This window comes from Pseudarthrobacter sp. ATCC 49987 (genome assembly GCF_009928425.1).
In the GTDB taxonomy this organism is placed as follows: Bacteria; Actinomycetota; Actinomycetes; order Actinomycetales; family Micrococcaceae; genus Arthrobacter.
Genome location: NZ_JAABNS010000001.1, coordinates 4,091,585 through 4,148,310 on the forward strand (window position 1 = coordinate 4,091,585; position 56,726 = coordinate 4,148,310).

The 56,726-nt window shown below is 66.6% G+C and carries 50 protein-coding genes (2 of these 50 running past the window's edge); 24 read left to right on the forward strand and 26 right to left on the reverse strand.

The features are described 5' to 3' along the window. Window positions 1-1,705, reverse strand: partial view of an aminodeoxychorismate synthase component I gene (pabB, locus tag GXK59_RS18945; RefSeq protein WP_160668879.1) — the 5' portion only. The gene continues 362 nt to the left of window position 1, outside the view; the window shows 1,705 of its 2,067 coding nt (coding positions 1-1,705); it begins with the start codon at window positions 1,703-1,705; its stop codon lies beyond the left edge, outside the window. Next, complete coding sequence (locus GXK59_RS18950; protein ID WP_160668880.1) at window positions 1,702-2,283, reverse strand: low molecular weight protein-tyrosine-phosphatase; 582 nt, start codon at window positions 2,281-2,283, stop codon at window positions 1,702-1,704. Before GXK59_RS18950 ends, pabB begins: the two co-directional genes overlap by 4 nt. 252 nt (window positions 2,284-2,535) lie before the next feature. Here GXK59_RS18950 and GXK59_RS18955 point away from each other — a divergent pair, with 252 nt between their 5' ends. Further along, window positions 2,536-3,369 (forward strand): S1C family serine protease, encoded by an 834-nt coding sequence (locus GXK59_RS18955; RefSeq protein WP_160668881.1) that lies wholly within the window; start codon window positions 2,536-2,538, stop codon window positions 3,367-3,369. Window positions 3,370-3,385: 16 nt separating this feature from the next. On the opposite strand, the gene GXK59_RS18960 is transcribed toward GXK59_RS18955, so the two are convergent. The 4 genes from GXK59_RS18960 to GXK59_RS18975 are packed head-to-tail and all read right to left on the reverse strand — an operon-like array spanning window position 3,386 to window position 7,559. After that, window positions 3,386-3,880, reverse strand: a complete 495-nt coding sequence (locus tag GXK59_RS18960; RefSeq protein WP_160668882.1) for a MarR family winged helix-turn-helix transcriptional regulator — start codon at window positions 3,878-3,880, stop codon at window positions 3,386-3,388. Between the two features lie 37 nt (window positions 3,881-3,917). Beyond that, a complete protein-coding gene (locus GXK59_RS18965) occupies window positions 3,918-5,942 on the reverse strand; it encodes an acetoacetate--CoA ligase (RefSeq protein ID WP_160668883.1) in 2,025 nt (674 codons plus the stop codon). Between the two features lie 43 nt (window positions 5,943-5,985). Continuing rightward, window positions 5,986-6,831, reverse strand: coding sequence for a fumarylacetoacetate hydrolase family protein (locus GXK59_RS18970; RefSeq protein WP_160668884.1), 846 nt, complete (start codon window positions 6,829-6,831; stop codon window positions 5,986-5,988). Between the two features lie 14 nt (window positions 6,832-6,845). Then, entirely contained in the window at window positions 6,846-7,559 is a 714-nt protein-coding gene (locus GXK59_RS18975; RefSeq protein WP_160668885.1) for a VOC family protein, read from the reverse strand. A 183-nt stretch (window positions 7,560-7,742) separates the two neighbouring features. On the opposite strand from GXK59_RS18975, the gene GXK59_RS18980 reads away from it, so the two are divergent. Next, window positions 7,743-9,512 (forward strand): FAD-dependent monooxygenase, encoded by a 1,770-nt coding sequence (locus GXK59_RS18980; protein ID WP_160668886.1) that lies wholly within the window; start codon window positions 7,743-7,745, stop codon window positions 9,510-9,512. Window positions 9,513-9,644: 132 nt separating this feature from the next. Here GXK59_RS18980 and GXK59_RS18985 read toward each other — a convergent pair whose 3' ends face one another. After that, on the reverse strand, window positions 9,645-10,862 hold the full coding sequence (locus GXK59_RS18985) for an acetyl-CoA C-acetyltransferase (RefSeq protein WP_160668887.1): 1,218 nt from the start codon (window positions 10,860-10,862) through the stop codon (window positions 9,645-9,647). After that, a complete protein-coding gene (mhpA, locus tag GXK59_RS18990) occupies window positions 10,859-12,562 on the reverse strand; it encodes a bifunctional 3-(3-hydroxy-phenyl)propionate/3-hydroxycinnamic acid hydroxylase MhpA (RefSeq protein ID WP_160668888.1) in 1,704 nt (567 codons plus the stop codon). Before mhpA ends, GXK59_RS18985 begins: the two co-directional genes overlap by 4 nt. Before the next feature lie 135 nt (window positions 12,563-12,697). On the opposite strand from mhpA, the gene GXK59_RS18995 reads away from it, so the two are divergent. From GXK59_RS18995 to GXK59_RS19035, 9 genes are all read left to right on the forward strand, one after another. Continuing rightward, a complete protein-coding gene (locus GXK59_RS18995) occupies window positions 12,698-13,393 on the forward strand; it encodes a GntR family transcriptional regulator (protein ID WP_160668889.1) in 696 nt (231 codons plus the stop codon). Window positions 13,394-13,514: 121 nt separating this feature from the next. Further along, the gene (locus tag GXK59_RS19000; RefSeq protein ID WP_160668890.1) at window positions 13,515-14,756 is read left to right on the forward strand and encodes an MFS transporter; all 1,242 of its coding nucleotides are present in this window, start codon (window positions 13,515-13,517) and stop codon (window positions 14,754-14,756) included. Continuing rightward, the gene (locus GXK59_RS19005) at window positions 14,756-15,178 is read left to right on the forward strand and encodes a nuclear transport factor 2 family protein (RefSeq protein WP_160668891.1); all 423 of its coding nucleotides are present in this window, start codon (window positions 14,756-14,758) and stop codon (window positions 15,176-15,178) included. Before GXK59_RS19000 ends, GXK59_RS19005 begins: the two co-directional genes overlap by 1 nt. A gap of 221 nt (window positions 15,179-15,399) precedes the next feature. Then, window positions 15,400-16,335, forward strand: coding sequence for an SDR family NAD(P)-dependent oxidoreductase (locus tag GXK59_RS19010; RefSeq protein WP_160668892.1), 936 nt, complete (start codon window positions 15,400-15,402; stop codon window positions 16,333-16,335). Between the two features lies 1 nt (window position 16,336). After that, window positions 16,337-17,230: an amidohydrolase family protein gene (locus GXK59_RS19015; RefSeq protein WP_160668893.1), complete on the forward strand. Its 894-nt coding sequence runs from the start codon at window positions 16,337-16,339 to the stop codon at window positions 17,228-17,230. A 1-nt stretch (window position 17,231) separates the two neighbouring features. Then, the gene (locus GXK59_RS19020) at window positions 17,232-18,446 is read left to right on the forward strand and encodes an acyl-CoA dehydrogenase family protein (RefSeq protein WP_160668894.1); all 1,215 of its coding nucleotides are present in this window, start codon (window positions 17,232-17,234) and stop codon (window positions 18,444-18,446) included. 88 nt (window positions 18,447-18,534) lie between these two features. After that, entirely contained in the window at window positions 18,535-18,990 is a 456-nt protein-coding gene (locus tag GXK59_RS19025; protein WP_160663309.1) for a MaoC family dehydratase, read from the forward strand. Window positions 18,991-19,031: 41 nt separating this feature from the next. Further along, entirely contained in the window at window positions 19,032-20,399 is a 1,368-nt protein-coding gene (locus GXK59_RS19030) for an MFS transporter (RefSeq protein WP_160663311.1), read from the forward strand. Between the two features lie 53 nt (window positions 20,400-20,452). After that, on the forward strand, window positions 20,453-22,039 hold the full coding sequence (locus tag GXK59_RS19035) for an acyl-CoA synthetase (protein ID WP_160663313.1): 1,587 nt from the start codon (window positions 20,453-20,455) through the stop codon (window positions 22,037-22,039). A gap of 20 nt (window positions 22,040-22,059) precedes the next feature. On the opposite strand, the gene GXK59_RS19040 is transcribed toward GXK59_RS19035, so the two are convergent. Then, entirely contained in the window at window positions 22,060-22,683 is a 624-nt protein-coding gene (locus tag GXK59_RS19040) for a LysE family transporter (RefSeq protein ID WP_160663315.1), read from the reverse strand. A gap of 246 nt (window positions 22,684-22,929) precedes the next feature. On the opposite strand from GXK59_RS19040, the gene GXK59_RS19045 reads away from it, so the two are divergent. Beyond that, complete coding sequence (locus GXK59_RS19045) at window positions 22,930-23,682, forward strand: PKD domain-containing protein (RefSeq protein WP_160663317.1); 753 nt, start codon at window positions 22,930-22,932, stop codon at window positions 23,680-23,682. Between the two features lie 21 nt (window positions 23,683-23,703). On the opposite strand, the gene GXK59_RS19050 is transcribed toward GXK59_RS19045, so the two are convergent. Next, a complete protein-coding gene (locus GXK59_RS19050) occupies window positions 23,704-24,519 on the reverse strand; it encodes a methyltransferase domain-containing protein (protein WP_160663319.1) in 816 nt (271 codons plus the stop codon). A 132-nt stretch (window positions 24,520-24,651) separates the two neighbouring features. Here GXK59_RS19050 and GXK59_RS19055 point away from each other — a divergent pair, with 132 nt between their 5' ends. Further along, the gene (locus GXK59_RS19055; protein WP_237393707.1) at window positions 24,652-25,989 is read left to right on the forward strand and encodes an APC family permease; all 1,338 of its coding nucleotides are present in this window, start codon (window positions 24,652-24,654) and stop codon (window positions 25,987-25,989) included. Here GXK59_RS19055 and GXK59_RS19060 read toward each other — a convergent pair. Beyond that, the gene (locus GXK59_RS19060) at window positions 25,931-26,458 is read right to left on the reverse strand and encodes a MarR family winged helix-turn-helix transcriptional regulator (RefSeq protein WP_160663323.1); all 528 of its coding nucleotides are present in this window, start codon (window positions 26,456-26,458) and stop codon (window positions 25,931-25,933) included. The two genes, GXK59_RS19055 and GXK59_RS19060, sit on opposite strands and share 59 nt — an antisense overlap. Window positions 26,459-26,660: 202 nt before the next feature. Here GXK59_RS19060 and GXK59_RS19065 point away from each other — a divergent pair, with 202 nt between their 5' ends. Further along, on the forward strand, window positions 26,661-28,886 hold the full coding sequence (locus GXK59_RS19065; protein ID WP_237393708.1) for an MMPL family transporter: 2,226 nt from the start codon (window positions 26,661-26,663) through the stop codon (window positions 28,884-28,886). 49 nt (window positions 28,887-28,935) lie between these two features. Here the strand turns inward: GXK59_RS19065 and GXK59_RS19070 are convergent, their stop codons facing one another. Next, window positions 28,936-29,859 carry an NAD-dependent epimerase/dehydratase family protein gene (locus GXK59_RS19070; protein WP_160668895.1) on the reverse strand — a complete coding sequence of 308 codons (924 nt, stop codon included), beginning with the start codon at window positions 29,857-29,859 and terminating at the stop codon, window positions 28,936-28,938. 223 nt (window positions 29,860-30,082) lie between these two features. Here GXK59_RS19070 and GXK59_RS19075 point away from each other — a divergent pair, with 223 nt between their 5' ends. The 6 genes from GXK59_RS19075 (at window position 30,083) to GXK59_RS19100 (ending at window position 35,706) form a co-directional block, all read left to right on the forward strand. Beyond that, the gene (locus GXK59_RS19075) at window positions 30,083-30,853 is read left to right on the forward strand and encodes a TetR/AcrR family transcriptional regulator (RefSeq protein WP_160663325.1); all 771 of its coding nucleotides are present in this window, start codon (window positions 30,083-30,085) and stop codon (window positions 30,851-30,853) included. Window positions 30,854-30,959: 106 nt separating this feature from the next. Beyond that, entirely contained in the window at window positions 30,960-31,250 is a 291-nt protein-coding gene (locus GXK59_RS19080) for a hypothetical protein (RefSeq protein WP_160663327.1), read from the forward strand. 385 nt (window positions 31,251-31,635) lie between these two features. Then, window positions 31,636-33,498 (forward strand): molecular chaperone DnaK, encoded by a 1,863-nt coding sequence (gene dnaK, locus GXK59_RS19085; RefSeq protein ID WP_160663329.1) that lies wholly within the window; start codon window positions 31,636-31,638, stop codon window positions 33,496-33,498. Window positions 33,499-33,500: 2 nt separating this feature from the next. Beyond that, on the forward strand, window positions 33,501-34,181 hold the full coding sequence (locus GXK59_RS19090; RefSeq protein ID WP_202129031.1) for a nucleotide exchange factor GrpE: 681 nt from the start codon (window positions 33,501-33,503) through the stop codon (window positions 34,179-34,181). Between the two features lie 94 nt (window positions 34,182-34,275). Next, on the forward strand, window positions 34,276-35,265 hold the full coding sequence (locus tag GXK59_RS19095; RefSeq protein WP_202129032.1) for a DnaJ C-terminal domain-containing protein: 990 nt from the start codon (window positions 34,276-34,278) through the stop codon (window positions 35,263-35,265). A gap of 15 nt (window positions 35,266-35,280) precedes the next feature. Further along, a complete protein-coding gene (locus tag GXK59_RS19100; protein WP_160663331.1) occupies window positions 35,281-35,706 on the forward strand; it encodes a heat shock protein transcriptional repressor HspR in 426 nt (141 codons plus the stop codon). 58 nt (window positions 35,707-35,764) lie between these two features. On the opposite strand, the gene GXK59_RS19105 is transcribed toward GXK59_RS19100, so the two are convergent. From GXK59_RS19105 to GXK59_RS19120, 4 genes are all read right to left on the reverse strand, one after another. After that, window positions 35,765-37,045, reverse strand: a complete 1,281-nt coding sequence (locus tag GXK59_RS19105; RefSeq protein WP_160663333.1) for a hypothetical protein — start codon at window positions 37,043-37,045, stop codon at window positions 35,765-35,767. After that, window positions 37,042-37,548, reverse strand: coding sequence for a hypothetical protein (locus tag GXK59_RS19110; protein ID WP_160663335.1), 507 nt, complete (start codon window positions 37,546-37,548; stop codon window positions 37,042-37,044). The genes GXK59_RS19105 and GXK59_RS19110 overlap by 4 nt, the downstream gene beginning before the upstream one ends. A 1-nt stretch (window position 37,549) precedes the next feature. Beyond that, on the reverse strand, window positions 37,550-38,383 hold the full coding sequence (locus tag GXK59_RS19115) for a COG1470 family protein (RefSeq protein ID WP_160663337.1): 834 nt from the start codon (window positions 38,381-38,383) through the stop codon (window positions 37,550-37,552). A gap of 125 nt (window positions 38,384-38,508) precedes the next feature. Then, window positions 38,509-38,961: a hypothetical protein gene (locus tag GXK59_RS19120; protein WP_160663339.1), complete on the reverse strand. Its 453-nt coding sequence runs from the start codon at window positions 38,959-38,961 to the stop codon at window positions 38,509-38,511. 496 nt (window positions 38,962-39,457) lie between these two features. Between GXK59_RS19120 and GXK59_RS19125 the strand changes: the two genes are divergently transcribed. Then, window positions 39,458-39,904, forward strand: a complete 447-nt coding sequence (locus GXK59_RS19125; RefSeq protein ID WP_337248049.1) for a hypothetical protein — start codon at window positions 39,458-39,460, stop codon at window positions 39,902-39,904. Between the two features lie 44 nt (window positions 39,905-39,948). On the opposite strand, the gene GXK59_RS19130 is transcribed toward GXK59_RS19125, so the two are convergent. From GXK59_RS19130 to GXK59_RS19155, 6 genes are read right to left on the reverse strand one after another with little or no spacing between them, the layout of a single operon-like run. Next, entirely contained in the window at window positions 39,949-40,782 is an 834-nt protein-coding gene (locus GXK59_RS19130) for an HpcH/HpaI aldolase family protein (protein WP_202129033.1), read from the reverse strand. Beyond that, complete coding sequence (hpaH, locus tag GXK59_RS19135; protein ID WP_160663341.1) at window positions 40,767-41,552, reverse strand: 2-oxo-hept-4-ene-1,7-dioate hydratase; 786 nt, start codon at window positions 41,550-41,552, stop codon at window positions 40,767-40,769. The genes GXK59_RS19130 and hpaH overlap by 16 nt, the downstream gene beginning before the upstream one ends. A gap of 2 nt (window positions 41,553-41,554) precedes the next feature. Next, on the reverse strand, window positions 41,555-42,643 hold the full coding sequence (gene hpaD, locus GXK59_RS19140; protein ID WP_160668900.1) for a 3,4-dihydroxyphenylacetate 2,3-dioxygenase: 1,089 nt from the start codon (window positions 42,641-42,643) through the stop codon (window positions 41,555-41,557). 39 nt (window positions 42,644-42,682) lie between these two features. Beyond that, window positions 42,683-44,197: a 5-carboxymethyl-2-hydroxymuconate semialdehyde dehydrogenase gene (gene hpaE / locus GXK59_RS19145; RefSeq protein ID WP_160663343.1), complete on the reverse strand. Its 1,515-nt coding sequence runs from the start codon at window positions 44,195-44,197 to the stop codon at window positions 42,683-42,685. Window positions 44,198-44,206: 9 nt separating this feature from the next. Further along, window positions 44,207-44,929, reverse strand: coding sequence for a GntR family transcriptional regulator (locus tag GXK59_RS19150; RefSeq protein ID WP_160663345.1), 723 nt, complete (start codon window positions 44,927-44,929; stop codon window positions 44,207-44,209). Continuing rightward, the gene (locus GXK59_RS19155) at window positions 44,922-46,409 is read right to left on the reverse strand and encodes a fumarylacetoacetate hydrolase family protein (RefSeq protein ID WP_160663347.1); all 1,488 of its coding nucleotides are present in this window, start codon (window positions 46,407-46,409) and stop codon (window positions 44,922-44,924) included. Before GXK59_RS19155 ends, GXK59_RS19150 begins: the two co-directional genes overlap by 8 nt. Window positions 46,410-46,646: 237 nt before the next feature. Between GXK59_RS19155 and GXK59_RS19160 the strand changes: the two genes are divergently transcribed. After that, window positions 46,647-48,566 carry an FAD-binding monooxygenase gene (locus GXK59_RS19160; RefSeq protein ID WP_160663349.1) on the forward strand — a complete coding sequence of 640 codons (1,920 nt, stop codon included), beginning with the start codon at window positions 46,647-46,649 and terminating at the stop codon, window positions 48,564-48,566. Between the two features lie 157 nt (window positions 48,567-48,723). On the opposite strand, the gene GXK59_RS19165 is transcribed toward GXK59_RS19160, so the two are convergent. Together GXK59_RS19165 and GXK59_RS19170 are read right to left on the reverse strand one after the other, a co-directional pair. Continuing rightward, the gene (locus GXK59_RS19165; protein ID WP_160663351.1) at window positions 48,724-49,581 is read right to left on the reverse strand and encodes a prephenate dehydratase; all 858 of its coding nucleotides are present in this window, start codon (window positions 49,579-49,581) and stop codon (window positions 48,724-48,726) included. 159 nt (window positions 49,582-49,740) lie between these two features. Continuing rightward, window positions 49,741-51,150, reverse strand: coding sequence for an aldehyde dehydrogenase family protein (locus GXK59_RS19170; RefSeq protein ID WP_160663353.1), 1,410 nt, complete (start codon window positions 51,148-51,150; stop codon window positions 49,741-49,743). Between the two features lie 273 nt (window positions 51,151-51,423). On the opposite strand from GXK59_RS19170, the gene GXK59_RS19175 reads away from it, so the two are divergent. After that, window positions 51,424-52,893, forward strand: coding sequence for an APC family permease (locus GXK59_RS19175; protein WP_160663355.1), 1,470 nt, complete (start codon window positions 51,424-51,426; stop codon window positions 52,891-52,893). 126 nt (window positions 52,894-53,019) lie between these two features. Here GXK59_RS19175 and GXK59_RS19180 read toward each other — a convergent pair whose 3' ends face one another. Continuing rightward, window positions 53,020-53,991 (reverse strand): helix-turn-helix domain-containing protein, encoded by a 972-nt coding sequence (locus tag GXK59_RS19180; RefSeq protein ID WP_160663357.1) that lies wholly within the window; start codon window positions 53,989-53,991, stop codon window positions 53,020-53,022. A gap of 124 nt (window positions 53,992-54,115) precedes the next feature. Continuing rightward, the gene (locus tag GXK59_RS19185) at window positions 54,116-54,706 is read right to left on the reverse strand and encodes a TetR/AcrR family transcriptional regulator (RefSeq protein WP_160663359.1); all 591 of its coding nucleotides are present in this window, start codon (window positions 54,704-54,706) and stop codon (window positions 54,116-54,118) included. A gap of 120 nt (window positions 54,707-54,826) precedes the next feature. Here GXK59_RS19185 and GXK59_RS19190 point away from each other — a divergent pair, with 120 nt between their 5' ends. Beyond that, window positions 54,827-56,726, forward strand: the 5' portion of a protein-coding gene (locus GXK59_RS19190; protein ID WP_443094251.1) for a primary-amine oxidase. 26 nt of this gene lie beyond the right edge of the window; the window shows 1,900 of its 1,926 coding nt (coding positions 1-1,900); its start codon is at window positions 54,827-54,829; its stop codon lies beyond the right edge, outside the window.

Below are 56,726 nucleotides of genomic sequence, written 5' to 3' on the forward strand. Positions count from 1 at the left end.
TGGTGCTCACCATCTGGTGGACCGTGGCATAGCTTTCGATCGCGCAGAGCCGGCTGACCGACACCGAGCCCGGCACGGCGAAATGGCTCAGATCGTTGCGCAACAGGTCCACGATCATGATGTTTTCGGCGCGGTCCTTCGGTGAGGACGCCAGCTCGTGCCGCAACTCCGCGTCCCTGGCGGGATCCGCATCCCGGTGCCGGGTGCCCTTGATGGGCTCGGCGCGCATCCCGCCGTCGGCCGTAATCTTGAGGAAGCGTTCCGGCGAGGTGCTTGCCACGGTAAGGTCCCCGAACCGCAGGTAGCTGGCGAACGGTGCGGGATTTCTCCGGCGCAGCGCCAGATAGGCCTGCCGCGGGTCCAGGGCGGCGGCGGGAAGTGCAGCCGTCAACGCCGTGGTCAGGCAGACCTCGTAGGTGTTGCCCTCGGCGATCTCGTGCTGGGCCCGGGTGATTTTGGCTTTGTAGGAGACTTCCGAGTCCCGTGCGGCGAAGTCCAGGGCGTGGCCAGGGGTATAAGGTCCGACGGCGCCGCTGGCTCTGTCCTCCCTCCCGGATGCCGCCGCCTGCCCTACGGCCGCCCCGGTCGCGGCGGCGCGGGCCGTCTCCAGCCAGTCACCGGCATCCGTGGTGTCCAGGACCAGGAGCCAGACAGTGCGCTCCACATGGTCCAGGACCACCGCGCGCCCGGCGAACAGCAGGCAGGCGTCGGGGGTTTCGGCGGTGACGTCGCTGCCCCCGGTCTCACGTTTGAGTTCGTAGCCGAGGTAGCCAAGCCAGCCCAGGGTGAACTCGCACGGGTAGGCCTCCGGGCCGCGGAGGGTGCGGTGACCCCAGACTCCATCAAGCCAGCGGAAGAACGGCCCCTCGGTGGTGACGCTGGCGTTGCCAACGCTCACCCGGGTTGTCCCTGAACTGTGCCGGACCGACTGGCCGTGCGCGCCGCCGTCGTCCGCCAGGATGCTGAAGCGGCTGCGTTCCGCCGCCGCGCTGCCGTCGGGCGCCAGGGAGGAATCGAGCCAGACGGCATTGGCCGAGCGGCCGAACAGGGACTCGAACAGCAGGGCCGGGTCCGGGTCGGCGTCGATCCGTTCGGCGCGGAGCTGAAGGCCGCGGCGGGCGCCAAGTTCGGGGAGCAGCACCGGGGCCAGCGCTGGCAGGTATTGGAGGGCCTGCAGCACTTCCGCCGGGGCGGCGCCGTCGGCAAGGTTGAGCACCCGGATATCGGCGCGGGCCGGAACGTCGTCCCCGGCCAGCCATGCCTCCTCCTGGGCGGCCCACTCATCCCAGTAGGGTTCGTAGCTTGCGCCATCGCGGGCCAGGGCCCTGCTGCGCCGGTCCTGCTCGGGCGAATCCGTCCAGATCGCCGCGGCCAGGAAGGGGAGGGCGGCCTCCGCTGCAGCACCCACCCCTTCCACCAGGACGATTTCGGCGGGCTGGGTGGTGCGGGTGTCGCCGTCGTAATGCGCGGCCCAGTCCCAGCTGACCCATTCGGCGGGATCGCCGCGGTGCAGCGGGGCCAGCACGGCGGAGACGTAGCGCTCAATGCCGGGCGTGAGCCCGTTCCAGCCGGGGTAGATGTCTTCAAGATGGAAGAGGGAGACCTTGTGGTGTTCGCGGAGCCGTGCCGCCAGTTCGATCGCCAGGGTGGTCTTGCCGGCGCCGGATCGTCCGTCGATGGCGATGATGACGGGTGCGGGACTCATGAAATAGAGCGTACCCGCTGCTGTGCATTGGGTTGATCGCTGCCCGGCTGCTGCCCGCCCGGCCCTTGACGCCGGGCGAGCTCCGCCCGGATATGCGCCACGATACCGGGGAGCGCGGCGTTGATCAGGTTCCAGGTGAGGTCGAAGTCCGCGTGGCCGCCGTACCAGGGGTCTTCGATGCCCTGGTCGAGGGGGTCCCTGCCCGCGACGGCCGGATCAAAGCTGCGCAGCATCCGGATCTTGGACAGGGACTCGCGGTCCGGCGCCGCCTGCTGCAGCCAGCCGAAATGGTCGACGTCCAGGGCGAGGATGAGGTCGCGGGTTGCGAACCACTGTGCCCGCCATTCGCGTGCCACGTGACGCTCCGAGGTGATGCTGTGGGCGGTGAGCTTGCGGGCGGCCCGCGGGTCAATCGGACGGCCGACCTCGTAGGCCGTGGTTCCGGCGGAATCCACCACCGCGCCGGTCAGCCCGTCCGCGGCGATGGCCTCCGCCAGCATCAATTCGGCCATCGGCGACCGGCAGATGTTCCCGGTGCAGACCGCGATGATCCGGTACTGGCTCGACGTTGAGGTCATAGTGCAAGCATGGATCATGCGGGTCCGCTTGGCTAGTTTCCGGGCAGCGGATGTTACAGGGCTTGTCATGCTTGTATCAATTGCTGTCATGACGGCCGGCCGGGGCCTTTGCCCCTAACCGGGGGCCAGCGAAGGCAGAAATATGTCCCCATGGCGCTGGAAAGGAACGTACCGCCTCCGGTCCCGGCGGCCAGCACGGCGGCGCAGTCGTCGGATGGGGCCCCGAACGCTCCGAAGCGGAACCGCCGATACGTGTTCAGATTGTTCCCGCTGGCGGCCATGGGCGCGGTCGCTGCGCTCGTCGGTGCCGGCGCCGCGCTGCTTGTGGCGCGTGCTTCGGGCTGGGGCACCGAAACCGTGGTCAAGCAGTATTTGACCGCCGGCGGAGCGGTTTCGGACCACCCCCTGGATATCAAGGCCCTGCGGGCCGCGGCACTCCCCGCCGTGGTCTCCGTGCAATCCACAACCGCCCAGTCGAACGCCTTCCTGGACCCCGCCGGCGGCACCCGGGTGACGGCCCAAGGTACGGGCATAGTGATTGGCAGCACGGGTGAGATCATTACCAACGCACATCTGGTCAGGGGAGTGGTCAGCGGAGGGTCGACCGTAACCGTGACGTTCCAGGACAGTAGCCAGCATTCCGCCCGGATCGTCGGCTCGGACTGTGACCACGATCTGGCCCTGTTGCAGGTCGACGGCGTGAAGAACCTGCCCGTGCTGGAGCTGGGGGACTCGGGGTCCGCGGCGCCCGGTGATGGTGTCATCGCAATCGGATACGCCTTGGACCTGGACGGCGGTCCGAGCGTCACCACCGGAATCATCTCGGCCACCGGACGGACTTCCATTGCGGATACGGGTTTCGGCACCAGTTGCAGGCTGGCCGAGATGCTCCAGACCGATGCTCCCACCAGCTCGGGCGACTCCGGTGGCCCTTTGCTCGATACGGGCGGCCACGTGATCGGCATCAACACCATGGTTGCCGCGTCCACCTCACAAACCTCGGTGAACGGGATCAGTTTTGCCATTGGGGCCGACACCGTCAAATCCCTGCTCCCCAGCCTTCGCGCCGGCGGCGCAGGCGGCTGAAACCGCAATATTTGAACTAGCGTTCCACGGGATTCCCGGACCAGACGGCCTTGCGGAGAATGGACCGCAGGGACGCCACCTCCTCGCCGGTAAGCATGACCAGCTGTCGCGACTCGGCGGCCTGAGTTGCCTTCTGGGCGGCAGTATGGAGGGTGCGGCCGGCCTTTGTGGCGGACACCAGTTTCTGCCGCCGGTCAGAGGGCCCCGGCTTTCTTTCCACCAGGCCGCGCTGTTCCAGCTCATCAATGAGGGCCACGATCTGGCTGGGATCCAGGCTGAGGAACTCGGCCAGTTCGCGTTGGGTTGGTCCCAGATTGCCGCAGGCCAGCGCAAGCACGGAGTAGGACCGCTCCTTCAGCCCGAACTCTGCAAGGGCGGCGTTGTTCAGCACGCTGCCGGCGGCGTGCAGCTTGGCCAGCAGGAAGCCGATGTCAGTGCTGATGCTTGATTCCGCCAGCCGGGTGGAAACCTCGCCGGAGCTTTCGGCGGCGTCGTGTACCTGTTGTGTCATGGTGCCTTTCGGGCGGGTAGCCGGCCGGGTCGTTGAATTATTCAATGATCCCACGTGCACCGCGTTCCCGGTAGCTCTGTGCCTGGACGATGAACCATTCCATCGCCTCCGGGTTGGCAAGGGCCCGCACGCTGACCGCATCCCGGGGCGCCAGCCCGGTGAAGAGCTTCTTGATGGGCACCTCAACCCGCTTCATGGAGTGGGTGACGGGAATTGCCGGTGCCTGGATGATTTCGTCCGGAACATGGCGTGCCGAGGAACGCGCGCGGATCGCCGACCGGATGCGGTCCCGCAGGGGGTCGTCCAGGGCTGCGCCCGGGGCGAGCACCACGAACAGCGGCATGTAGTAGCCACCGTCCGGTTGCTCGGCGCCGACGACAAGGGAATCTGTAATTTCCGGAATGCCGGCAAGGGCTGCGTAAATGTCCGAGGTGCCCAGCCGCACACCGCCACGGTTTAGGGTGGCGTCGGACCGGCCATGGACGACGAACGAGCCCCGCGGGGTTTCGGTGATCCAGTCACCGTGCGTCCACACTCCGGGAAACTTGGCGAAATAGGAGTCGAAGTAGCGTGATCCGTCCGGGTCGCCCCAGAAGTAGATCGGCATGGACGGCATTGGCCGTGTGATGACCATTTCGCCGATGCCGCCGATCACCCCTTGCCCGGTGTCGGCCCAGGACTCGACGGAGACCCCCAGCAGAGGGCCCTGGAGTTCTCCCAGGCGGACTGGTTCCAGGGGATTTGAGCCGATGAAGCCGGAACAGATATCAGTGCCGCCGGAGTCGGAGCCGAGGTGCACATCGGCCTTGACGTGTTCGTGGACCCACCGCCAGGTGGAGTCCGGCAGAGGTGAACCGGTGGACATGATGAAGCGGAGCTTCGCCAGGTTCCAGTCCAGCCCCGGCTCCAGCCCGGACTTTTCCACGAGGGAAAGATAGGCGGCACCCGTAGCAAACATCGTGGCACCGGTGTTTGCCAGGATCTGGAATTGTCGGTCCTTGCGGGCAAGGGTTGGCGAGCCGGAGTAGGTGACCACGGATGCGCCGGTGACGAGGTAGCTGACCAGGGTGTTCCACACCATCCACGAGGTGTTGGCCGCCACGTAGTACAGGTCCCCAGGTCCGGCATCCTGGTTCAGGCCGATGCCCTTCAGCGCCTCCAGAGTCATGCCGCCATGGGAGTGGACGATGCCCTTCGGCGCGCCCGTCGTGCCGGAGGAAAAAAGCACCCACAGCGGGTGGTTGAACGGAACCCGCTCGTAGGCGGGCTCGGCGTCCTCGCCCAGAAGCCCGTCGAAGGAGAGCCGGCCCGCTGCCGGCTCCTGGCCAGGGTGGAGGCAGCGGACCACGATGGTCTGGCGGAGACTGGGAAGCCCGGCCTCCACTTCGGCCAGTCGATCGAGCCTGGATATTTCCTTGCCGTTGAAACGGTAGCCGTCCACCCCGATCAGCACGGTCGGTTCGAGCTGACGCAAGCGGTCCAGGCTCGCCTCAGCCGAGAGGTCCGGGGAGTTGATGGACCAGAGTGCGCCGATGCTGGCAGCCGCGAGGAGTCCGATCAGGGCCTCGGGGATGTTGGGCAGCACGGCGCCGACGCGGTCCCCGGGCTTCACGCCCAGGCGCCTCAGTGCTGCGGCGAGGGACGCGACCTGGCGCTCGAATTCCTCCCAGCTGAGCGAGCGGGTGGAATCGTCCTCCTCAACAGTAAGCACCGCCGTCGTACTTCTCTGCTTGTCCCGGTTGCTACGACGGAAGACGTTCTCGGCAAGGTTGAGCCGGCCCTCCGGATACCAGCGGGCGCCGGGCATCCGCTCCTCAACCAGGGCCGGGCCGTCGAGTCCGTCGCCGATCACCTGGAAGTATTCGGTCACGGCGGCCCAGAAGTCACCCAGCTCGTCTACGGACCACTGCCAGGTCTCGCGGTAGTTGGATAGCCCGATTCCGCGACTCTCGGAGACGTGCTCCATGAAGTCCCAGAGCCGCGTGGCCTCGCGTTGTTGCGGTCTGGGAGACCACATCACCGGTGGGGCTCCGGCGGCTTCGGTCTGGACTTCTTGAGGCATCGTTGCCCTTCCTGGATAGTGCCGGGTATTGCGGGAGTCGCGGTTAGGCGAACTCGTTGCGGATGGTTCCAACACCCTCAATGGTGCTGGTGAGGACGTTTCCGGGCTTGAGGAAGATCCCGTGGGACATTCCCACACCCGCGGGCGTCCCGGTGAAAATAAGGTCCCCAGGCTGCAGGGTGACCACCTGGGAAAGGTCCGAGACGATCCTCGGAACTGAGAAGATCAGATCGCGGGTATTGCCGTCCTGGACCTGCCACTGGCCTTCGACGCCCGTGCCCTCCAGAACAGCCGAAATACGGAGCGAATTCTTGTCGTCGAGTTCGTTCGTGGTGACAACGGCAGGCCCGAAGGGTGCAAAGTTCGGGTACGACTTGCCGAGGCTGAACTGGGCGGCGGGACCGCGGCGCTGCACAACGCGCTCACTGTAGTCCTGGCCCAGGCTTAGACCGGCAACGTGGTCCCAAGCCTTCTCCTCAGAGACTTTGTAGCCTTCCTTTCCGATGACGACGACGAGTTCGGTTTCGTAGTCAACGCTGTCGGAGGGGAGATCGACGGTCACGTTGGGCCCGGCCAGCGAGGACTGGAATTTCGTGAAAACCATGAGGTGCTCCGGGTATGGAAGGCCGGCCTCGTCGGCGTGGTCCTTGTAGTTGAGGCCGATCGCGAAGATCTGCCGGGGGTTGGGAACGGGAGCCCCGAGGTCGTCCTCATGGAAAGGCTCGGCGCCGGAGTAGTCAGCACCGTCCGCCCAGCTCCGGAATGCGTCCCAGTCCTGGTAGACAGACAACGGATCTGAGGCGAAGGCGCCGTGACTGGCCCGCTCGATGTCGAGGGCTTTGCCCTCCTTGAGGAGGACGGATCGGCCGTTGAGGTTAGCGATACGCATGGTCGGCAGCCCTTCTAGTCGATTCCCAGCGCGACATCGGCGCCTGGAGGGAAGGGGACGCCGTCTGCGAGAGCGGGGTTCGCCGCAATCCGGGCCGGCCACGGGTCCGGGAACGACATGTCGGAGCTTTCATTGGCCGGCCGGTACTTTCCGGCATAGGCGTTCTTGTGGATCTGGTCGCCGTCGAGGCCGTCCTTGCGGGCCTGGACGAGTTGCTCCGGATCAAACTGCGGGCCCACCTGGTCTTCGGAGAACTCCTGCGCGGCCCACATCCATTCTTTGGACAGGCCCCAGTCACCGAAGTTGTCGACCTGGATTTCAATACCGTTGCCGTCGGGATCCACGTAGTACATGGACATGGTCATACCATGGTCCAGGCAGACGGCCGGCAGGATCCCCTGCTCGCGGAGGCGCTCGTAGTTATCCAGCCACTGGTCGAACGTGGCGTACTCGAATGCCGTATGGTGCAGGCCTGCGGTGTGAGGCTTATCCACCGGGGGCTTGGTGCCGGGCAGGCGCAGGAGCGCGATGCGGTGGTTCGCCTCGTCGTTGGTGAGCCAGGCGGCGTGCGAGGAGTAGTACACCGGCTGGAGCCCGCAAACCAGTTCGTAGAACTGCACCATGGCGTCCACATCCATCGTCATGAACGTCGCGTGATGCAGTTTGGGTGCCGTGATGGGCCGCGGCTTGGGATTGCGCAGGTAATTGGACTGCTCATTGGTCGACATCGTTGTCCCTTTCATCGAAGGCAGATCGCCGGGATTTGCCACCGGCTCCGGCTTCCATCAAAGCCCGGGATTCTCGGCATGTCAATAAATTCTCGATAATCCCTTGATTAGTGGTTAAAAACGGGACAGACTGGCCGTGGGGCAGAAAGTGCCCGGCATCACATACTCAGCGTGGAGGATTCAGTGTCAGATATCGAAGTTCCCGTACTCATTGTCGGCGGAGGAGGGGCCGGGCTCACCTCCTCGATGCTCCTGTCCGATCTTGGCATCGAGCATTTGCTGGTCAGCGCCCTGCCCGGAACGTCCACGTTGCCCAAAGCGCACGTCATCAACCAGCGGTCCATGGAGATCTACCGCAAACTCGGGGTGGCCGGGGACATCTACGAGGCGGGAACCCCGCCGGAAGCGATGGCCAGGACAGCCTGGTACGCGGGCCTGAACGGGGATGACCCCGTCTATGGGCGCGAGATCGCCAGCCAGGAGGCCTGGGGAGCCGGCTATACGGACCCGGACTACATCGCCGCCAGCCCCTGCCGGATGACCAACCTGCCCCAGCTGCGCCTGGAACCCGTTCTCCTTGCGCACGCAAGACGGAAAAACCAGGAAGCGATCCGGTTCAACCACGAGCTGCTCTCTTTCACCCAGGACGACGACGGCGTCACCTCCGCTGTCCTCAACAAGGACACCGGCGAGACGTATACGGTCCGGAGCCAGTATCTTTACGGGTGCGACGGCGGGCGCAAGGTCGGCTCCGAAGCGGGCATAGAACTCCTCGGCCAGCGCAACATCCTTTACTCCGTCTCGGTGCATTTCACCGCAGACCTCAGCAAGTACCTGAAGGATCCCAGCGTCCTGATTAACTGGATGTGGCCCGCCCACACCGGCCTGCTGACCCTCCTCGTGGCGATGGGACCGGACACCTGGGGGCCTGACTCGCAGGAATGGGTCTTCCACGAGAACTACGCCTTCGACGACAACAGGGTAGGCGACGACGACGCCCTGATCGCGAACATGAAGAAGGCGCTAGGCCTGCCGGATTTTGAGCCAACCATCCACAAGATCAGCCGCTGGACCTTTGAGGCCCTGGTCGCCGAGCGCTTCCAGGAGGGCCGGGTGTTCCTGCTCGGCGACGCTGCCCACCGCCATGGCCCCACGGGCGGCCTGGGCCTGAACACCGCCATCCAGGATGCTTACAACCTGTGCTGGAAGACCGCCGCCGTGCTGCGCGGCCAGGCCTCACCCGACCTGCTGGAAACCTACCAGGCCGAGCGTCAGCCCGTGGCCGCCACCAACGTCCGCCGCTCCACAGAGAACGCCATGAACCACATGGCGATCGGGGAGGCCCTGGGCGTCAGCCCGGTCAAGAGCACCGAAGAGAACCTGGCGTCCCTGCGGCGGGTCTGGAGCGAGGACCCGGCCGACAACGACTTCCGCGCCACGTTGAGCGCAACCATCGCTGCCCAGTCCATGGAGTTCCGGGAACACAACATTGAAGCCGGTTTCCGCTACGACTCCGCCGCCATTGTGCCCGACGGCAGCCATGAACCGGAAGCGATCGACGACATCCGGATCTACCAGCCCTCGACCCGTCCGGGCTCCCCACTGCCGCACGCCTGGCTCGAAGACCACCGCGGCCACCGCCTCGCGGTCCAGGACCTTGGCGGTCCCGGCGAGTACATCCTCATCGCAGGCGAAGAGGGCCGGGAGTGGGTCGAGTCGGCCCGTCGCATCGCCTCGGAGCAGGGCCTGGCGCTGAACGCCTTCACGGTGGGGCACTCCAGCGGCGACTACCTCGACCCCCGGTGCACGTGGCTCAGGGACCGCGGCCATACAGCCGCCGGCGCTATCCTTGTCCGGCCAGACAAGTTCATCGCGTTCCGGGCTGACAAGGCGGGCGACTCTCCAGATGATGAGCTCCGGCAGGCCTTCCACTCCATCGCCGGCCGCGTCTAGCGATCGTGTCCACCAGCTTCTGGGTTGATTAGCGAAGGGCGGTTGCGGAACGCAAGTTCCGCAACCGCCCTTCGTTTTTGGATGAGTCCCGGTGTCCGGTGTCCGGTGAGCGCTGTCAGCCGGCGCGTGTTCTCAGCCCAGGCGCTCGATCACCATCGCCATTCCCTGGCCGCCGCCGACGCACATCGTGGCCAGCCCGAACTGCTGGTCGCGTGTGGCGAGCCCGTTGATCAGGGTGGTGAGCAGGCGGACGCCGGTGGCACCAAACGGATGGCCTAAGGCGATGGAGCCACCGTGAGGATTTAGTTGTTCGTCGATGTCGATGCCCAGCTGGCGGGCCGAGGGAAGGACCTGGGCGGCAAACGCTTCGTTGAGTTCAACGATGCCGATGTCCTGGATGCCCATGCCAGCCCTGCGGAGTGCCATCTTGCTGGCCTCGACCGGGCCCAACCCCATAATCTCAGGTGACAGGCCGGTCACTCCCGTGGAGACGATGCGAGCAAGCGGCGTCAGTCCGTACTCGCGGGCGAGTTCTGCGGAAACGATGACCGACCCGGCCGCGCCGTCGTTCAGGGGGCAGGCATTGCCAGCCGTGACTGTGCCGTCTTCCCTGAACACGGGCTTCAGATCCGCCAGCTTCTCCGCCGTGGTGCCCGGGCGCGGGCCGTCATCGGTACTGAGCACTTGCCCGTCGGGGCCGGTCACGGGGATTATTTCGCGGGCAAAGAACCCGTTCCCGGCAGAAGCTACTGCCTGCTGCTGGGAGCGGGCGGCAAACGCATCCATCTCGGACCGCGTCGTCCCGGTCAGCGCGGCGACGTTTTCTGCAGTGTGGCCCATGGACACGTAGTAATCCGGGAGCAGGCCCTCGAGCCGCGGATCGGACCACGTTGCGCCCGTCGACACGAGGCGGGAAGTCCGCGCCGAGGCATCTGCGAAGACTGGGTTGGCGGCCTCCCGGTTTTCTCCGTACCGCGAGACACATTCCACGCCTCCCACCAGATAACCGCGGCCTTCGCCGGCACGAATGGCGTGGAAAGCCATCCGGGTGCCCTGCAGTGATGACGCGCAGTACCGGTTGACGGTGGTTCCGGGCAGCAGATCGGCGCCCAGCTGCACTGCCACCCTCCGGGCCATGTTCCAGCCGTGCTCGTCCTGCGGCTGTGCGCAGCCCAGATGCAGGTCTTCAAACTCACTCAGCGGCAGTTCGGGGACTTTAGCCAGGACTCCGGCGAAGACCTCGGCTGCCAGATCGTCAGGCCGCATGGCCGTCAGGGTGCCTTTGCCGGCCCGCCCGATCGGGGAGCGGCCGATGGCGACGATGACGGCGTCGTTGTCATTGAGTGTCATCGCGTGGCGGTCACGGACTGCCCGGACTGCACGGACTCTTCGGCGGACAGGCTGGCACCGAGACCCTCGATAAGGCCCCGCGCCCCCGGAAGGTCTGCGGCGCCGTCGTAGACGTAGAAGTCCGGACGGAACAGCTGGGCAATGTGGCCGTAGCCGGCGAGGTACTCCAGGTACCGGTTGTCCGTATCTTCCACGGTCAGGGCGCCGCCGGGCGCCGTCAGGCCGGTTCCGGGGCGGGCTTCCACAGGCAGTGCGGATCCCGGAGGCAGAACACGGACAACCCAGCCGGCGATCCCGTCAGGGAAGGAGCCGGCAAGTTCGACGGCGTCTTGCTCGCTGACCGCTGAACCGTCGCACACGAGGCTGAAACCGCCGAACGTGCGCCGGTCCAGCAAGTCCGTGACGCCGTCGGCGAACCTGACGCGTCCCTGCATGCCGATGATTCCCGCCACGGCTGACGTGAGCGGGTCGCCGCCCGGAAAGGCGCCGCGGCCCAGGCGCTCCGGCGGGATGGGTGGAAGAGCCGCTGCCGGGTCGGGGCCGTTGGCCAGGAAGTGCGCATCCCGGGCCGCCACAGCATCCGGATCGGTTTCGCAGATCACCTTTCCTAACTCGACCGACATGCCAATGGCGTGCTGGACGTGTGCTGAACGTTCCGAATCGTAGGTATCCAGGAGCGAGTCGCCGGCGGCACCCCGGAGGACAAGGTCCAGTTTCCAGGCCAGGTTCACCGAGTCCCGCACACCACTAACCATGCCTTGACCGAAGAACGGCGGCATCTGGTGGGCTGCATCGCCAGCCACGAACATCCGGCCGTCCCGCCAGGACGAGGCATAGCGGGCCTGGAAGGTATACACGGCCCGGCGTTCCAGCACCGCATCCGCGGGGGTGACCCCCCACGGCTCGAGAAGATCCCAGGCCATTTCATCGGTGTCAAAGGATTTGAGGTCATCCTGCGGCATCCGCATGAATTCGAAGCGGCGCCGGCCCGGTCCGCCGTTGACGGCTGAGGTGGGACGGGTGGGATCGCACACCTGCAGGTTGTCCGGTACCCAGGCCCGGTGTTCTTTCGGCAGGAGATCCAGTATCAGCCAGTCGTAGAAGAAGCCCAGGTCGGTGACGGCGGTGTTCATGTACTGGCGGACGAAGCTCCTGGCCCCGTCGCAGCCCACGACGTACCGTGCGCGCAGCTTCTTGTGTTTGAGTGTGGGGCTGGTGATCGCGAGGGTGGCGTGGTCTTTCCCTTGTTCGATGCCGACCGCTTCGGTGCCGCGCAGGACCCGGATATTGGGGAAGTCCCCGGCCCGCCGGCGCAGACGGTCTTCCAGTGCGGGCTGGTTGAACATGGTGGATTCGGGCCAGCCCTGGGTGCCTTCGAGGGGGAACCGGAACTGTAGCAGGGTTTCCCGGGCTGCGGTCTGCCACTCGTAGATATCCGACGCCGAGGAGAACTCGGCCATGAAGTCGGCAAGTCCGAGGCCGTCAAGGGCCCGGGAGATGTCGCCGTCGTAGTGGACGGCGCGGGGAAGCGGATACGGTTCGGCCTGTTTTTCGACGACGACGACGTCGTGCCCGTGCCGGGCCAGCAGCAGGGCCAGCACCTGGCCAACCGGTCCAAGTCCGACAATTGCTACGTCGTGGATGTACGCCGTGTCGGCGGTCTCCCGCGCTCTCGACGGATCTGCTGCGTAATCTGACATGCGATTTTCTCCCTTGAAACCATGCCGGCGTGCGTGAAAAGTGACGGGGGTCATGGCAAGCATCGCAGAGATCCTTGAGGTATTCAAGAATTATCGAAAATAACGCGATTCACGGACATCGACTATCGTGGAAACATGGCAACTTCTCCCAGTGGCTCGACACTGACCGAGCATGTGTACGAACAGCTTCGTGCCGGCATCCTTAAGGGCCGCTACGTTCCGGGCAGTCCGCTGCGTCTCGCTGCGTTGTCCAAGGAGTTCGGCGTCAGCATGGCCGTGGTCCGCGAAGCCCTCGTCCGCCTGGCGGAACAGCACCTTGTGGCGCTTGCGCCCAACCAGGGCTTCAGGGTTATTACCATTTCCCGGCAGGACCTGATTGACCTGACCGACCTTCGGATCCGGCTCGAAGGCCTGGCCTTGCAGCGGTCCGTTGAGTCCGGTGACATGGGCTGGGAGGCCAATGTGGTGGCGACCCACCATCGGCTGGAGCGGGCGCCGCTGACGCATCCGGGCGAGCCTGGCGCCACTGAGGAGTGGAGCGCCGCACATGCGGCTTTTCATGACGCTCTGGGGGTCGGTTGCGGCAGTCCGCGCTTGATTGCTTTCGCCCGCACCCTGCGCGACAGTTCGGAGCTGTACCGCCAGCTCTCGGGAACGGCGGTGGAAAGAAGCCGCGACGTGAAGGCGGAGCACCGGGAGTTGATGGAGCTGGCGACGGGCCGTCAGGCCGACGAGGCGGTTGAGGCGCTTCGGCGCCACCTGCAGTGGACCACTGATGCCTTGCTTGAGTCGGTCCTTGCCGAGCCCGTGGCGACCGCCGCAAACGCCTGAAAATAACTCTAGATTCGCTTGATTTTCGAAAATCCCTTGTTTAACGAGTAAAACTCAGGCACTCTGGGCTGACCACAGGCGCGGGACCCACTGCGCGCCGCGACCCAGCAAAGGGATCTCAATGGCGATTCTCCCGACCCCCACAGGCTCCATCGCGAATGGAGCCGCCCCCGCATCCCCTGAGCGTTCCGGCACGACTTTCCAGGGCATCCTGCTCCTGATCGGAAGCTGCCTTCCCGTTCTAGGTGCCGTCCTGCTCGCTCCCTCCCTGCCGAACCTCATGCAGGTTTTCGCGGCCACCCCCGGGGTGGCCGTCCTCGTGCCGATGATCCTGACGGTGCCCGCGCTCATGGTGGCCATCGTGGCTCCCATGGCGGGTGCCGTGGCTGACAAGGTGGGCCGCAAGCAGGTGCTGGTGGTGGCGATGATTGCTTACGCCGTGCTTGGTGTGGCGCCGTTCTTCATGGACAGCCTTGAGGCCATCGTCGTGACCAGGGTGGGCGTCGGCATCTGCGAGGGCTTCATCATGACGTGCTGCACCACGCTCCTGGGCGACTACTACTCGGCGCAGCGCCGCAACAAGTACCTTTCATTACAGACGGTTGTCACCACCATCAGCGCCACGGTCTTCCTGGCGGCCGGGGGTGCGCTGGGCTCACTGAGCTGGCGTGCGCCGTTCTGGTTGTACGCCATCAGCATTGTGATCGCCGTGCCGATGATGTTTGTTCTCTGGGAGCCAGTGAAGCAGCCCACCAAACACCTTCGCCAGGCGGTGCCCTGGAGCCTGATCATCAGGCCCGCCCTCGTGACTTTGTTCGGCGGCATCGTGTTCTACACCCTCGTCGTCCACCTGTCATTCCTGCTCGCCGGCCAAGGGCTGACGGACATCGGGGGTATCGGCATGATGGCAGCGCTGGCTTCGCTGGCTACAGCTGTAGGCGCCTTCTCCTTCCGCGCCGTCGGAAAATTCGGACCGCACCGGCTTATGCCGGTCGCCTTTGGTCTGACGGCCGTGGGATTCATTGTGATCTGGTTCGCGGGCAGTGTTCCCGCTGTCATGACGGGAGCCGTGCTCGCCAGCGCCGGCGCGGGCCTGTTGCTGCCGACACTGCTCACCTGGGCAGTGAATCTGCTGGCTCTCGAGGTCCGCGGTACGGGTACCGGCATCTGGACGAGCGCCCTCTGGATCGGCCAGTTCGTCTCACCGTTCATCATTGCGGCGCTCGGCGCGGCCGCCGGAGGGATGCAGGCCGCCGTCGGGATCCTGGGCATTGCTGCCGCAGTAGCCGCGGTCCTCAGCATCTTTGCGCCCGGAAAGTCCCAGCGGACGGCCACGGCCGCGCCCTCGGCCCTGGTGCACTGATGGCTGCAGGATTGAGTGCAGGGGCAGCACAAGAAGCCGTTCAGGCCGGGGTGTCCGCGGAACAAGAAGTACGACTTGCAGAGCAACTACGCTTCACGGCCCTGGTCAACGGAGACTTCGACGCCTTCGATGAGCTATGCGACGACCGCTTCATCTACACGCATTCGACCGGCCACCGGGACGGTAAGTCATCCTTTTCGGCGGCATGCCGGAACGGTCTGATCCGCTACCACCGGATCGACGCTACCGCTGAACAGATAGCGCTGACGGGCGACTGTGCCGTGGTTACCGGGACCATGGAGGCGGATTTATCCGTGTCTGGCATCCCACGTACGGTCCTGAATCTCTCGACCTCCGTGTGGGTTCGTGAGACCGGGGCCTGGAAGCTGTTGGCGTCGCAGTTGACGGCCATCCAGGCATAGCCCCGGGGCCGGTCTGCAGCTGGCGAGAAGTGTCTTCGGGCCGGAATCTCCGGCCGGAAGGCGCTTCTTCCTGTTTCCTGCGACCCATCAAATTTTGAATGCAGAAATAAATCATTGACATTGTCAAGGAATACGTTTCTAATTGAAGCAGTCAAGGGAGATGTGCATCACACGCAGGCTCCCTCGGATATCCGCCGCAAGGCGCAGTGCAAAGGAGCAGCATGAGCCTGTCAGGGAAAGTAGCAATCGTCACCGGAAGCGGCCGCGGCCTGGGCCTGGCCTACGCCCGGGAACTCGCCCGCCAGGGCGCCGCCGTCGTGATCAACGATGTGGATGCCGACGTGGCCGCTGACGCGGTCCGGACCATTGAGGCCGATGGCGGCCGCGCCGTCGCCGTCGTCGCCCCGGTCGGCAGCACCGAAGCCGCCCGGCAGCTCGTGCAAAAAGCGGTGGAGGCTTTCGGCCGGCTGGACATCCTGGTCACCAACGCCGGCATCCTGCGCGACAAGTCCCTGCTGAAGATGGCGGACGAGGACTTCGACCTCGTGATCAACGTCCACCTCAAGGGCACCTTCACCTGCGCCCGCGAAGCGTTCGCCTACTTCAAGGAAAACGGCATCGCCGGCCGCATCATCACCATCGGCTCGCCCACCGGCCAGCGCGGCAACTTCGGCCAGACCAACTACGCCGCCGCCAAGGCCGGGATCGTCGGCATGGTCCGCACCTGGGCGCTGGAAATGAAGAAGGCCGGCGTCACCGCCAACGCCGTCATCCCGGTGGCCGCCACCGCCATGACCAAGACCGTCCCGTACTTCCAGAAGGCCGTCGAAGCGGACGAACGCGGCGAGGCCATGCCGGCCTTCTTCCGCCACGACCTTGGCTTCGGAACCGCCGACGACGTCGCCGGACTCATTGCCTTCCTCGCCTCCGACGAAGCTGCCGGCATCACCGGCCAGGCGATCGGCGCCGGCGGGGACCGCCTGCAGCTCTGGACCCACCCCGAGGCTGCCGTCACCGAGTACCGCGAGGGCGGCTGGGGCTACAAGGACCTCGTGGAGGACTTCGGCGCGCTCTTCGGCGACAAGCTGCAAAGCGTCGGCGAGGAATTCCTGCCGCTTCCGGAAGAGCTCAAGCCCGAACCGGCGGAGGTCCGCTGACATGGCCTCCCAGCGCTACGAACTCGGCATCGATGCCGCAAAGCTCGACGCGATCGACATGCACGTCCACCTTGAGGTAGACGGTCACGGCCATGAATCCCTGCCGCCGGTATTGACTGAAGCGTCCGCCAAGTACTTCAAGTCCGAAGACCGGACCCCGTCGCTGGACCGGATCGCCGAAGTCTACCGGGGGCTGAACATGGCCGCCGTCGTCTTCACCGTGGATGCCCGCACCCAGCTCAAACACGAGCCCAACAGCATCGAGGAGCTCATCGCCGGTGCCGCCCGGAACAACGACGTGCTGATTCCCTTCGGCAGCGTGGACCCACGCACCGGCGCCGAGGCCATCCAGGGCGCCAAACACCAGGCCATCGACCTGGGTGCCCGCGGATTCAAGTTCCACCCGTCCCTGCAGGGCTTCGACCCCTCCAACGAACAGTTCTACCCGCTCTGGGAAACGCTGCAGGAACTGGGCCTGCCGGCCATCTTCCACACGGGCCAGAACGGCATGGGCGCCGGACTGCCCGGCGGCTACGGCATCAAGCTCGGCTACTCGAACCCGCTGCTGCTGGACGCCGTCGCGGCGGACTTCCCGGAACTGCAGATCATCATGGCCCACCCGTCCGTGCCGTGGCAGGACGAGGCCAACTCCATCGCCACCCACAAGTCCAACGTGTTCATCGACCTCTCCGGCTGGTCCCCCAAGTACTTCCCGGACTCGCTCGTGAAGATGGCCAATTCCGTGCTCCAGGACAAGGTCCTCTTCGGCACCGACTTCCCGCTCATCACCCCGCAGAAATGGCTGGCTGCCTTCGCTGACCTTCCGCTCAAGGACCAGGTCCGGCCCAAGATCCTCAAGGACAACGCCGTCCGCCTGCTCGGACTGGGAGGCTGAGATGACTGTCGATACCGAACAACAAACCCGGCTGTACGGCGTCTGCGACTATTTCGACGCCGAGTCCCTGCTCACCGCGGACGAACGACGTGTTCTCGGACGCCTGCGGACCTTCCTCGACGAGAAGGCCCGGCCGCTGCTGGCGGACTATTGGGAACGCGGCGAATTCCCGGACGAGCTGGCGCAGCCGCTGATCGGACTGGACCTGATGGAACCGGCAGAACTGACCGGCGCCCCGGGTGCAGAGCGAACGCCGGCCCGGGGAATCTACCAGGGCTTCCGGATCTTCGAGCTCGCCCGCACCGACGCCTCGCTCGCCACCTTCTACACGGCCCAGGCCGGGCTCTTCCGGACCGCGATCCGGGTCGGTGCCTCCGCCGAACAGCAGGCCGAATGGATGCCGAAGGTCATCGACTTCTCGCTCAAGGGGGTTTTCTCGCTGACCGAGCCGGAGTCCGGTTCCGACATCGCCGGCGGGCTCTCCACCACCGCCCGCCGTGAGGGCGACGTCTGGATCCTCGACGGCGCCAAGCGCTGGATCGGCGGCGCCGCTACCGCGGACGTCCTGGCCGTGTTTGCCCGCGACGTGGCCGACGGCCAGGTCAAGGCGTTCCTTGTCGAGCGGGAAGCCCCCGGCGTGACGCTGGAGAAGATCCACGGCAAGACCGCCTTGCGGATGATGCAGAACGCCCACATCACCCTCGAGGGCGTCCGCGTGCCCGAATCGATGCGCCTGCACAACGTGAACTCCTTCCGGGACGTCGCGGCAATGCTGCGCGCGATGCGCTCGGACGTTGCCTGGATCGCCACGGGCATCGCGGCCGGTGCATTCGAGGCGGCACTGCGCTACGTCACGGAACGCCGGCAGTTCGGCCGCACGCTCGGATCCTTCCAGCTGGTCCAGGAAAAACTGGCCCGGATGCTCGGAAACGTCACCTCGGCGCTGTCCCTCGTGGTGCGGCTCACCGAACAGCAATCCAAAGGCATCTACCGGGACCAGGACTCCGCCCTGGCCAAAATGCAGACATCCCTGCTGATGCGCGAAACCGTGGCCCTGGCCCGCGAAGTGGTCGGCGGCAACGGCATCACCCTCGAAACCGACGTCGCACGCTTCCACGCCGACGCCGAGGCCGTCTACTCCTACGAAGGCACCCACGAAATCAACGCCCTCATCGTCGGCCGGGCCCTGACCGGCGAAAGCGCCTTCACCCGCTGACCCCGGCACCCACCAAAACCCGCACACCCCCGCTCCGGCACCGCCGTCGGACAGTTCCCTACCCCATCCAGCCCTCCAGGAGGACACCATGCCCAATCTCGTCGTCGATTTCGACAAACTGCTCACTCTCGCCGGCACCGATCTCGGGGTCAGCGAGTACCGCGAAATCACCCAGGAACAGATCAACAAGTTCGCCGACGCCACCGGTGACGACCAGTGGATCCACGTTGACCCGGAACGCGCCAAGGACGGCCCGTTCGGCGCCCCAATCGCCCACGGCTTTTTCACCCTCTCGCTCATCATCCCTTTCTGGGGCGAGCTGTTCGACGTCGACGGCGTCACCGCGAAGGTCAACTACGGACTGGACAAGGTCCGCTTCACGTCCCCGGTCAAGGTGGGCGCGCGGATCCGGATGCGGGCCACCATCAGCGAAGTGACCGAGGTCAAGGGCGGCGCCCAGATCAAGGTCGCCAACACCATCGAGATCGAAGGCCAGGAGCGCCCCGCAGTCGTCGCGGAATTCCTCGCCCGCTTCTACAAGTAAAAACCCCTCCAGGAACCCTCCCTCTGTTCAAAGGAACAACCATGTCAGGACTCACTCAGCTTCAAGCGATGGGCACCGCCGAGCGACGCAAGGAAGCACGCACGGTCATTGCCTCCAGCTACCTGGGCAGCACCATCGAGTACTACGACTTCCTCCTCTACGCCACGGCCGCAGCGGTTGTCTTCCCGAAGGTCTTCTTCAGCGGCATGGACGACTGGGTTGGCGTTGTGGCCGCCTACGGCACGTTTGCCGCGGGCTACGTGGCCCGCCCGGTTGGCGGAATCATCTTCGGCCACTTCGGCGACAGGATGGGCCGCAAGGGCATGCTGATCATCTCCATGCTGGTCATGGGCCTGGCTTCCACCCTGATCGGGCTGGTACCAGGTGCCTCCGTGGCCGGACCCTGGGGTGCGGTGCTCCTGGTGATTCTTCGCGTCTTCCAGGGCATCGCCGTCGGCGGGGAATGGGGCGGGGCCGCCCTGATGGCGCTGGAGCACTCCGAATCGGGCAAGCGCGGGTTTGCCGCCTCGTTCGTCAACGCCGGGGCGCCCACCGGTGCCGTCCTGGGCACCCTGATCATGGGCGCGTTCTCGGCGCTGCCGAACGACCAGTTCCTCGCCTGGGGCTGGCGGGTGCCGTTCCTGCTCTCCTTCGTGCTGCTGGGCGTGGGCATGTTCGTCCGGCTCAAGGTTTCCGAAAGCCCTATCTTCAAGGCCGCACTGGAACAGGAAAAGGCCGAAAAGGCACAGGCTGACCAGGAAGCCATCCGCCAGGGCCTCACTGCCAAGCGGGATATTCCGCTGCTGCTGGTACTGCGGCGCCCCAAGACCCTGATCTTCACCATGCTGGCCGGCGCCGCCGGCTTCGCCCTCCAGGTGGTCCTGGCGACGTTCTCGGTGACCTACGCCGTCTCCAAGGGCGCGGACCGCCAGGGCGTGCTGTACGCCTTTGCTGCCGCCTCGCTGATCTCCATCGTGTTCGTGATCATGGGCGGCCGGCTTTCGGACAAGGTGGGCAGGCGGCCGGTGATGATCGGCGGCCTGGTTCTCTTCATCATTTACCTGGTGCCGATGTTCCAGCTGCTCTCCTCCAACAACATCATGCTGATCTTCGTGGCGTTCGCCATCGGCCTGATGATCCATTCCACGCTGTTCGGTCCTTTGGCGGCCTTCGTGTCCGAGCAGTTCGGCACCACCTCCCGCTACACCGGCGCGTCCCTGGGCTACCAGCTGGCAACCCTGCTCGGTGCCGGGTTCACTCCGGGCATCGTGGCCCAGATCTTCAAGGACTCAGGCCAGGACACGGCATCGGTGGTCTGGTACCTGGCGGCCATGTCGGTGGTCTCCATCGTCTTCATCCTGCTGACCCGGGAACCGAAGAACAACGACCTCCGCACCGTCCAGGCCTGACCCTTCATCGGGTCCCGTCACGCGGGCTAACCTCACAGTAGAAAGGATTCGCCGTGGAAAATTTTGGCATCGGCTCGTGGCTGCAACGTCGCCGCCCGAAGTCCGGCAGCAAAACCGCCCTGATCAGCGGAGGCCGGGAACTCAGTTATGAACAGTTCGCGGACCGGACCGTCCGGCTCGCCAACGCCCTGAGGGACCGCGGCGTGGCCAAGGGGGACAGGGTTGCCTATCTGGGCGAGAACCACCCGTCCTTCCTGGAGACCCTCTTTGCGTGCGGAACCCTCGGCGCCATCTTCGTCCCGCTCAACACGCGGCTGGCGCCCCCGGAAATCCAGTTCCAGCTGCAGGACTGCGGCGCCGGGACCCTGGTCCATGCCGGCAGCCTCGGCGACCTGGCAGCCCGCGGGTCGGCCGGCACGGCAGTGGCGAGACTCGTCGTCGTCGCCGATTCCCTTGACGGTTCCTCGGCCAGTGCGGCAGGCGGCGGCGTGCAGGCTGCCCGCGGGGCGGACGCAGCGGCGGTGGAGGACTTTGAGGACCTGGTGGCCTCCGGTTCGGACCAGCCGGTCGACGAACCGGTCACGCTGGACGACGGTGCCATGATCCTCTACACCTCCGGTACCACGGGCCGGCCAAAGGGCGCCCTGCTGACCCACGGCAACGTCACATGGAACTGCATCAACGTGATCGTTGATTTCGACTTCTCCTCGCAGGACGTGGCGCTGATGATTTCGCCGATGTTCCACGTCGCGTCCCTCGATATGGGCGTACTCCCGACGCTGCTCAAAGGCGGAACGGTCATCCTCGAATCCAGGTTTGACCCCAGCCGGGTCCTGGCCCTCATCGAGCAGTACAGCGTCACCACTATGAGCGGCGTCCCCACCACCTATCAGCTCATCTGCGAACATCCCGCGTGGGCCTCGACGGACCTTAGCTCGCTGAACAAGCTCACCTGCGGGGGGTCCGCGATCCCGATGCGGGTGCTCGACGCCTATGAGTCCCGGGGCCTGCAGATCGGCACCGGCTACGGCATGACCGAAACCGCGCCTGCAGCCACGGTCCTCCCCGCGGCGCGGTCCCGCGACAAGGCCGGTTCCGCCGGGCTTCCGCACTTCTTCACCGACGTCCGCATAGCCGACCCAATAGCCGGCACCGCGGAGCCCGGAACTGGGGGAGAGATCCAGATCAAGGGCCCAAACGTGATCCCCGAGTACTGGAACCGGACTGACGCCACCGCCGAGTCATACGCGGAGGGCGGCTGGTTCAAGTCAGGTGATATGGGCTACAAGGATGACGACGGGTTCGTCTTCGTCTCGGACCGGATCAAGGACATGATCATCTCCGGCGGCGAGAACATTTATCCCGCCGAAGTGGAGCAGGCCATCACGGAACTCGAGGCGGTGGGAAGCGTGGCCGTCATCGGCGTGCCGGATGAGAAATGGGGTGAAGTGCCCCGGGCCGTCGTTCTTCTGCGCGAGGGTGCCCAACTCACGGAAGAGCAGCTCAGGCGGTACTTGGATGGACGCCTGGCACGCTACAAAATCCCCAAGTCCGTGGTGTTTGTCGATGAGATGCCCCGGACCGCCAGCGGCAAGATCAGGAAGGCCGACCTGCGGAAGCTGAGCGCCATCCAGCCATAACTGGCCGTGGCCTGCGCCCGTCAGTGAATGAGGGCCAGCATGACGCCGACGGCCATGAACAGCACGCCGAACGTCCGGTTGAGGGTGCGCTGGCCGCGGGCATCGTGGGTAAAGCGCTGGAAGGTCTTGGCCGCGGCGGCGAAGAAGAACCACATCACTAGGACGTCGATCACGATCACGGTGGCTGACAGGGTCAGGTACTGCGGCAGGAGCGGGTTCTCCGGGCGGATGAACTGAGGCATAAAGGCGAGGAAGAACACGATCGCCTTGGGGTTCAGCAGGTTGACCCACAGGCCGCGGCGGAACATGGAAAATGCCGGCTCGTTCCGCAGCGCGGCGGCCTTTTCCTGGTCCAGATCGGGTTTGTGCCGGAACTGCTGGATGCCCAGATAGACGAGGTAGGCGGCGCCCGCGTAGCGGATCACGTTGAAGGCGACCGGAGAGCTGGCCACCAGCACCCCGACGCCGAGGGCCACGATCACGATGTGCACCACCAGCGCGGCCTGCTGCCCAAGGATCCCCCAGATGGAACGCCGGAAGCCGGAGTTCAGGGAATTGCTCATGGTGTTGATGGCGCCCGCACCGGGCGTAAAGCTGATCAGGACACCGGCGCCCGCCAGGGCCAGCCAAAGGGAGGGTTGCACTGATTCAGTTTACGGCCGCGGACGGGCCCAGCCGGCCGCCGCTTCACAACACCGTCACACGCCGGCCATTCGCCAGAAATGGCCGCTCTGGCCGTCCCCATAGCGGCCATCTCCGGCAAATGGCGGGCGTGGCCCCCGTATTCATATCCGCCAGCGAACCGGCGAGTGGGAGACAGCCCGGCTGTGGGACGCTACGATGCACTCAACCGTGCGGCATCAGTGCGTGCAGCCAGACTTGGGGAGTCTATGGACCGGATTGTCGGAACGATGCTTGCGGGAGCTGTCGTCCTGGCCACCTCGTCCTGCGCGTTGCCAGGGGCCGGACCGCCGCCAGTATCCGCCACCCAGGCCACAGCCGCAGCGGCCGCCACGCCCCGGACTGCCGGCACCCTATTTGCGGCGAATCCCGGGAGCACCGCGGGCCCGGCGGCCGTGCCGCTGCCCGAGGCGCGGTTCGCCAATCCCGACTACTACGCCATGCCCGGACAAACGATCACCTTCGACGTCTCGGCGTCGCTGCCCCGCGGCGTCAGCATCGCTCAGTACGAATGGGACTTCGACGGCGACGGTGCCATCGATCAGGTGGGGCCGCTCCCCGTGGCTCCCCACAGGTACGCCGCCGCGTTCGAGGGTAAGGCGACGGTGCGGATTACCCATGCCACGGGAGGCTTGTCGACGGCATCGACCGGGGTCCACATCGGCCGGGGGCCGCGGGACGGACTCCCCGCCGCGCCCATCAACGTGAGCGTGGTGGTGACCGCCCACTCGGGCGGCATCAGCACCGTCCAAATATCGTGGGAGCCGGGCGGGCCGGAGCCCTACCGCTGGGGTCTGACCGTTGACGGTTTTCCGGCCGGGATTGTGGAGGGCCACACACGCACCGCGACCATGACGGACGTCCACCGGCTCAAGGACGTGAAGATCGGCGTCGTCGGGTTCACTGAGAACCAAGGCATGGGGGCCTCCGCCGGCGTGACGCTTCCCGCGCTGCCGGATTAGGCGGCTCCGGCGCCAACCGCCTCACGCCCGGGCGATCACCTCGCCGTTGGGGATCAGGAACCAGCCGTCGTCCGTGGAACCCCAGCGGTGCCAGCCGGCCGAAATCCGGGCAAGGTCGGCGGCGTTGGCGAAGCCGTATTCGAGAGCCTGGTCCGCAAAGGCCGAGTGCAGCACGCGTTCGCCCCACACCCGGGCCTGCCAGCGGCGCTGCTGGCCGGTCGCGTAGAGCCAGTTGCTGCTGGAGGGTGCGACGTCGGTGAACCCGGCGGACTGGGCCCAGGAAACCAGGCGTCGGCCGGCGTCGGGCTCGGCGCCGTTCCGGCGTGCGATCCGCTGGTAGAGCTCCATCCATTCATCCAGCTCGGGGACGGCCGGGTACCAACTCATGCCGTGGAAATCTGCGTCGCGCACCGCCACGATCCCGCCGGGCTTGGCGACGCGGCGCATTTCCCGCAGGGCCGCAACAGGGTCCGTGAGATGCTGCAGGAGCTGGTGGGCGTGCACGACGTCGAATGTCTCGTCCTCGAAGTCGAGGTCGTAGATGTTGCCGGCGACGAACTCGACGTTCTGCACGCCCCGCTCGGCCGCGAGGGCGGCCGCCTGGCCGATCACCTCGGGCGAGCGGTCCAGCCCGGTGACCTTCCCGGGGGAGACGAGCCCGGCGAAATCGCACGTGATGCTGCCCGGCCCGCAGCCGACGTCGAGCACCGAAACCCCCGGGGTCAGGTGCGGGATCACAAACGCCGCGGAGTTCTCCGCCGTCCGGGAGGCGTGGGCGCGGACCACAGACTCGTGGTGGCCGTGGCTGTACACATCTTCAGGCTGCTGCGCACTCATAATGAAACGCTACCGCCCCGCACCGGCAAATCCGCGAAAGCGGGGGTAACGGCCGGGAAGACGGCAGGATTTCGCGCGCGGCCGTCCGTTTTGCCGCTTCCGGCCGGGGCGGTTCCGCGGATGATTAGAGGAGTGAACACCAACAGCAGCAAGCAGTCAGGGCTCGGCCTGTTCCGGGCCACCGGCATCTACGTCGGGGCGATCCTGGGCTCGGGCATCCTGGTCCTCCCGGCCATCGCTGCCAAGGAGGCAGGGCCAGCGTCGCTCCTGGCCTGGACCCTGCTGCTGGTGTTCTGCACCCCCGTGTCCTTCAGTTTCGCTGAGATGAGCCGCCAGCAGCCCGACGCAGGCGGAATCGCCCACTTTGTCACGCGCGCCTACGGACGCCGTGCCGCGGTCGTGGCCGGCTACCTCTTCTACTTCGCCATTCCCTTCGGTGCCCCGGCGACAGCCGTGATCGGCGGCAACTACATCGCCCACGCGCTGGGCGGCGGGCGCGGGACGGCGTTGGTGGCCGCCGCACTGCTGCTGGCCGCCGCTTTCGCGAGCAACGCCGTCGGGATCCGGATGTCCAGCGGCATCCAGCTGGTACTGATGGTATTGCTCGTCGGACTGCTGGCACTGGCCGTCGCCCTGGCTGCACCGTTTGGACGGGCGGGGAACTTCGAGCCGTTCGCGCCGCACGGCTACTGGGCCGTGGGCGGCGCGGCCAGCCTGCTCTTTTTCTGCTTCGCCGGCTGGGAGGCGGTCACGCATATCGCCGGGGAGTTCCGCCACCCGGAACGTGACCTCAAACGGGCCACCTGGCTCACCCTGATTGTGGTCGGTGTGGTCTACCTCGGCGTCGTCTCGGCGTCGGTCGCTGTGCTGGGCCCCGCACTTCCGGGCAGCGAGGTGCCGATCGCGGAGCTGCTCGAAAAGGGACTGGGCGGATTCGCTGCGCCGCTGACCGCCGCCGCCGCGGTGCTGACCTTCGGTCCGGTCAACACCTTTGTCGCCGGCGCCAGCAGGCTGGGGGCGAGCCTGGCGTCCGACGGCGTTTTGCCGCGGGCCCTCGCGCGGGGCGCCGGTCCGGGGGAGGTGCCCACGGCCAGCCTGGGATTGCTGGGCGTGATGACGTTGCTGTCCTTCGGGGCGGCGGCAGCCGGGCTGGTCGACTTGCAGCTCCAGATCGGGGCGGCGTCGGCCTGTTTCACCGCAGTGACGGCGTTTGGCCTGCTCGCCGGGATCCGTTTGCTGCCCACCCGGACGCCGGCCTGGCTCGGAGTCATAGTGGCTGCTGCTGTGATGCTGGCCGTGCTGCTCTTCAGCGGATGGGCACTCGTGGTCCCGCTCGGGCTGGCCGTGGCCGCCATCTTGGCTGGCCGGCCGGGCGCACGGGTATGGCAGTTGGGACGCGCGAAAACGCCAACTAGTGCCGGTCGGCGGGAGCCGGTGCCGGCTGCTGCGCGGCCTCCTGCCCGGCCCTGACCGTCGCCTCGATCATCGAGGACATGAACCGCGTCGCGATGTCCAGTTCCTCCGGAGTGAATTCGGCCATCGCGGCCGCCATGTGCCGGGCCAGCGGCTGGAACATGGCGCCGCCGTCGCGGTAGGCCTTGGGGGTCATGCGGAGCTGGACCTGGCGGCGGTCCGGGCCCTCCCGCTCGCGAATCACGTGGCCGGAGCTGTGCAGCCGGTCGATCAGTGCCGTGGTGGCGGGTGAGCTCAGGTGGAGTTCCTTGCGGAGCACGCCCGGCGTGACGATCTGGTTCCTCGCGGTGTGCTGCATGATCACGGCCAGGGCATTGAGGTCCGTCCGGTGCATGTCGTTGCGGCCGCCGGCGGAATCCACGTAGCGGTTGGCCTCGAGGCTGAATTCCTGAAGCAAGCGGACCAACGGCGGCGGTCCGGAAGGCGGTCCGGAAGATTCGGGGCGTCCCGGCGGATCAACTGTCACGGCGAACCTTCCTCTCTCCTTTGCCTTGCCCACTGCTCCGCAGCAGGCGCCCTCCGGAGTTTACTTCAGCGGACCTCGGCCTCGGACCGGCCCGGCGTCGAAGTATTTCCCAAGAATTGGACCCCACCCGTTTATCTCCATAGTGGAGATAGTCTACTATGGACTCAATTCTACTCCTCCCAGGCATGCACCAGAAGGAACCATGAACAAGACACCACACGGCAGTGCCCGCGTCCCTTTCTGGCTGCGCTGGCTGATTCCCGTCCTGCTCGTCGTCACCTGGCTGGCCATCGCCGGGATCGGCGGGCCCACTTTTGGCCGGCTGAGCGAGGTCTCCTCCAATGACCAGGCGTCCTTCCTGCCGACGGGAGCCGAGGCCACGGAGGTCCGGGACTGGCAGGCCAAGTTCCGGGACACCAATGAGGTCCCAGCCGTCATTGTCATAGAGAGCGACTCGGCCTTCACCCCGGCCCAGCTCGGCGAGGTGGCAGCCCTCAAGGGCAAGCTGGAGGCGCTGGGCGCCGGCAGCACCGTCGTCGGCCCCATCCCGTCCGAGGATGCCAAGGCCGTGCAGTTTGTAGTCCCGATCGAATCGGCCGGCGAAGTGAAGGAAGTCGTCAAGGAACTCCGCGCGGAGGTGCAGGCATCCGCTCCGGCGGGAATGCAGACCTTCGTAACCGGTCCGGCCGGGCTTGCCGCGGACCTCGTCAGCGCCTTCGCGGGCATCGACGGCATCCTGCTGCTGGTGGCCCTTGCCGCGGTTTTCCTGATCCTGCTGATCGTCTACCGCTCGCTGCTGCTGCCGATCGCCGTGCTGTTCACCTCGGTCTTCGCGCTCTGCGCCGCCATCCTGCTGGTTTTCGGGATGGCCAAGCTCGGCTGGATCCAGCTCAACGGCCAGAGCCAGGGCATCCTGTCCATCCTGGTGATCGGTGCCGCCACTGACTACGCGCTGCTCTATGTGGCGCGGTTCCGTGAGGCGCTGACGCACACGACCAACCGGACGGCCGCCGCGCTCACCGCGTGGAAGGCGGCCTGGGAGCCTATCCTGGCCTCCGGCGCCACCGTCATCATCGCGCTGCTGTGCCTGCTCTTGTCCGACCTCAACTCGAACAAGGCACTCGGCCCCGTGGCGGCCGCAGGCATCCTGTGTTCCCTCTTCGCGGCCCTGACCCTGCTGCCAGCGCTGATGGCGCTGCTGGGCCGCGCCGCGTTCTGGCCGTTCCGCCCCAAGCTGCTCCCGGAGACTGAGCGCGAGCCCGAACTCGTCACCGGCCTCGAGGGCCAGAAGGGCTTGTGGCGCGCCACCGGGTCCCTCGTGTCCCGCCGGCCGCGGACTGTCTGGGTCGCCTCCGTGCTGCTGCTCCTGATGGCCTCCGCCGGCGTGCTCCAGCTCAAGGCAAACGGCGTCCCGCAGACCGACGTGATCCTCACCGCCTCCAACGCCGTCGACGGCCAGGACGCCCTGGCCCGTCACTTCGACGCGGGCTCCGGCAGTCCTGCCGTGATCGTCGCTGACGAGGCGAAGGCGCAGGACGTGCTGGCCAAGACCAAAGCGACCGACGGCGTCGGGGCCGCCTACCTGCTGGCCGAAGGCAGCGTTCCGATCGTCCCCGGCGCTCCGGCCGCACCCGGCGCCCCGGCTTCTCCCACGGCTCCTGCGGTGAGGGACGGCAAGGTCCTGATCAACGCGACGCTGGACTTCGCCGCGGACTCCAACGAGGCTGAAAACGTCGTGGTGGCCCTCCGCCAGGAACTGAAGAAAATCGACGACGGCGCCCTGGTCGGCGGAGTGACGGCGACGGCCCTGGACACGAACACCACTGCCCAGCGTGACCTCGTCACCATCATCCCTGTGGTCCTCGCGGTGATCCTGGTGATCCTGATGCTGCTGCTGCGCTCCGTGCTGGCGCCGGTGCTGCTGGTTGCCTCGGTGGTGCTGTCCTACGCCGCCGCCATGGGAGTCTCCGCCTTCGTGTTCAACAACATCTTTGGATTCCCGGGAGCCGATGCCACCGTCCCGCTCTTTGGCTTCGTCTTCCTTGTGGCGCTGGGGGTGGACTACAACATCTTCCTCATGAGCCGGGTCCGGGAGGAGTCCATTAAGCACGGCACCCGGCCCGGCATCCTGCGCGGCCTGGGCGTCACGGGCGGCGTGATCACCTCCGCCGGGGTGGTCCTCGCGGCCACGTTTGCCGCCCTGGGCGTTATCCCCATCATGTTCCTCGTGCAGCTGGCCTTCATTGTGGCCTTCGGCGTGTTGCTGGATACCGTCCTGGTCCGGTCGCTGCTGGTTCCGGCCCTGGCCTACGACATCAGCCCGCGGATCTGGTGGCCGAGCAAGTTGGGGCGCGCGCAGATGGATGCAACCGAGCGTGTCCGCCCGGCCGCCCCGGAGGCGGAATCCGCGGAGGCGGGAATCCGCTAGCCCGCACCCGCGACTGCGCACCCGCCTCGCCCCGCAGCCGCAGCCGCCGTCACTGTTCCTGGTCCCTCCACCAGGCAACGGTGGCGGCGGCTGCTTCCTTGAGCGGCGTGGGCTGCAGCCCCAGGGCCGCTTCGCTGGCGTTCGAGTCCATCACGAAGGGGCGTTCGAACTGGTACAGGGTTTCGGCCAGTTCCCGCGTTCCGGCGGAGAACATGCCCACCGTCCGCAGCACCCACCCGCGGACGGCGGCCACCCGCGGCGCCCGGACGCCGGCAGCGGCGGCGAACGCTGCAGCAATCTTCCGCTGGCTGAGCGCGGGGCCGGTCGGTGCGTGCCACACCCGGTTCCACAGCGCAGGATCCTGAGCTGCCCTGATCATGGCGGCGGCCAGGTCCGGCACATAGGTGAAGGAATGCGGCAGCCCAGCGTTGCCAATTACCATCAGGGGCTTTTCCGCCAGGACCGGCTTCACCATGCGCTCGCCGGCATGCGCGCCGCGGACCCTGGGACCGAAGAAATCGCTCGCCACCACACTCACGGTGTCCGTTGCGGACGCCGCACGGGCCGCGAGCAGGGCGGTGCGGATACCCCGTTTGCCGCCGCGGGCCTCCCGCGGGCCCTTCTCGGTCATCGGCCGTTCCGGCTCGCTGTAGGAGTACAGGCTTTCCGGAAACACGACGACGGCGCCGGCCTCGCCCGCCGCGGCAAGCACCACCTCCTCGGCGCCGGGCAGTTCCTCCGCCCAGACCTTTGCGCTGTACTGCGATCCGTGGATGCAGTGGAACACGGCTTTGGCGCCCCGGAACAGCTCGCCGAGCCGCGCAAGGTCGGACACATCGACGGCCGTCTTTTCGATCAGCGGGTTGTCCGGTCCGGTGCCGGAGCGGGTGAGCACCCGCACCCGGTGGCCCGCTGCGGCGAGCTGTTCGGCCACCGTCCAGCCGACGGGGCCGGCGCCCGTGACGACAAACAGGGCAGTGGCCGGGGCCTCGGGGGATACGGACTGGGACAAGGTGTTCTCGCTTTCGTTGTGGTCGCACGGGCCGCGGCGGCCCGGGCTGGGGCTGGATTGGCCAGGCCGCAACCTGAACCTGAGAGCACTGCTCTCTGAATTCAGGATGGATCCGGCTGGGGCGAAAGTCAAGAGCAGTGCTCACATTTGTTGACACTGCTCTGCTTTGTGGAATGCTGGAGCCATGCCGCAGACCACTGACCTGGCCGTGAAGCCTCCCACTCCCCGCGAGCGTGCCCGGGCACGGACCATCGAGGACATTGTGCGCCTCGGCCGGGAGCATCTGGCAGTGCACGGGGCTGCCGCGCTCTCCCTTCGCGCCGTGGCGCGGGATCTCGGCGTGGTCTCCTCGGCGGTCTACCGGTACGTGGAGAACCGCGAAGAGCTGCTGACCCTGCTGCTCATCGACGCGTACAACGAACTCGGAGACGAAGTCGACACCGCCGTCGCTGCCCTGCCCGTGACCGACTTTGCCGGGCGGTTCAGCGCACTGGGGTCCGCTGTGCGGCGCTGGGCGCTGCGCGAACCGGCCCGCTATGGGCTCCTCTTCGGCAGCCCTGTGCCCGGATACCAGGCGCCGGTCGAGCGGACCACGGCGCCGGGTACCCGGGTGATCTACGCCCTGATGGCGCTCCTGGACGGCGCCTACCGGGCCGGGCGGCTGGCCGCGCCTGACGGTCAGACCGTCGTCGTCCCCGCACTTTCCGCCGACCTGGAGCGGATCCGCAGCGGGATGGGACTCGCGGTGCCCGACGGGCTGCTGGCGCGCGGTGCCCTCGTCTGGACGTCCCTGTTCGGAGCCATCAGCTTCGAGGTTTTTGGCCAGTACGGCGCGGACACCTTTAGCGCCCCGGATGAACTCTTCGCCCACCATCTGACCGTGCTGGCGGACCTCGCAGGCCTTGAGCAGCCAGCGACCCAGGCCGGCCGGCAAGCCGCCGATCACCCGGAATAGCCGATGCCCCGGGGTTTTCCTTGCCCCCTGTTGTCTCCCGGTGGCGCTCGATAGACTGCCCCTGCGCCTGCCTGGGCGCGCCGAGGCTTCCAGGAAGGATCCAACCATGTCCGAAAACAGCGAGTTTGATCGAACAGCAGCGGAACCCGAAGAGCAGGCCGCGGAAGGCCAGTATGTCGAGGGGGACTACGGCACGGCCGGCACCGCCGGGGAGAACCCGCCCGAGGCCAAAGAGGGCGAATACCCCACCGGCGACTACGGGGCGGCCGGCACCAGCGGCGCCACCGCCGTCGGCGCGGAGGAAGGCGGTTACCCCGAAGGCGATTACGGCGCGGCGGGTGGCACCGCCGCGACGCCGGCTGACGCCGAGGAAGGCGAATATCCCGAAGGCGACTAAGGTACCGCCGGCGCCTCGCGCGCCGCTGGGCGGGGCGCTGATGAGGTGCCCGCACGGAACGCAGTGGAGCGGAACGCAGACACCGACGAAGCTGACCGCGGGGAGCGCTGACGGCGGACTTCGCGCACAGCGAAATACCCGGCGGCTGGCCGCACTGTTGGCCGGGTACTCCCCGGATTCCGGGGGAGAGCGACTTCCAACGAGCGGGCCGCGCCGTCCAAAATCCAAAGTTGAGCGCATGACGCTCAACTTTGGATTGACTTTAATCGGGGTCTGAGTAAAGTTGAGTGCAGATCGCTCAATCACCGTCGGATCCTTTGCCGTTAGAGGCATTGCGGTCCGCGGCCATCCCGGCGAGTTTCCACGGAAAGTAAGGACGCAACACATGTCACGTGCAGTAGGTATTGACCTCGGAACAACCAACTCCGTCGTCTCCGTTCTCGAAGGTGGCGAGCCCACCGTCATTGCCAACGCCGAGGGTGGCCGCACCACGCCGTCGGTTGTTGCATTCTCCAAGTCCGGCGAAGTGCTGGTTGGCGAAATCGCCAAGCGCCAGGCCGTCAACAACATTGACCGCACCATTGCTTCCGTCAAGCGCCACATGGGCACCGACTGGTCCGTCGCCATTGACGACAAGAAGTACACGGCGCAGGAAATCTCCGCCCGTATCCTCATGAAGCTCAAGAACGACGCCGAGTCCTACCTCGGCGAGAAGGTCACGGACGCCGTGATCACCGTCCCCGCGTACTTCAATGACGCCGAACGCCAGGCCACCAAGGAAGCCGGCGAAATCGCGGGCCTCAAGGTCCTGCGCATCGTCAACGAGCCCACCGCGGCCGCCCTGGCCTACGGCCTGGACAAGGGCAAGGAAGACGAACTCATCCTCGTCTTCGACCTCGGCGGCGGCACCTTCGACGTCTCCCTCCTCGAGGTTGGCAAGGACGAAGACAACTTCTCCACCATCCAGGTCCGCTCCACCGCGGGCGACAACCGCCTCGGCGGCGACGACTGGGACCAGCGCGTTGTCGATTACCTGCTGAACCAGCTCAAGGTCAAGGGCATTGACCTGTCCAAGGACAAGATTGCCCTGCAGCGACTGCGTGAGGCCGCGGAGCAGGCCAAGAAGGAACTCTCCTCCTCCTCGAGCACCAACGTCTCGCTCCAGTACCTCTCCGTCACCCCCGACGGCCCCGTGCACCTCGACGAGCAGCTGACCCGCGCCAAGTTCCAGGACCTCACCAAGGATCTGCTCGAGCGCACCAAGAAGCCGTTCCACGATGTCATCAAGGAAGCCGGCATCCAGTTGTCCCAGATCGACCACATCGTGCTGGTCGGCGGTTCCACCCGCATGCCTGCCGTCTACGACCTGGTCAAGGACCTCGCCGGCGGCAAGGAGCCGAACAAGGGCGTCAACCCGGATGAGGTCGTCGCCGTCGGCGCCGCACTGCAGGCCGGTGTCCTGAAGGGTGAGCGCAAGGACGTCCTCCTGATCGACGTCACCCCGCTCTCCCTCGGCATCGAGACCAAGGGCGGCATCATGACGCACCTGATCGAGCGCAACACGGCCATCCCGACCAAGCGCTCCGAGACCTTCACGACGGCGGACGACAACCAGCCGTCCGTGGCCATCCAGGTCTTCCAGGGCGAGCGCGAGTTCACCCGCGACAACAAGCCGCTGGGCACGTTCGAGCTGACCGGCATCGCGCCGGCCCCGCGTGGCGTCCCGCAGGTTGAGGTCACCTTCGACATCGACGCCAACGGCATCGTGCACGTCTCGGCGAAGGACAAGGGCACCGGCAAGGAACAGTCCATGACCATCACGGGCGGTTCCAGCCTCTCCAAGGAAGACATTGACCGCATGGTCAAGGACGCCGAGGAGCACGCAGCAGAGGACAAGGCCCGCCGCGAGGCAGCCGACACCCGCAACACTGCCGAGCAGCTTGCCTACTCCGTGGACAAGCTCATCGCTGACAACGCCGACAAGCTGCCGGAAGAGGTCAAGACCGAAGTCCAGGCCGACGTCGACGCCCTCAAGGCAGCGCTCGAAGGCACCGATGACGCAGCCGTCAAGACCGCGTTTGAGAAGCTGCAGGCTTCCCAGACCAAGCTCGGCGAGGCCATCTACGCCCAGGCAGGTTCCCCGGACGGCGCCACCGGCGCCCAGGGTGCCCCCGCCGGCGAGCAGGCAGCGGGAGCCGACGAGGACATCGTCGACGCCGAGATCGTTGACGAAGACGAGAAGAAGTAATCATGCCGCATCACGGTAACGAAGAAGACCACGGTTCTTCCGAGAGCCGTCGCGACGCCGAACAGCGGGAGAACGAGCCGCAGAAGCCGATCATCCACGACAACCGCAAGGTTGACCCGAAGACCGGCCAGGCCCGCCACCCCGACCAGGAGCGCGCCGCCGCGGCAGACTCCGACTCCGGTTCCGGGGACGCCCTGTCCCAGGCCGAGGACATCCTCAACAGTGTGGACGTTCCGGCCGCGGATTCCGTGGCCCAGGGTGCTGACGGCGCGGAGGCGGAGGAGCTCAGGAATGACCTCCGCCGCCTGCAGGCCGAGTACGTCAACTACCGCAAGCGCGTTGAACGCGACCGTGCCGTGGCAGGGGAGATGGCCGTCATCGGCGTCCTGAACTCCCTGCTGCCGGTGCTGGACGACGTCGACGCCGCCCGCCAGCATGGTGACCTCACGGACGGACCGTTCGCCGCGATCGCCGCCAAGCTGGAGAACGCGCTGAAGACGTACGGCCTGGTGCGCATCGATGAGACCGGCGTGGAGTTCGACCCGACGATCCACGAGGCCCTCATCCAGCAGCCGGGCACGGATGTCGAAATCGACACCGTCAGCCAGGTCCTGCGCTCCGGGTACAAAACCGGCGACAGGGTCCTGCGGGCAGCTCAGGTCATCGTGGCCGTCCCGGCCTAGCAGTACGCCATCGAAGTGACAGTTCGCGCCCGTGTTTCGACCAAACATTGGCGCGAACTGTCACCTCGGCACACAGATTTGAAAGGAAACGCCATTGGCTAGCCAGGACTGGGTGGACAAGGACTTTTATAAGATCCTTGGAGTCGCCAAGGACGCTTCCGACGCCGACATCAAAAAGGCCTACCGGAAGCTCGCGCGGCAGCACCACCCGGACACCAACGCGGGGAATGCCGCTTCGGAGAAGAAGTTCAAGGACATCTCCGAGGCCTACTCCGTGCTTTCCGATGCCGACGAGCGCCAGCAGTACGACGCCATCCGGGCCATGGGCGGCGGTGCACGCTTCGCCCCCGGCGGAGGCGGCGGGGCTGCCGGCGGGGCCGGGTTCGAGGACCTCTTCGGCGGGCTCTTCACCGGCGGCGGGGGACGGCACTCCGGCAGTTACAGCACGGCCGGCGGCATTCCCCCCGAGTTCGCCGACCTCTTCGGCGGCGGTGGCGGCGGCTTCGGCGGCGGGGGCCAGTCCTTCCAGCGTGCACCGCAGAAGGGCGCCGACCGGACGGCGTCCACCTCCATTTCCTTCGCCGGTTCCATCCGGGGCACCACCATCGGCCTGCGTGAACCGGACGGCGAGGTCATCGATGTCCGCATCCCGGCCGGCATCAAGGACGGCCAGAAGGTGCGCGTCCGGGGCAAGGGCCAGTACGGTCCGGCCGGCTATGGGGATCTTATGGTCACCGTCTCAGTGAAGCCGCACGATTTTTACGTCCGCGACGGCGACAACCTGCGCATCCACGTTCCGGTCACCTTCCCGGAGGCAGCCCTGGGCGCCGACATCGAGGTTCCCACGATCGACGGCGACAATGTCAAGGTGCGCGTGCCTGCCGGCACGCCGTCGGGCCGCACCCTCCGCGTCAAGGGACGCGGCGTGAAGCACACCAAGGCCACCGGGGATCTGCTGGTGACCATCGACGTCGCCGTCCCGCGGAAGCTGAGCAAGGAAGCCGAGGAGGCCGTCAAGACCTTCGCCGCGGCCACCGCCGGTGAGGACGTCCGCGCCGAACTGGCAGCCAAGGCCCGGCTCTAGGAACGGACGCCTGCCATGGCCATCGAGTACGAGCAGCCGATCTTCGTCATCTCCGTTGCCGCGGAACTGGCGGACATGCACCCCCAGACGCTCCGGCAGTATGACCGGCTGGGCATCGTCTCGCCCAGCCGGGCCCCCGGCAAGTCGCGGCGGTACTCTCAGCGGGACATCAGCATGCTCCGCGAGGTGCAGCGGCTCTCGCAGGAGGGCGTGTCCCTCGAGGGCATCAAGCGGATCCTCCAGCTGGAGAACCAGGTGGCAGCCCTGCAAAGGCGCGTCACCGAGCTGACTGAAGAACTGGACCGCCGGCCCCGCGCCCTCGATTCCCGCATCTTCGCCGCCGGAGCCGCGGGCGACGTCGTGAGCCTGGCCCGCGGCAAGCGCCCCCGGGCACGGTCCCAGGCGCTGGTGGTGTGGCGGCCGCGCGGGATCGAAGACTGAATCCTGGCTTAACGCAATGAGTGCCCGGGACCCCTGAGGGTCCCGGGCACTCATTGCGTCAGAAGCGTGAAGCGGTGGTGCTGGTGAACTTGTCGGTGGGAAGAGCGTTGCCGGCGGCATCGGTGATGCCGGAATCGGGTGTGAATGAAGGCGCGGCGGCCGGCTGGGCCGTGGTGTTCGCAGCGCCTCCTGTCGAGCGGGTTCCGAGCGTGATCGTCAGCGCCTTGGCAACGGCGTTCCAGCTCAGTGACGAGCCGTTGGAGCCGTTGCCTCCGTAGCTGAGAGTGCCCGAGCCATAGTAGGTCCCCGCCAACGCCACCGTGCCGATTCTCGACGTCGCGCAGCCCGCGCTAGTCACTGTGACGCTGAGGACGTTGCTGGAACTGACATTGACCATGACCACACCGTTCCCGCTCACGGTCCCGTCGGCCCCGGCTGTCCACTTGCTGCAGATTGTTGAGGCGTCCATGGACTCGGAGAAAGTGATAATGACTTTGTCCTTGGCATCCAGCACACCGATACTGCTTCCGCTGCCTCCGCCGTCAGCCAGCGCCACCGTTGACACCGCAGGCGCCGCGACGTCCTTGACTGAGGTCGTCGTGCCGGGCGTCGCGGGATTGCCTTGGTTGCCCGCGGTGTCGGTAGCGACCGCGCGGTAGGTGATGGTTCCGGGGTTCAGGGACGACAGGTTGACGGTGGCGTTCCAGGCACCTGAGCTGTTCGCCGTCGCGGTCGCGGGGACCGAGTGCGCTGCGCCAACGTCGGTCACAGCCAGGGCGATGGATGCCCCCGGCTCGGTGCTGCCGTTGACCGGCACCGCAGCGACATTGCCGCTGTAGACGTAAGTGGGGGCAACCACGGAAGGAGCGCCTGGCGGCGTGGTGTCCACGGCGGCACCGCCGCTGCGGACGCTCTCGGCTCCCTGCCACTGCGCGAGCACCGGGGTGACCGTGTAGTACCAGGTGCCGGTCGGGACGCCCTGGTCGGTGCAGCCCGGTCCGGCCGTGACCGTGCCTGAGCACGTACCGCCGGTAGCGACTTTGGTGCCGCCCGAGGCGGAGGCATAGCGTGCCACCGTGTATCCGGTGACAGCGCGGCCGGCGAGGGTGGTGGTGGCGTTCCATGCCAGCGTGACATTTCCGCCGGACACTGTGGCGGTCGGCGTGGCGCCGGTGCGCAGAGCGTCTGCGCTGGCTGACGCGGAACCGCCAGTTGACGCGGCCGTCCAGAAGGCATTGGCCCCGGGGCCAGCCCACGAGAGGAGGGCGGCGCCGGTAAGGATGACTGCGATGCGGCTCCGGGTTCGGGAGCGTGCCTCGCGCCTGTTGTGACGGCTCATCGTCGTGCCTCCACTTTGACGGGAATCTTGAAGGTCGCGCCCTGGCAGGCAGACTGTGACTGGGCGGACATGCTCGCCGCACCCGGGAGGGTGACAAACACCGAGGACTTCGCCGGGATGGTGACGGCGGGTGCGAGCGGTGTGGCCGGGGCCGTGAAGGAAACCCCGGTGGTGGTGCATCCGGCATGGGCGGCATCGGCCGTGGCCGCCGCGCTGGCGGCCACCGAGTACAGCGTTACCGCGAAGGCGTTGGGGTTGCTGGTCCGGAGGATGACATCTGCGGTGCCGCCCGGGACCATGCTGGTGCTGTTCGAGTCGCCTGCCACCGACGCGTCGACGCTGATTTGCATGGTGCCTGCGGCTGCGGCGCCGATACCCGAGCCCGTGCTGGCCCAGTACGCGTAGGCCGTGCCCCCGCCGGCCAGCAGGCAGAGCGCGACGGCACCGGCCGAGGCGGTTCCAGCGAGTTTGGTGCCCTGCACCAAGGATCGTGTGGATCGCATGTCAGTTTCCCTGCCCTGATCCCGAGTACGCCAGCTGGAGGACTGCGCCTTTGCAGCCGTCCTGGAGACGTGGAGTGTCGAGCATGGCGATCCGGGGCCATTGGGCCGGGGGAACGCCAAGCTGTGAGAGCGAGCTGTTGCCGGACGGGACTGTCAGGGGATAGCGCCCGCTGTACTGCGCCACGGCATAGTCCTGTGCCGTGCAGGGCAGGTTCGCCGCGATTGCCTTCGACGTGCGGACCACACCCGTGATCGAGACGGTCAGATTGCCGACGTCGATCCCCTTATCCGGGTTGTTGAATCCGAGGTCCAGGGACCGGCTCGTCCCGGGGGCGAGAAGGCCCGACACATCGCCGGCGAGCCCGAAGACGCGCAGGGGCGCCTTGACCCGGAACTGGACCTTGACGGCTGCCGACTGCAGGGAGCCGCTCTGGCCCGTAAGCGTCAGATCGTAGTCTCCAGCGGCTGTAGCGGATGCCGTGGATACGTTCATGCTGAGCTGGGCTGTGTTCCCGGCCGTCAGCTTGACGGACGACGGCGAGAAGCTGGCCGCTGCCTCCGCGGGGACACCGGTGACTCCCAGTAACACTGTGCCTGCGAATCCGCCGGTGGAACTGACGGTTGCGGAATAGCTCGTGGCCTGTCCCTGGTCCACGTTCCGGGTGGACGGCGTGACCTGCAGCAGGATTCCGGGCTTTTGCGGGGCCGACTGCTGCCCGGCGGCGTAGAGTGTGCCCGCGGGCAGGAAGATGGCCAGCAAGCCAATCATGAGGGCACGGCCGGCGAGGCCCGCATGACCCCTGGCGAGCCGGAAGAACCGCAGTGGATGCAGCATTACCTATCCTCCTTCGACCGGGCGCCTTGGGCGGGTCGTGGTGTCGGCGGTGACTGGTGGGTTGCTGTGCGGCGGCCCGAAGGCCGCCCCGGCGGGCCGGGTGTCCGGCCCGCCGGGGACACCAGCTACACGCTGCCGACAGTGACCGTGACGACGGCTGACTTGCAGGCATCCTGGTTGGCGGCGTCATTGAGGAACGCCAGCGTTCCCGACCCCACCTGGGTGCCCGTGCTGTTCGCCCCGACTGCAGTGTTCGACGTGTCGGCGCTGACTGTGAACCAAGCCGGCAGGCATCCGGCCACGCTCGTGGTCACACTTGCGGTGAGGGCGCCGACGACGGTGCCGGTGTTGGAGCTGTTATCTGCCGTGTACGTGACGGGCACCGAGTTGCCCGGGGCCAGGCCGGCGGCGAAGCTGGCATGCAGGGTCACGGTGCCGCCGCCGGTGGAGTTGGCGGCGGTGCCGGTGCCGGTGCCGGTGGTGGTCCAGTAGGCGTAGGCCGTGCCGCCGCCGACTGCCACGAGGGCAACCGAGGCTGCAACGGCGATGACCTTGCTCTTCTTGGTGAGCTTGCGCATTTGTGAGACTCCTTCTGTGGGGCACCCGGACAGAGGAGTCAACAGGCAAGAGCCGCTTTCCCCCCAATCCTGCGGTTGCCATCGCTGAATCGAATGGCCTCATCGTTTCCTCGAAGCGGGGGCTTCACAACACGTAGTGGTACCTGTCTATTGCGGCGTGGACTACTTGCCTCGACGCAGAATTACTGGAATTCAGGACACCGGGTGGTCGCGAAAGGACGTACCCGCAATCCCGGCCCGGGCGCGGCGGGAAAAAGCTTGCCGGGACCAGAAAGTGGCCCCGGACCCCGGCCACCAAGTGTTCCGGCGCACTGAAGTGAGTACATCTTCAGGTGCGCCACGTAGCAGCGCGGCTGAAACTCGAGTACCTTCCTCGCGGGACCCCGCGGACGGCCACCCTGTTGAATTGGGGTTGCCAGCCAGTTGAGCCGGCAAGTCGGACAGTGGTAGATGCCGGGGGGCACCGCATGTTGAAGCACTTCACGTTTGATCCAATGTGGCCGGGAAAGTCGGCGCCTGGACCTGCACTGATCGCGGGCAGGCCATGAACTCCGGGCTCAGTGCCCTGGCCCTTATCGCCGGATCCCTGCCCGGCTCAATCCTTTTGTCCCTGGGCCAGACCGTCGTCGTCGTGTGTGTCTGCTTCGACATGGTCCGTGCGCTCTCGGTGCCGCGGTCCCACCGCCGGTACGTGGCAAACACGGTCTTCACGACGCTGGCCTGGCCCTCGATCCTGATCAGCGCGGTCACTGTGCTCATCGATGCCGCCAGCGGGACATGGCAGGACGTCGCGGGCGGAGTCTTTGTGATGGTCATGGTGATCTTCCGGTGGCGCAACGGCGGCGATGAGGACAGCTGGTGGAAGGGCAAGGGCAAGAAACTGGCCGACTGGTTCCGCAACCAGACCGCTTCCCGGTCCGTGACTGCACCCGCCGCGGCCTAACCTAGCGTTGCTATGGCAGCCCGACGTTCCCTAGTGGCGGATCGTCAGTAGCTGGCGGGGGTGCTGGCGGCCTCAGCCACCGGGTCCGGTGGGATGAATTCGGCAGCGAGTGCTTCGGAGCCGCGGGCCAGCAGGGCGACGTCGGCTCCGACCAGGATGAAGTTGGCGCCGTTGGCCAGGTAGTGGCGGGCGGTGTCGGGGTTGAAGGCATTGACGCCGGCGGGTTTCCCGGCCGCTGTAGCGGCGGTGAGGCAGTGTTCGACGGCGGCCCGCACCTCTTCGTGTTCCTGCTGTCCCAGCAGACCCATGGACGCGGCAAGGTCGGAGGGCCCCAGGAAGATGGCGTCCACGCCGTCCACCGCCAGGATGTCCTCGACCGCGTCGACAGCGGCGGCGGATTCGATCTGGACGGTGACGCTGATGGTTTCACCGGCCCGGGCGAGGTAGTCCGGGACGCGGTTCCAGCGGGCGGCGCGGGCCAGGGCGGAGCCGACACCGCGCACCCCGTGCGGCGGGTAGCGGGTGGCGGCCACCGCGGCTTCTGCTTCGGCGGCTGAGTGGACCATTGGGATCAGCAGGTTCTGGACGCCCAGGTCCAGGTACTGCTTGATCACCACGGTGTCGTTGACCGGGGGCCGGACCAGGGTGTGGATGGGGTAGCCGTGGATGGCCTGGAGCTGGGCGAGGATGGATTCGAGCCCGTTGGGGCTGTGTTCGGCATCCACTAACAGCCAGTCCAGGCCGGACCCGGCGCAGAGTTCGGCCACCAGCGGGCTGCCCGAGCACACCCACATCCCGGCCAGCGGGCGGCCGGCAGCGCCGGTTTGGTTGCGCAGGGCGTCCCGGAAGGTGTTTTGAGGTTCTATTCGAAGCGGCATGTCACAACTCCCAGTGGTCCGTAGTCTGCGTGGACGGTGTCGCCCTTGGACACCCACATCGGCCGGGTAAAGGAACCGGCCAGGATGATGTCGCCGGCTTTCATGCTGTCCCCGTGGGCGGCGATCTTGTTGGCCAGCCAGTGCACCCCGTTGGCCGGGTGGTCCAGGACCCCGGCGGCAACACCGGTCTCCTCCACCGTCTGATTCTTGTAGAGGATGGCGGAGACCCAGCGGAGGTCCACGGCGTCGGGCTTCACCGGGTTGCCGCCGATCACCATGGCCCCCATCGCGGCGTTGTCCGAGATGGTGTCCACGATGGTCCGGCCCTCCATCTCGATCCGGGAATCCAGGATCTCCAGGGCCGGAACCACGTAGTCCGTGGCCCGCAGGACATCGAAAATGGTGCAGCCGGGGCCTTTGAGCGCGTCTTTGAGGACAAACGCCAGCTCCACCTCCACCCGCGGGTGGGTGTACTTGTCCCACTCCACCGAGCAGCCGGTCTCGAGCACCATGTCATCGAAGATGGCGCCGTAGTCCGGTTCGGTGATGCCGGTGGCAGCCTGCATGGCCTTCGACGTCAGACCGATCTTCCGCCCCACCAGGGTCCGGCCGGCTTCCTCGCTGCGGCGCCGCCACAACTGCTGGACCGCGTAGGAGTCCTCCACCGTCATATCCGGGTAGCGGGCAGTCAGGCGGGGAACAGGCTTCCGGTTGCGGCCGGCTTCGAGCAGTTCGTCCGCGATGGCCTCAATCGTTGTGGCATCCAGCATGGCTACAGCTGCGCCCCGAGCTTGAACCCGGTTTTCTCGCCGGCATGGCCGTCCTCTTCCTTGCGGGTGTAGGAGAAGCCGTCGGCACCCACGGTCACTGCCATTTCGCTCTTTTCCTCGCGGATGATGACCGGCTGCGGATTGCCGTCCAGGTCCAGGACCAGGGAGGCCTCGGTATACCAGGACGGGACGACGGGGTTGCCCCACCAGTCGCGGCGCTGGTTGTCGTGCACGTCCCAGGTGATGACGGGGTTGTCCGGGTCGCCGGTGTAGTAGTCCTGGGTGTAGATCTCGATGCGGTGGCCGTCCGGGTCCAGGATGTACAGGTAGAAGGCGTTGGAGACGCCGTGCCGGCCCGGGCCGCGCTCGATCCGGTCGGAGATGCGCAGCGCGCCCATTTTGTCGCAGATCTGGATGATGTTGTGCTTCTCATGGGTGGCGAACGCGACGTGGTGCATGCGCGGGCCGTTGCCCCCGGTCAGTGCGGTGTCGTGCACGGTCTGCTTGCGGTGCATCCAGACGGCGTAGGTGACGCCGTCGGAATCCTGGATGTCCTCCGAGACCCGGAAGCCGAGGTCCTCAAGGTACTTCCGGCCGCGCGGGACGTCCGGGGTGACCTGGTTGAAGTGATCCAGCCGGACGAGTTCGCCGGCGGAGTAGAGGTCGTAGCGCTGGGTGAGGCGTTCGACGTGCTCCACGTCGTAGAAAAACTCGTAGGGGAAGCCCAGCGGGTCCTCGACGCGGACGGAGTCGCCAATGCCCTTGGTGAAGCCTTCCTTGCGGCGTTCGGTGCGGCAGCCGAGTTCCTTATAGTAGGCCTCGGCGGCATCGACCTCGGCGGGGGACTTCACCCGGTAGGCGAACGCGGCGACGGCGGCGATGGGTCCCTTGCGCAGCACAAGGTTGTGGTGGATGAACTCCTCCAAGGAGCGCAGGTAGATGTTGTTCTCGTCTTCCTCGGTGACGTGCAGGCCAAGGAGGTCAACGTAGAACTCGCGGGACTTGGCCAGGTCCGTGACCACGATCTCCATGTAGGCGCAGCGGACGATGTCCGGTGCCGGGACGGAGGGGGTCGGGATGAAGTTGGTCATGGTCATCTCTCTTCTTTGAAAGGGGGGGCAGGACGCGGGTTAGGCGCCGAATTTGGGAGTGTGGACGGTGCCGAGGGTGATGTGGACGGCCTGCTGGTCGGTGTAGAAGTCGATGGAGCGGTAGCCGCCCTCGTGCCCCAGGCCGGAGGCCTTGACGCCGCCGAAGGGGGTGCGGAGGTCGCGGACGTTGTGGCTGTTGAGCCAGACCATGCCGGCCTCGACGTTCTGGGAGAAGTTGTGCGCCCGGGTCAGGTTCTGGGTCCAGATATACGCCGCGAGCCCGTACTTGGTGTTGTTCGCCAGGGCGAGTGCTTCGTCGTCGGTATCGAACGGGGTGATCGCCACGACCGGGCCGAAGATTTCCTCCTGGAAGATCCGGGCGTCCGGTGCGACGTCGGCGAATACGGTGGGCGCGATGTAGTTGCCCTCCGGCAGGTGGGCCGGGCGGCCGCCGCCGGCCAGCAGCCGGCCTTCGGTTTTGCCGATTTCCACGTAGGAGGCCACCTTGGCATAGTGCTCCGGGTGGACCAGGGCCCCGACCTCGGTCTTGGGGTCGTGGGGGTCGCCGACCACGATGTTCTTGGCCCGGGCGGCGTACTTGTCGCAGAATTCCTCATACACGGCACGCTCCACCAGGATCCTGGAGCCGGCCGTGCAGCGCTCGCCGTTGAGCGAGAAGACGCCGAACAAGGCGGAATCGATCGCGGCGTCGAGGTCGGCGTCGGCGAACACCACGCACGGCGACTTGCCGCCGAGCTCCATGGACAGGCCCTTGAGGTTTTCCGCGGCGTTGCGGAAGATCGTCTGGCCGGTGGTGGTTTCGCCGGTGAAGGAGATCAGCGGCACGTCCGGGTGCTTCACCAGCGCGTCGCCGGCTTCCTCGCCGAGGCCGTTGACGAGGTTGAAGACGCCGTCGGGCAGGCCGGCGTCTTTGAAGATGGTGGCCCAGAGCGAGGCGGACAGCGGGGTGAATTCGGCCGGCTTGAGGACAACGGTGTTGCCGGTTGCCAGCGCCGGGGCGAGCTTCCAGGACTCGAGCATGAACGGCGTGTTCCACGGCGTGATGAGGCCCGCGACGCCGATCGGCTTGCGGTTGACGTAGTTGATCTGGGCGCCAGGGACTTTCATGGCGTCGTCGAACTGGGCCACGATCAGGTCCGCGAAGAACCGGAAGTTCTCCGCCGCGCGCAGCGCCTGGCCCTTGGCCTGGGTGATCGGCAGGCCGGTGTCGAAGGTTTCGAGCTCGGCGAGCCGTGCCTCCTGGGCTTCGACGGCGTCGGCGATCCTGTTCAGGACCCGGGAGCGTTCCCGCGGCTTCATCCGCGGCCACGGCCCGGTGGTGAAGGCCTTCCGGGCGGCCGCGACAGCGAGGTCGATGTCCTCTTTCTGCCCGGCGGCGGCGGTGGCGTAGTTGGTGTTGGACACCGGATCCAGGACGTCGAAGGTCTTGCCGCTCAGGGAGTCGACGAATTCGCCATTGATGTAGTGCTGGATGTGGGTGGGAAGGTCCTGCGGAACGTAGTGGGTTGTAGCTTCTTCGGCAGTGAACGTCATTGTCTTTCCTTACTGCTGGGGCGTGTGCTGGTCGGTTGCAGCGGCCTGGGCGAGGTAGGCGTCCAGGGTGGCGGAGCGGTGGAGGCGGGCGGCCTTTTCGATCTCGTCGGAAGTGGCGCCCGACTCGATGAGCTTCAGGAGTGCCTCGTGTTCGTCGACCGATTCGTGGGCGCGGCGGGGGACGAAGCGGAACGTGGAGGACCGCAGCGAGGCGAGCCGGTTCCAGCCACGGTGGACGAGGTCCAGGATGTGGGGGTTGGGGCAGTGCTCGAACAGCATGCTGTGGAAGTCCTGGTTCAGCCGGGTGAACCGGACGGGGTCGAAGTGCTGCAGGCATGCGCGCATCTCGGCGTTGACGGCGCGGGCACGGGCTATGTCCGCCGGCCCGATCAGGGGAGCAGAAAGGGCCGTGGCGGCACCTTCCACGATGCTGAGGGTTTGCATCGTGTAGAGGTACTCGGTGGGGTCGATCCCGGCGACGGTGGCGCCGACGTTCCGCTCGAATGTCACCAGCCCTTCGGCCTCGAGCCGGCGGATGGCTTCGCGGACCGGCACCACACTGACGCCCAGATCCTCGGCGATCTTCGCCAGCACCAGCCGGTAGCCGGGGGAGTAGGCCCCGTCCACGATCCGGGCCTTGACGGCCGCGTAGGCCTGCTCGGACTTGCTGACTGTGTGCGCGGCGGGGTGAGTACCTGTGTTTGTGCCTGTGGCAGTCGCCGTGTCAGTCATTGGCTTTGCCTGCTTCCCATTCCTCGTACTTGGTCCGCCATGCGGTGTTCAGCGGGTAGAGGCCGTCCACGCTGTGACCCTGTGCCACCATCTCGGCGATGAAGACTTCCTCGCGTTCCTGGGCGATGGAATCGTCCGCGAGTTCTTCGGCCAGGGCCGGCGGGATCACCAGGATGCCGTCCGCGTCCGCCACGATGATGTCCCCGGGCTGCACGGTGGCGCCGCCGCAGGCGATCGTGATGTCCGTGTCCCACGGGATGTGCCGGCGCCCGAGGACTGCGGGGTGCGGGTTGGCGTAATAGGTGGGCATGTCCATCGCAGCCACGGCGGAGAAGTCACGGACGCCGCCGTCGGTGATGACGGCGGCGGCGCCTCGGACCTGGGCGCGGAGGGCCAGGATGTCGCCGATGGTGCCGGTGCCCTTTTCGCCGCGGGCCTCCATGACGAGGATTTCGCCCTCGTTGACCGAGTCGATGGCCTTCTTCTGGGCGTTGAAGCCGCCGCCGTGGGTCTTGAAGAGGTCCTCGCGGTTGGGCACGTAGCGCAGGGTCCGGGCCAGGCCCACGATCCGCCTGTCCGGGCGGGTCGAGGTCAGGCCGTCGATGCTGACGTTGTTCAGGCCGCGCTTGCGCAGCTGGGAGGACAGGGTGGCCGTGCAGACGCTTTCGAGCTTCGCCTTCAGCTCCGGCGACAGGACATGTCCGACGGCGGCGAGTCCGGCCGCTTCACGCGAGCCGTAGGCTTCCTCCCGCTGGAGGTCATCGGTCCTGGGCTGCGCGCCGAAGTCCGCGAACGGCGTCGTGCCCTCCTCGACCCGGGTGACCAGGCGGCCCGTGGAGAAGCCGGCAGCGGCGGCGCCCGCCGTCGTGCTTTCGGTGCTGACTTCAACTTCGACGACGTCGCCCGGCTTGGCCACGGAGGCCCCGGCGGGGGTGCCGGTGAGGATGATGTCGCCTTCCTCGAGGGTGAGCAGCTGGGAGAGATCAGCGACCAGGCGGGCAAACGGGAAGAGCAGGTCACCGGTGGTGTCGTCCTGGACCAGGTCGCCGTTGTGCCAGGTGCGGATCCGTAGTTGTGCCGGGTCGACGGCGTCCGCGGCGATCAGTCCCGGGCCCACCGGCGTGAAACCGTCGCCGCCCTTGGACCGGAGGTTGGAGCCCTTGTCGGCGTAGCGGAGGTCGTAGACGCCAAGGTCGTTACTGGCCGTGATCCACCCGACGTGGTTCCAGGCGTCCTCGATGGCCACGCGCCGGGCCGGCTTGCCGATGATGAGGGCGATCTCGCCTTCGTACCCGAGGAGTTCGCAGCCGGCGGGACGTTCCACCGTTGAGCCGCTGAGCGCCAGGGAGGAGGATGGCTTCAGGAAATACGACGGCTGCCCGGGTGTCCGGCCGCGCTGCGCTGCCCGGCTGGGGTAGTTGATGTGGACCGCAATGACCTTGCGCGCTGCGGCCAGGAGGTGGTCGGTGACCTGTTCCAAGAATTACTCCTCATCGAGTACGAAATCGTATACGAAAACTATTGCCCAGGAATCGTGGGACGTCAACCCCTTGCCTGGGGGAGTTTTCCGGGTACTTGTAACCCGCGTCATATCTGCCGTACAGTTTTGCCTGGAGATATGAGTTCTATTATCGAACGTCAAGTTCTAATATCGAACACCCCGACGGCGACAGTCCGCCACACCACGAAGTGCCACACAGCGAAGTGAGGAAAGCCCGTGCAGTTCCACCACCACGGTTACGTATCCGGTGACCCGCGAGTCCAGCCAGCTGCCGGCGTCGGCATCGATCGGCCCACAGAACTTCCTGACGAGGTCGACGTGCTCATTGTGGGCACCGGACCGGCGGGCGTTGTCACCGCCGCGCAGCTGTCCCAGTTCCCGGGCCTCACCACCCGGATCGTGGAGCGCCGCGACGGGCGGCTCCCCATTGGCCAGGCCGACGGCATCCAGGCCCGGAGTGTCGAGACCTTCCAGGCCTTCGGATTCGCCGAGCGGATCATCGCCGAGGCCTACCGCATCACCGAGATGGCCTTCTGGAAGCCGGACCCCGCGGACCCGTCCCGGATCGTCCGGGCCGCCCGCGCCGTGGACGACACGACAGGCATCAGCGAGTTCCCGCACCTCATCGTCAACCAGGCCCGCGTCCTGGACTACTTCGGCGAGTTCATGGCGAACGCGCCCACCCGCATGGCGCCTGACTACGGCCTGGAGTTCCGGAGCCTCGAGGTCTCCGACGCAGGCGAGTATCCCGTCACCGTCACCCTCGTCCACACTGCCGGCCCCGATGAGGGCCGGGAGCGCATTGTCCGGGCGAAGTACGTCGTCGGCGCGGATGGCGCCAGGAGCAAGGTCCGGGACTCGATCGGCTGCACCCTCGCGGGCGACCAGGCCAACCACGCCTGGGGCGTCATGGATATCCTCGCCGTCACGGACTTCCCGGACATCCGCACGAAGTGCGCGATCCAGTCCGGCACCGGCGGCAGCATCCTGCTGATCCCGCGCGAAGGCGGCTACCTGTTCCGCATGTATGTCGATCTTGGCGAGGTCGACGGGAACGACAAAGGCGCCGTGCGCAGCACCACCATCGAGCAGATCATTGCCCAGGCGAATGAGATCCTCCACCCCTATACCCTCGACGTCCGCAATGTTGCCTGGCACAGCGTGTATGAGGTCGCCCACCGCCTCACTGACCGGTTCGACGACGTCCTGCCGGACCAGCTGGGCACGCGCACGCCGCGCGTGTTCATCACCGGCGACGCATGCCACACGCACAGCGCCAAGGCCGGCCAGGGCATGAACGTTTCCATGCAGGACGGCTTCAACCTGGGCTGGAAGCTCGGGCACGTGCTCGAGGGCCGCAGCCCGGAAAGCCTGCTGTCCACGTATTCGGCCGAGCGCCAGGTCATCGCGAAGAACCTCATTGACTTCGACAAGGAGTGGTCGACGCTCATGGCGAAGAAGCCCGAGGAATTCGAAAGCCCCTCGGAGCTCGAGGACTTCTACGTGAGCACCGCCGAGTTCCCGGCCGGATTCATGACCCAGTACGCCCCGTCCATGCTCGTCGGCGAGGCCGACCACCAGGACCTGGCTGCCGGCTTCCCCATCGGCAAGCGCTTCAAGTCCGCGTCCGTTGTGAGGGTCTGCGACACCAACCCGATGCACCTGGGCCACCACGCCACGGCGGACGGGCGGTGGCGCATCTACGTCTTTGCCGACGCAGCAGCGGCCGGTGCCCCGTCACCCACCACGGACTTCGCCGACTGGATCGCGACCGCGCCGGACTCCCCGCTCGCCGCCACCCCCAGGGGGGCCGACCTCGACGCGTGGTTCGACGTGAAGGTGATCTACCAGCAGGACCACACGGGTGTCGACATCGGCGCGGTCCCCCCAGTGTTCAAGCCGCTGGTGGGCCCGTTCCAGCTCACGGACTACGAGAAGGTCTACGCCACCGATCCGACGGCGGACATCTTCGAGCTGCGCGGCCTGGACCGCGGCGGCGTCGTTGTGGTGGTCCGCCCGGACCAGTATGTGGCCAACGTCCTGCCCCTCACGGCGACGGCGGAGCTCGGCGCGTTCTTCGCGCCCCTCCTGCAGGCAGGCAACCGCACCCCCGAGCTCCAGGACCACGCGGGCTAAGCACCGGTCCGGGTACCCCTGCGCGCTGCGGGAAACGTCCCGTGACACGGCAAAGGCTGAGCGCTACGGGTATACCCGCAGCGCTCAGCCTTTTGCGCGTCGCCAGCCCGGATCCGTAGCGGATTCCTAGGCGGGTCCCGCCTGCGCGGCGAGGACCTCAGCTTGCGGCTGCTTGTCCGGTCCGGTACTCGGCTGCGGCATAGACGCCCAAAATGCGCACTTCGGTGGTGAAGAAGTCCAGCTCCTCAAGGGCCAGGCGGACGGGCAGGTCCTCGGGGTGACCTTCGACGTCGGCCATGAACATGGTGGCAGCAAACTCGTCGCCCACCATGTAGCTTTCCAGCCTTGTCATGTTCACGCCGTTCGTGGCAAACCCGCCAAGCGCCTTGAATAGGGCAGAAGGAACGTTCCGGACCCGGAACAGCAAACTGGTCACAGCCGCTTCCGGCAGCGCCTCCCGGGACGGCAATTCCTTTTCCGGCGCCAGGACCACGAACCGGGTGGTGTTGGACGGGTCATCTTCCACCCGCGAAGCCAGCACCTGCAAGCCGTAGATCCGGGCAGCGAGCGGGGGAGCGAGGGACAGCTTGGTCGGATCATTCCACTCCCGCACTTCACGGGCAGAACCGGCGGTATCGCCGGCAATAACAGGCTTCAGGCCGGCACTGCGGATCAGCTTGCGGCACTGGCCCAGGGCATGGATGTGGCTGTGGACCTCAGTGGCCCCCTCGATGGTGCTGCCCGGGATGCCCAACAGGTCAAAATGAATCGGAAGAAAGTACTCGCCCACTATCTGCAGACCGGATAGCGGCAGCAGGACGTGGATGTCAGCCACCCGGCCGGCGATCGAGTTCTCAATAGGAATCATGGCCAGGGCAGCCTCCCCGCCGGATACCAGCTCTAAGGCATCCTCGAAGCTGGCGCACGGGACGCTTTCCAGCTCGGGAAACATCTGCGCGCACGCAATATTGGAATTGGCGCCGGGCTCACCCTGGTACGCAATCTTCTTGACCATGGTCGGTATGCTGTCATGCCGGGAGCCCTAGTGCCCAAACGGTTCGCGTTCAGCGTCACAAGCCGGGGGTTCCGCGACATCGAGCCCCAGTCATCTGGGATACCCGGAGGCCGGGGCAAACTCCCCCGGCCTCCGCCGTCGCAGGTTACCCCCGGCCGGTCAGCCGTTGATGACCTGGGGTACGCCGAGGGCCTTGAGTCCTTCGACGCCGAATTCCAGGCCGTAGCCGGATTGCTTGGCGCCGCCGAAGGGGATGCGCGGGTCAACGGCGCCGTGCTTGTTGATCCAGACGGTGCCTGCCTCGAGCCGGGCCGCGACCGTGCGGGCTTCCGCCGGATCGGCGGACCAGACGGAGGCGCCGAGTCCGACGTCGAGTCCGTTGGCCATAGTGACGGCCTCGTCCACCGTGCGGTAGCGGATGATGGGCAGGGCGGGGCCGAACTGTTCCTCGGCCACCAGCGGATTGTTGTTGTCGATGTCGGCCACCAGGGTGGCGGGGTAGAAGTAGCCGGGCTGGTCCGTGGCCGGGTCGCCGCCGAGCAGGATCTTGGCCCCGGAATCGCGGGCGTCCTCTACCAGCCGGGCCACGATGTCGAACTGCTGCTTGTTCTGCAGCGGGCCCAGCACATTCCCCTCGTCGAGGCCGTTGCCCATGGGCATCGCGGCGGCGACCGCGGTGAGTTCCTCGCAGACGGCATCGTAGATGTCGCCGTGGACGTAGAGGCGCTTCAGGGCCGCGCAGGTCTGGCCGGTGTTGATGAAGGCGCCCCAGAAGAGGCCCTCCGCGATAGCCTTGGGGTCGGCGTCGGGCAGGACGATGCCTGCGTCGTTGCCGCCGAGTTCCAGGGTGAGGCGTTTGACCGTGTCCGCGGAGGACCTGATGATGGCTTTGCCCGTGGCCGTGGAGCCGGTGAACATCACCTTGCCGATCGTGGGGTGCTCGGCCAGCCTTGCGCCGACGTCGCGGCCGCCGGAGACGACGGTGAGGAGGCCTTCGGGCAGTTCCTCGTTGAGGACTTTCGCCAGGGCCAGGACGGACAGCGGGGTGTATTCGGACGGTTTGACCACCACGGCGTTGCCCATCCGGAGGGCCGGTGCGATCTGCCAGATGGTGATCATCATGGGCCAGTTCCAGGGCCCGATCGCCCCGACGACGCCGATGGGCCGGTAGTGCAGTTCGGCGCGGGTTTCGCCGTCGTCCACCACGGTCTCCGGCTCCAGGACGGTGGCGGCAGCCGTGCGGAGCCAGGCGGCGCAGGCGCCGACCTCGAACCGTGCATTGGGGCCGTTGAGGGGTTTGCCCTGCTCGCGGGAGAGCAGGCGGGCGAGTTCCTCGGCAGAGCGTTCGACGGCGTCGGCGGCCCTCAACAGTGCGGCGCTCCGCGCGTCATGGCCCAATGCCGCCCACGCGGGTTGGGCGGCGGCTGCAGCGGCAATGGCCCGCTCCAGGTCCTCCAGCGTGTGCACCGGCGCTTTGCCGACGACAGTGCCGGTGGCGGGGTCAAGGATGGTCCGGGTGTCGCCGGTGTCAGGGGTGATCGAGGCCAGAAGGGCGTCGTAAGTTTCCATGGGGTGTACTCCACATCGAGTAGTTGGCCGTACTGTCATGTCCGAGTGTCCTCCGGTGTGCGGCGCGCAGTCTTGTCTTTGCGCGAACTGCAGTTGACCCAGTGCGAAGGATCGCGGCGGCCTTGGATGCCGTTGCGCTGAGGAACAACAAACGATCGCTGATCGACAAAAGGGTGACAGGCGTCACCTGCAATGCTGGATTGCACGGTGCAAGACACCTCTCCCTTTCTCACACCGCCAATCCCCAGACTCATGACCGTTAAGAAGGATCCGATGAGTATTTCAAAATCCGAGCCCCGGACCGCGGAAGACAATCCCCGCGCCGAGCACTCCACCGCCCTGCGCGCCGGCAGCGTCGGCGTCATGGGCATTCTCTTCTTTGTTTTGTCCGCCCAGGCGCCATTGACCGGAATCGTCGGGGCGTCGCCGCTGGCCGCGGCCCTCGGCAACGGCCCCGGAGCGCCCGGTGCGTACCTGGTGGTGGGTATCGTCATCGTCATCTTTGCGGTCGGGTTCGTGGCGATGAGCCGCAAGATCCAGGCCAACGGCGCGTTCTACGCCTATGTGACCGCCGCCTTTGGGCGCAAGACCGGAGCGGGAGCCGCGTGGCTCGCGCTCCTGGCCTACAGCACAGTCCAGGCCGCAATGTACGGGCTGTACGGCGCGGCGTTCTCGGGGCTCCTCGGGTCCGCCGGCGTCGTGGTTCCCTGGTGGCTGCTGGCCGTGGTCACGATGGCCGGCGTGCAGATGCTCGGATCCCTCAACATCGAACTTGGTGCGCGCGTCCTGGCGGTACTTGTTGGACTCGAAGTCGCCATCCTGCTCATGTTCGGCATCACTGTGCTGCTGCGGGGCGGCGGCCCGGAGGGAATTTCGCTCGCGGCGTCCTTCTCTCCCGCGGCGATCGCCACCGGAGCCCCGGGCGTCGCCATCATGTTCGCCGTCGCCTCCATGTTCGGCTTCGAATCCACGGCCATCTACTCGGCCGAGGCCAAGGATGCCCACCGCACAGTGGCCCGTGCCACCTACCTGTCGGTGGGGGTCATCTCGGTGTTCTTCGCCTTCATCTCGTGGATGCTGGTCAGCTACTACGGCCCATCGCGCGTCATGGACGCCGCGGGGGCGGCGCTCGAATCAGGCGACTCCACCTCCTTCGTGCTGACACCGATGGTGGAACTCTTCGGGCCGTGGGCCGGGATCGCCACCGGCGTCCTGCTCGTGACCTCGCTGCTGGCCGGCATCATCGCCTTCCACAACGGCATCAACCGCTACCTCCATTCGCTGGCACTGCGCGGGTCCATGCCCGGCGTCGTCGCCCATACCAACCGGCACCGTGCCCCCGCCGTCGCCGCACGGATCCAGACCGTAATCGCGTTCCTGCTCATGGCGCCGTTCGCCCTGCTGTCCCTGGACCCGGTCCTGACCCTCTTTTCCTGGTTCAGCGGGCTGGCCGTGGCCGCGCTCCTGGTCCTGTACATCCTGTGCTCCCTGGCCGTCGTCGCGTATTTCCGGCGCGAAAGAGTGGCCGGCCAGGTCTGGCAGACCAAAGTGGCGCCGATACTCGCCACCCTGCTTCTTGGCTGGGTTCTGTCCCTCGTGGTCAGCAACTTCACGGCGCTGATTGGCGGCAGCACCGAAACGGCCATGGGCCTGCTGACCGCTGTCCCCGTAGTGTTTGCGGCCGGCGTCTTGGTGGAAGTCGGCGTCGAGCGCAAGGCCGCCCGGGCCGGGGTCCCCGCGTAGCGGCCGGCATTAAATGCTGGGGGCGGTGCCGGACGGATCCGGCACCGCCCCTTCTGCAGCCCGCTGGCGGTGCCGGCGGCCGGTGCGGCTGAGCAGCGGCGCCTGCCTGCGGGAGCGGACCGTCGTTTAGGCGCCGCGCCGCCAGTCGCTGGGGGATTCGCCGAAGGCGTCACGGAAAGACCGGCTGAAGTGGGCCGCATCCAGGAAACCCCAGCGCGCGGCCACGGCCCCCACCGGCATGCCGGCCAGGAGCGGATCCCGCAGCTCGCGGCGTGCCCCTTCCAGCCGCTGGGTCCGGATCCAGCTCGCCACGGTGGTCCCGGATTCATGGAAGACGTTGTGCAGGTGCCGTGTGGAAATGAAATGGGCCGCCGCGATGGACGCGGGCGACAGCAGCGGATCGGCCAGCCGGGCGTCGATGTACTCGCGGACGGATGCCGCCAGGAGGGCCTGCGGCCGCATCCGGTCCGCGGACATGTCCAGTTCCGAATGCAGCATCGTGGAAACGAGATCGAGGGCATTCGCGGCAAGGCGGGACCCGCTGGGGCCGCTCAGGGCATCCAGGTTCTCGGCAAGGTGGGCGATGAACGGCCCGACGATTGCGGCGAGGCCTGAGCCGGCGGCCATCCGCACGGCCGAAAGCTCCGCGATGCAGTCCGGCGGCAGGGACAGCGCGTCCCAGGGAAACATCACCACCATGAGCCGGGCGTCGCCCTCGAAGGCAAGCGTGTAGGGGCGGCTGGTGTCATAGATAGAGAGGTCGCCCGGCTGCAGGACGGCCTCGCGGTTGTCCTGGATGAGGAGCCCGGTGCCCTGCATTTGGAGATTGAGCTTGAAATAGCGCTGGTCGGACTGCGCAATGAGCGCCGGCGTGCGGTGGACCTCATGGCTCGTGGAGGACACCTCGACGACCGCCACGCGGTCCAGCCTGCGGGCCCGCAGGCGGCCGCGGAAGTTTTCCGCATTCTTGCTCGACGCGGCCAGGGGAACGAAGGACTCCGCGACGAGGTGCCGCCAGTGGTCGAACGAGGTTGCCGGGCTGGTGCGCAGGGCCTGGCCGGCGGGACTGAAGGAGGGGCGGGCTGCAACTGCGGTCATCGAGGATCCTGACGCCGTCGTATTTCAGGGAGTGTGTCATGGGACACAGTCCTTTCAGGGTAGCGCCGCGGCCCGCCGGTGTCATCTTTTTTCGACAGCTGGCGAAAAAAGATTGCACGCAGGGTCAGCGGGCCAGCAGGGTCAGGAACCCTTCCAGCTGTTCATTCAGCCCGAGCTCCAGCTGGCCTTCCGGGGCGAGCGCCGCCGCGATCTGCGCGCCGAGGAGGAGGTTGAGCAGCTGTCCGGCCAGTGCGGCGTCGTCGACGGCGGTGGCAACTGCGCCGGCCTGCCGCGCCTCGGCAAGGTACTGCCGCATCGCCGCAAGCCACTGTTGCATTGATTCCCGGTGGATCCGGGCCTTGCCGGGATCGTTGATGGCCTTCTGCCAGAACGGAATGACAATCCGGGCCTCGTTGATCCGCTCCTCATCCAGGGGCAGCACCTCGACGCAAAACGCCTTCAGGGCCGCGAGTCCAGCCAGTCCGGCGGTCACCGTCGCGATGCGCTCGTTGGTGCGGTTGAAAACGTGCCCGAATGCGAAGGTCAGCAGGTCATCCTTCGTGGGAAAGTACGGCTTGAGGGCCCCGTTCGCAAAGCCGGCCTCAAGGGCAATTTCCCGCATCGTGGCACTTTCAATGCCGAGCCGGGCGATGATCCGCCACGTGGCGTCGACGAGTTCAAGCCGCCGCTGGTCGTGGTCGACAATCTTTGGCACCGGACAGCTCCCCAGGAATATTTTGCGTCGGACTCTTGTGGCACAGCTTACGTTTCCGTATTCTCTACAACTATAGAAAATAAAGTTCTGACCCGCCAGGGTCCCCGAACGAAGGCCGCCATGATGACCGTACAAACTGACACACGCACCCCGTTTAGTCCGTACAGCCTGGCCGCGGGCGCTGAAATCACGGCAGTTCAAGGCATCCTGCGCTCCGCGGGGCTGCTGGGCGACACCAAACGCATCGCGTACCTGGGCCTGCTGGATCCCGCCAGGAATGCGCCGGAGGGAAGCGAGGACCGCAGGTTCCGGGTCTTCGTCCATGACGTGTCCGGAGGGCGCCCGGCCGACGTGACCGTCTCGGTGTCCAGCAGCGCGGTGATATCCGTCGTCGAGCTGGACACCGCGGTGGCCGGTGAACTCCCCGTCCTGGAGGAAGAGTTCGAGCTCGTCGAGGAGCTTCTGGCCACGGACGAGTGCTGGCTTGAGGCGCTGGCCAACCGCGGCCTGGACGTCAGCAAGGTCCGCGTTGCCCCGCTGTCTGCCGGCGTCTTCGAGTACCCGGAGGAAAAGGGCCGCCGCATCCTTCGCGGGCTGGCTTTCGTGCAGGATTTCCCCGAGGACAGCGCCTGGGCCCACCCCGTGGACGGTCTCGTGGCGTACGTCGATGTGGTCAGCAAGGAAGTCACGCAGGTGCTGGACCTGGGCGCCATGCCGATTCCCGCAGAGCACGGCAACTACACGGACCCTGAGCTCACCGGTCCGCTCCGCACCACGCAGAAACCCATCAACATCACCCAGCCGGAAGGGCCCAGCTTCACCGTCACCGGCGGCAACCACATCGAGTGGGAAAAGTGGAGCCTCGACGTCGGCTTCGATGTCCGCGAAGGGGTAGTACTGCACAACATTGCGTTCCAGGACGGCGACCGGAAACGGAGCATCATCAACCGGGCGTCCATCGCCGAAATGGTGGTCCCGTACGGAGATCCCTCGCCGATCCGGTCCTGGCAGAACTACTTCGACACCGGCGAGTACCTCGTGGGCCAGTACGCCAACTCCCTGGAGCTGGGCTGCGACTGCCTCGGCGAGATCACCTACCTCAGCCCCGTCATCAGCGACGCCTTCGGCAACCCCCGCGAGATCCGCAACGGCATCTGTATGCATGAGGAGGACTGGGGGATCCTGGCCAAGCACAGCGACCTCTGGACGGGCATCAACTACACCCGCCGCAACCGCCGCCTGGTGATCTCCTTCTTCACCACCATCGGCAACTACGACTACGGCTTCTACTGGTACCTCTACCTCGACGGAACCATCGAGTTCGAGGCCAAGGCCACCGGCGTCGTCTTCACCTCCGCCTACCCGGAGGGCGGATCGGCCAACATCTCCCAGCTCGCCCCGGGTCTGGGCGCACCGTTCCACCAGCACCTGTTCAGCGCACGCCTGGACATGGCAATCGACGGTCTCACCAACCGGGTCGAGGAAGAAGACGTGGTCCGGCAGGCGATGGGCGAAGGCAACGAACGCGGCAACGCCTTTTCCCGGAAGCGCACGCTCATTGCCCGCGAATCCGAGGGCGCGCGCGAGGCCGACGCCCGCAACGGCCGGACCTGGGTCATCTCCAACCCGCAGTCACGGAACCGCCTCGGCGAACCCGTGGCGTACAAGCTCCACGCCGAAGGCCAGCCCACCCTGCTGGCGGACCCGGAGTCCTCGATTGCCCGGCGCGCCGCGTTCGCCACGAAGGACCTGTGGGTCACCCGGCACGCCGACGCGGAGCGCTACCCCACCGGCGACTTCGTGAACCAGCATTCCGGGGGAGCGGGGCTGCCGGCCTATGTTGCCCAGGACCGGGACCTGGACGGCCAGGACATCGTGCTCTGGCACACCTTTGGCCTCACGCACTTCCCGCGTCCCGAGGACTGGCCCATCATGCCCGTGGACACAGCCGGCTTCAAGCTGCGCCCGGAAGGCTTCTTTGACCGCAGCCCCGTGCTGGATGTGCCGGCGAATGCACAGC

Coding starts and splice junctions, on each gene's coding strand:
- GXK59_RS19050 (WP_160663319.1), bottom strand. CDS start 24,519: ATGAGTGCGCAGCAGCCTGAAGATGTGTACAGCCACGGCCACCACGAG.
- GXK59_RS19080 (WP_160663327.1), top strand. CDS start 30,960: ATGTCCGAAAACAGCGAGTTTGATCGAACAGCAGCGGAACCCGAAGAG.
- GXK59_RS19005 (WP_160668891.1), top strand. CDS start 14,756: ATGGCTGCAGGATTGAGTGCAGGGGCAGCACAAGAAGCCGTTCAGGCC.
- GXK59_RS19065 (WP_237393708.1), top strand. CDS start 26,661: ATGAACAAGACACCACACGGCAGTGCCCGCGTCCCTTTCTGGCTGCGC.
- GXK59_RS19120 (WP_160663339.1), bottom strand. CDS start 38,961: ATGCGCAAGCTCACCAAGAAGAGCAAGGTCATCGCCGTTGCAGCCTCG.
- GXK59_RS19150 (WP_160663345.1), bottom strand. CDS start 44,929: ATGACTGACACGGCGACTGCCACAGGCACAAACACAGGTACTCACCCC.
- GXK59_RS19025 (WP_160663309.1), top strand. CDS start 18,535: ATGCCCAATCTCGTCGTCGATTTCGACAAACTGCTCACTCTCGCCGGC.
- GXK59_RS19180 (WP_160663357.1), bottom strand. CDS start 53,991: ATGACCGCAGTTGCAGCCCGCCCCTCCTTCAGTCCCGCCGGCCAGGCC.
- GXK59_RS19075 (WP_160663325.1), top strand. CDS start 30,083: ATGCCGCAGACCACTGACCTGGCCGTGAAGCCTCCCACTCCCCGCGAG.
- GXK59_RS18970 (WP_160668884.1), bottom strand. CDS start 6,831: ATGCGTATCGCTAACCTCAACGGCCGATCCGTCCTCCTCAAGGAGGGC.
- GXK59_RS19020 (WP_160668894.1), top strand. CDS start 17,232: ATGACTGTCGATACCGAACAACAAACCCGGCTGTACGGCGTCTGCGAC.
- GXK59_RS19000 (WP_160668890.1), top strand. CDS start 13,515: ATGGCGATTCTCCCGACCCCCACAGGCTCCATCGCGAATGGAGCCGCC.
- GXK59_RS19110 (WP_160663335.1), bottom strand. CDS start 37,548: ATGCGATCCACACGATCCTTGGTGCAGGGCACCAAACTCGCTGGAACC.
- GXK59_RS19165 (WP_160663351.1), bottom strand. CDS start 49,581: ATGGTCAAGAAGATTGCGTACCAGGGTGAGCCCGGCGCCAATTCCAAT.
- GXK59_RS18950 (WP_160668880.1), bottom strand. CDS start 2,283: ATGACCTCAACGTCGAGCCAGTACCGGATCATCGCGGTCTGCACCGGG.
- GXK59_RS18960 (WP_160668882.1), bottom strand. CDS start 3,880: ATGACACAACAGGTACACGACGCCGCCGAAAGCTCCGGCGAGGTTTCC.
- GXK59_RS19090 (WP_202129031.1), top strand. CDS start 33,501: ATGCCGCATCACGGTAACGAAGAAGACCACGGTTCTTCCGAGAGCCGT.
- GXK59_RS19105 (WP_160663333.1), bottom strand. CDS start 37,045: ATGAGCCGTCACAACAGGCGCGAGGCACGCTCCCGAACCCGGAGCCGC.
- GXK59_RS18965 (WP_160668883.1), bottom strand. CDS start 5,942: ATGCCTCAAGAAGTCCAGACCGAAGCCGCCGGAGCCCCACCGGTGATG.
- dnaK (WP_160663329.1), top strand. CDS start 31,636: ATGTCACGTGCAGTAGGTATTGACCTCGGAACAACCAACTCCGTCGTC.
- GXK59_RS19015 (WP_160668893.1), top strand. CDS start 16,337: ATGGCCTCCCAGCGCTACGAACTCGGCATCGATGCCGCAAAGCTCGAC.
- GXK59_RS19100 (WP_160663331.1), top strand. CDS start 35,281: ATGGCCATCGAGTACGAGCAGCCGATCTTCGTCATCTCCGTTGCCGCG.
- hpaE (WP_160663343.1), bottom strand. CDS start 44,197: ATGACGTTCACTGCCGAAGAAGCTACAACCCACTACGTTCCGCAGGAC.
- GXK59_RS19115 (WP_160663337.1), bottom strand. CDS start 38,383: ATGCTGCATCCACTGCGGTTCTTCCGGCTCGCCAGGGGTCATGCGGGC.
- GXK59_RS19170 (WP_160663353.1), bottom strand. CDS start 51,150: ATGGAAACTTACGACGCCCTTCTGGCCTCGATCACCCCTGACACCGGC.
- GXK59_RS19030 (WP_160663311.1), top strand. CDS start 19,032: ATGTCAGGACTCACTCAGCTTCAAGCGATGGGCACCGCCGAGCGACGC.
- GXK59_RS19010 (WP_160668892.1), top strand. CDS start 15,400: ATGAGCCTGTCAGGGAAAGTAGCAATCGTCACCGGAAGCGGCCGCGGC.
- GXK59_RS18975 (WP_160668885.1), bottom strand. CDS start 7,559: ATGTCGACCAATGAGCAGTCCAATTACCTGCGCAATCCCAAGCCGCGG.
- hpaD (WP_160668900.1), bottom strand. CDS start 42,643: ATGACCAACTTCATCCCGACCCCCTCCGTCCCGGCACCGGACATCGTC.
- GXK59_RS18995 (WP_160668889.1), top strand. CDS start 12,698: ATGGCAACTTCTCCCAGTGGCTCGACACTGACCGAGCATGTGTACGAA.
- GXK59_RS19175 (WP_160663355.1), top strand. CDS start 51,424: ATGAGTATTTCAAAATCCGAGCCCCGGACCGCGGAAGACAATCCCCGC.
- hpaH (WP_160663341.1), bottom strand. CDS start 41,552: ATGCTGGATGCCACAACGATTGAGGCCATCGCGGACGAACTGCTCGAA.
- mhpA (WP_160668888.1), bottom strand. CDS start 12,562: ATGTCAGATTACGCAGCAGATCCGTCGAGAGCGCGGGAGACCGCCGAC.
- GXK59_RS19130 (WP_202129033.1), bottom strand. CDS start 40,782: ATGCCGCTTCGAATAGAACCTCAAAACACCTTCCGGGACGCCCTGCGC.
- GXK59_RS19045 (WP_160663317.1), top strand. CDS start 22,930: ATGGACCGGATTGTCGGAACGATGCTTGCGGGAGCTGTCGTCCTGGCC.
- GXK59_RS18985 (WP_160668887.1), bottom strand. CDS start 10,862: ATGACACTCAATGACAACGACGCCGTCATCGTCGCCATCGGCCGCTCC.